Source organism: Mangrovicoccus sp. HB161399, from assembly GCF_013184745.1.
Classification (GTDB): Bacteria; Pseudomonadota; Alphaproteobacteria; order Rhodobacterales; family Rhodobacteraceae; genus Mangrovicoccus.
This window is the reverse complement of record NZ_JAATVU010000010.1, coordinates 56,058-112,125: the sequence shown is the minus strand read 5'-3', so window position 1 is coordinate 112,125 and position 56,068 is coordinate 56,058. Positions and strand designations below refer to the sequence as shown.

49 protein-coding genes and 3 pseudogenes (1 of these 52 running past the window's edge) are annotated in these 56,068 nt (G+C 68.4%); 34 read left to right on the top strand and 18 right to left on the bottom strand.

The genetic code is table 11. The annotated features are described in order from the left end of the window. Positions 1–385 precede the first annotated feature (385 nt). From HCC78_RS08050 to HCC78_RS08020, 7 genes are all read left to right on the top strand, one after another. A complete protein-coding gene (locus tag HCC78_RS08050) occupies positions 386–1,540 on the top strand; it encodes a transporter substrate-binding domain-containing protein (RefSeq protein ID WP_172328235.1) in 1,155 nt (384 codons plus the stop codon). Between the two features lie 12 nt (positions 1,541–1,552). Then, positions 1,553–2,167 (top strand): ANTAR domain-containing response regulator, encoded by a 615-nt coding sequence (locus tag HCC78_RS08045; protein WP_172328234.1) that lies wholly within the window; start codon positions 1,553–1,555, stop codon positions 2,165–2,167. 276 nt (positions 2,168–2,443) lie between these two features. Further along, positions 2,444–3,691 carry a transporter substrate-binding domain-containing protein gene (locus HCC78_RS08040; protein ID WP_172328233.1) on the top strand — a complete coding sequence of 416 codons (1,248 nt, stop codon included), beginning with the start codon at positions 2,444–2,446 and terminating at the stop codon, positions 3,689–3,691. A 60-nt stretch (positions 3,692–3,751) separates the two neighbouring features. Then, positions 3,752–4,645 (top strand): urea ABC transporter permease subunit UrtB, encoded by an 894-nt coding sequence (gene urtB, locus HCC78_RS08035; protein ID WP_172328232.1) that lies wholly within the window; start codon positions 3,752–3,754, stop codon positions 4,643–4,645. A 1-nt stretch (position 4,646) separates the two neighbouring features. Further along, positions 4,647–5,774 carry an urea ABC transporter permease subunit UrtC gene (urtC, locus tag HCC78_RS08030; RefSeq protein ID WP_172328231.1) on the top strand — a complete coding sequence of 376 codons (1,128 nt, stop codon included), beginning with the start codon at positions 4,647–4,649 and terminating at the stop codon, positions 5,772–5,774. Further along, entirely contained in the window at positions 5,771–6,517 is a 747-nt protein-coding gene (gene urtD / locus HCC78_RS08025) for an urea ABC transporter ATP-binding protein UrtD (RefSeq protein WP_172328230.1), read from the top strand. The genes urtC and urtD overlap by 4 nt, the downstream gene beginning before the upstream one ends. Further along, positions 6,514–7,212 (top strand): ATP-binding cassette domain-containing protein, encoded by a 699-nt coding sequence (locus HCC78_RS08020; protein ID WP_371743797.1) that lies wholly within the window; start codon positions 6,514–6,516, stop codon positions 7,210–7,212. The genes urtD and HCC78_RS08020 overlap by 4 nt, the downstream gene beginning before the upstream one ends. Positions 7,213–7,553: 341 nt before the next feature. On the opposite strand, the gene HCC78_RS08015 is transcribed toward HCC78_RS08020, so the two are convergent. From HCC78_RS08015 to HCC78_RS08005, 3 genes are all read right to left on the bottom strand, one after another. Then, complete coding sequence (locus tag HCC78_RS08015; RefSeq protein WP_172328229.1) at positions 7,554–8,051, bottom strand: flavin reductase family protein; 498 nt, start codon at positions 8,049–8,051, stop codon at positions 7,554–7,556. 4 nt (positions 8,052–8,055) lie between these two features. Continuing rightward, positions 8,056–8,661, bottom strand: a complete 606-nt coding sequence (locus HCC78_RS08010) for an FAD synthetase (protein ID WP_172328228.1) — start codon at positions 8,659–8,661, stop codon at positions 8,056–8,058. A gap of 65 nt (positions 8,662–8,726) precedes the next feature. Beyond that, positions 8,727–10,280 carry a 4-hydroxyphenylacetate 3-hydroxylase N-terminal domain-containing protein gene (locus tag HCC78_RS08005; protein ID WP_172328227.1) on the bottom strand — a complete coding sequence of 518 codons (1,554 nt, stop codon included), beginning with the start codon at positions 10,278–10,280 and terminating at the stop codon, positions 8,727–8,729. Between the two features lie 151 nt (positions 10,281–10,431). Between HCC78_RS08005 and HCC78_RS08000 the strand changes: the two genes are divergently transcribed. After that, the gene (locus HCC78_RS08000; protein WP_253949097.1) at positions 10,432–11,211 is read left to right on the top strand and encodes an IclR family transcriptional regulator; all 780 of its coding nucleotides are present in this window, start codon (positions 10,432–10,434) and stop codon (positions 11,209–11,211) included. 10 nt (positions 11,212–11,221) lie between these two features. Here the strand turns inward: HCC78_RS08000 and HCC78_RS07995 are convergent, their stop codons facing one another. Then, complete coding sequence (locus HCC78_RS07995) at positions 11,222–11,698, bottom strand: Lrp/AsnC family transcriptional regulator (protein WP_253949096.1); 477 nt, start codon at positions 11,696–11,698, stop codon at positions 11,222–11,224. Positions 11,699–11,828: 130 nt separating this feature from the next. Between HCC78_RS07995 and hppD the strand changes: the two genes are divergently transcribed. Both hppD and HCC78_RS07985 read left to right on the top strand, forming a co-directional pair. Then, entirely contained in the window at positions 11,829–12,941 is a 1,113-nt protein-coding gene (gene hppD / locus HCC78_RS07990; protein ID WP_172328224.1) for a 4-hydroxyphenylpyruvate dioxygenase, read from the top strand. Between the two features lie 70 nt (positions 12,942–13,011). Beyond that, entirely contained in the window at positions 13,012–13,365 is a 354-nt protein-coding gene (locus HCC78_RS07985) for a Rieske 2Fe-2S domain-containing protein (RefSeq protein ID WP_172328223.1), read from the top strand. 3 nt (positions 13,366–13,368) lie between these two features. On the opposite strand, the gene HCC78_RS07980 is transcribed toward HCC78_RS07985, so the two are convergent. Then, positions 13,369–13,842, bottom strand: coding sequence for a MarR family winged helix-turn-helix transcriptional regulator (locus tag HCC78_RS07980; protein WP_172328222.1), 474 nt, complete (start codon positions 13,840–13,842; stop codon positions 13,369–13,371). Between the two features lie 387 nt (positions 13,843–14,229). On the opposite strand from HCC78_RS07980, the gene HCC78_RS07975 reads away from it, so the two are divergent. From HCC78_RS07975 to HCC78_RS07945, 7 genes are all read left to right on the top strand, one after another. Then, positions 14,230–15,180, top strand: a complete 951-nt coding sequence (locus HCC78_RS07975) for an MBL fold metallo-hydrolase (RefSeq protein WP_172328221.1) — start codon at positions 14,230–14,232, stop codon at positions 15,178–15,180. 116 nt (positions 15,181–15,296) lie between these two features. Next, a complete protein-coding gene (locus HCC78_RS07970) occupies positions 15,297–16,919 on the top strand; it encodes an FAD-dependent oxidoreductase (protein ID WP_172328220.1) in 1,623 nt (540 codons plus the stop codon). After that, entirely contained in the window at positions 16,912–17,124 is a 213-nt protein-coding gene (locus HCC78_RS07965; RefSeq protein ID WP_253949095.1) for a DUF2783 domain-containing protein, read from the top strand. The genes HCC78_RS07970 and HCC78_RS07965 overlap by 8 nt, the downstream gene beginning before the upstream one ends. Positions 17,125–17,207: 83 nt before the next feature. Beyond that, on the top strand, positions 17,208–18,221 hold the full coding sequence (locus HCC78_RS07960) for a TRAP transporter substrate-binding protein (RefSeq protein WP_172328219.1): 1,014 nt from the start codon (positions 17,208–17,210) through the stop codon (positions 18,219–18,221). Further along, positions 18,218–18,667: a TRAP transporter small permease gene (locus tag HCC78_RS07955; protein WP_172328218.1), complete on the top strand. Its 450-nt coding sequence runs from the start codon at positions 18,218–18,220 to the stop codon at positions 18,665–18,667. Before HCC78_RS07960 ends, HCC78_RS07955 begins: the two co-directional genes overlap by 4 nt. Then, positions 18,664–19,974 carry a TRAP transporter large permease gene (locus tag HCC78_RS07950; protein WP_172328217.1) on the top strand — a complete coding sequence of 437 codons (1,311 nt, stop codon included), beginning with the start codon at positions 18,664–18,666 and terminating at the stop codon, positions 19,972–19,974. The genes HCC78_RS07955 and HCC78_RS07950 overlap by 4 nt, the downstream gene beginning before the upstream one ends. 72 nt (positions 19,975–20,046) lie before the next feature. Beyond that, on the top strand, positions 20,047–20,982 hold the full coding sequence (locus HCC78_RS07945) for an MBL fold metallo-hydrolase (RefSeq protein ID WP_172328216.1): 936 nt from the start codon (positions 20,047–20,049) through the stop codon (positions 20,980–20,982). Between the two features lie 21 nt (positions 20,983–21,003). On the opposite strand, the gene HCC78_RS07940 is transcribed toward HCC78_RS07945, so the two are convergent. From HCC78_RS07940 to HCC78_RS07930, 3 genes are read right to left on the bottom strand one after another with little or no spacing between them, the layout of a single operon-like run. Beyond that, positions 21,004–21,462 (bottom strand): MarR family winged helix-turn-helix transcriptional regulator, encoded by a 459-nt coding sequence (locus HCC78_RS07940; RefSeq protein ID WP_172328215.1) that lies wholly within the window; start codon positions 21,460–21,462, stop codon positions 21,004–21,006. 50 nt (positions 21,463–21,512) lie between these two features. After that, the gene (gene maiA / locus HCC78_RS07935) at positions 21,513–22,142 is read right to left on the bottom strand and encodes a maleylacetoacetate isomerase (RefSeq protein WP_172328214.1); all 630 of its coding nucleotides are present in this window, start codon (positions 22,140–22,142) and stop codon (positions 21,513–21,515) included. Further along, positions 22,126–22,599 (bottom strand): MarR family winged helix-turn-helix transcriptional regulator, encoded by a 474-nt coding sequence (locus HCC78_RS07930; RefSeq protein WP_172328213.1) that lies wholly within the window; start codon positions 22,597–22,599, stop codon positions 22,126–22,128. Before HCC78_RS07930 ends, maiA begins: the two co-directional genes overlap by 17 nt. A gap of 163 nt (positions 22,600–22,762) precedes the next feature. Between HCC78_RS07930 and hmgA the strand changes: the two genes are divergently transcribed. The 3 genes from hmgA to HCC78_RS07915 all read left to right on the top strand — a co-directional run bounded on the left by hmgA (position 22,763) and on the right by HCC78_RS07915 (position 26,698). Continuing rightward, positions 22,763–24,148, top strand: coding sequence for a homogentisate 1,2-dioxygenase (gene hmgA / locus HCC78_RS07925; protein ID WP_172328212.1), 1,386 nt, complete (start codon positions 22,763–22,765; stop codon positions 24,146–24,148). Between the two features lie 123 nt (positions 24,149–24,271). Continuing rightward, a complete protein-coding gene (fahA, locus tag HCC78_RS07920; RefSeq protein WP_172328211.1) occupies positions 24,272–25,525 on the top strand; it encodes a fumarylacetoacetase in 1,254 nt (417 codons plus the stop codon). A 390-nt stretch (positions 25,526–25,915) separates the two neighbouring features. Beyond that, positions 25,916–26,698, top strand: a complete 783-nt coding sequence (locus HCC78_RS07915) for a hypothetical protein (RefSeq protein ID WP_172328210.1) — start codon at positions 25,916–25,918, stop codon at positions 26,696–26,698. On the opposite strand, the pseudogene HCC78_RS34740 reads toward HCC78_RS07915, so the two are convergent. Then, positions 26,695–27,069 (bottom strand): annotated as a pseudogene (locus tag HCC78_RS34740) (hypothetical protein); the annotation flags it as partial. The gene HCC78_RS07915 and the pseudogene HCC78_RS34740 sit on opposite strands and share 4 nt — an antisense overlap. Before the next feature lie 18 nt (positions 27,070–27,087). Beyond that, positions 27,088–27,624 carry a LysR family transcriptional regulator gene (locus HCC78_RS07905; protein ID WP_216671070.1) on the bottom strand — a complete coding sequence of 179 codons (537 nt, stop codon included), beginning with the start codon at positions 27,622–27,624 and terminating at the stop codon, positions 27,088–27,090. Positions 27,625–28,279: 655 nt separating this feature from the next. On the opposite strand from HCC78_RS07905, the gene HCC78_RS07900 reads away from it, so the two are divergent. The 3 genes from HCC78_RS07900 to HCC78_RS07890 all read left to right on the top strand — a co-directional run bounded on the left by HCC78_RS07900 (position 28,280) and on the right by HCC78_RS07890 (position 30,949). Then, positions 28,280–29,065, top strand: coding sequence for an MBL fold metallo-hydrolase (locus HCC78_RS07900; RefSeq protein ID WP_172328208.1), 786 nt, complete (start codon positions 28,280–28,282; stop codon positions 29,063–29,065). A gap of 107 nt (positions 29,066–29,172) precedes the next feature. Next, positions 29,173–29,904 (top strand): class I SAM-dependent methyltransferase, encoded by a 732-nt coding sequence (locus HCC78_RS07895; RefSeq protein WP_172328207.1) that lies wholly within the window; start codon positions 29,173–29,175, stop codon positions 29,902–29,904. Between the two features lie 106 nt (positions 29,905–30,010). After that, positions 30,011–30,949, top strand: coding sequence for a ketopantoate reductase family protein (locus tag HCC78_RS07890; RefSeq protein ID WP_172328206.1), 939 nt, complete (start codon positions 30,011–30,013; stop codon positions 30,947–30,949). 94 nt (positions 30,950–31,043) lie between these two features. Here HCC78_RS07890 and HCC78_RS34735 read toward each other — a convergent pair whose 3' ends face one another. The 4 genes and pseudogenes from HCC78_RS34735 to HCC78_RS07860 all read right to left on the bottom strand — a co-directional run bounded on the left by HCC78_RS34735 (position 31,044) and on the right by HCC78_RS07860 (position 35,678). Further along, positions 31,044–32,612, bottom strand: coding sequence for a dynamin family protein (locus tag HCC78_RS34735; protein WP_172328205.1), 1,569 nt, complete (start codon positions 32,610–32,612; stop codon positions 31,044–31,046). After that, a complete protein-coding gene (locus tag HCC78_RS07880; RefSeq protein ID WP_172328204.1) occupies positions 32,599–33,672 on the bottom strand; it encodes a YcjF family protein in 1,074 nt (357 codons plus the stop codon). The genes HCC78_RS34735 and HCC78_RS07880 overlap by 14 nt, the downstream gene beginning before the upstream one ends. 753 nt (positions 33,673–34,425) lie before the next feature. Then, positions 34,426–35,319: pseudogene (locus HCC78_RS33625) on the bottom strand (IS3 family transposase); the annotation flags it as partial. A gap of 101 nt (positions 35,320–35,420) precedes the next feature. Further along, the gene (locus tag HCC78_RS07860; RefSeq protein WP_172328200.1) at positions 35,421–35,678 is read right to left on the bottom strand and encodes a transposase; all 258 of its coding nucleotides are present in this window, start codon (positions 35,676–35,678) and stop codon (positions 35,421–35,423) included. 189 nt (positions 35,679–35,867) lie between these two features. Here HCC78_RS07860 and HCC78_RS07855 point away from each other — a divergent pair. Then, positions 35,868–37,109: pseudogene (locus HCC78_RS07855) on the top strand (hypothetical protein); the annotation flags it as partial. A gap of 537 nt (positions 37,110–37,646) precedes the next feature. Here the strand turns inward: HCC78_RS07855 and HCC78_RS07850 are convergent. After that, a complete protein-coding gene (locus tag HCC78_RS07850; protein WP_172328199.1) occupies positions 37,647–37,871 on the bottom strand; it encodes a hypothetical protein in 225 nt (74 codons plus the stop codon). A 96-nt stretch (positions 37,872–37,967) separates the two neighbouring features. Between HCC78_RS07850 and HCC78_RS07845 the strand changes: the two genes are divergently transcribed. The 4 genes from HCC78_RS07845 (at position 37,968) to HCC78_RS07830 (ending at position 46,509) form a co-directional block, all read left to right on the top strand. Beyond that, positions 37,968–38,864 carry a LysR family transcriptional regulator gene (locus HCC78_RS07845; RefSeq protein ID WP_172328198.1) on the top strand — a complete coding sequence of 299 codons (897 nt, stop codon included), beginning with the start codon at positions 37,968–37,970 and terminating at the stop codon, positions 38,862–38,864. Between the two features lie 146 nt (positions 38,865–39,010). Continuing rightward, entirely contained in the window at positions 39,011–39,202 is a 192-nt protein-coding gene (locus HCC78_RS07840; protein WP_172328197.1) for a hypothetical protein, read from the top strand. A gap of 866 nt (positions 39,203–40,068) precedes the next feature. Continuing rightward, on the top strand, positions 40,069–44,964 hold the full coding sequence (locus HCC78_RS07835) for an Ig-like domain-containing protein (protein ID WP_172328196.1): 4,896 nt from the start codon (positions 40,069–40,071) through the stop codon (positions 44,962–44,964). 711 nt (positions 44,965–45,675) lie between these two features. Then, positions 45,676–46,509 carry a DUF2927 domain-containing protein gene (locus tag HCC78_RS07830; protein WP_172328195.1) on the top strand — a complete coding sequence of 278 codons (834 nt, stop codon included), beginning with the start codon at positions 45,676–45,678 and terminating at the stop codon, positions 46,507–46,509. A gap of 76 nt (positions 46,510–46,585) precedes the next feature. On the opposite strand, the gene HCC78_RS07825 is transcribed toward HCC78_RS07830, so the two are convergent. Next, entirely contained in the window at positions 46,586–46,948 is a 363-nt protein-coding gene (locus HCC78_RS07825; RefSeq protein ID WP_172328194.1) for a hypothetical protein, read from the bottom strand. Between the two features lie 255 nt (positions 46,949–47,203). On the opposite strand from HCC78_RS07825, the gene HCC78_RS07820 reads away from it, so the two are divergent. Continuing rightward, positions 47,204–47,452, top strand: a complete 249-nt coding sequence (locus HCC78_RS07820; protein WP_172328193.1) for a transposase — start codon at positions 47,204–47,206, stop codon at positions 47,450–47,452. Positions 47,453–48,504: 1,052 nt separating this feature from the next. Here HCC78_RS07820 and HCC78_RS07815 read toward each other — a convergent pair. Continuing rightward, complete coding sequence (locus tag HCC78_RS07815) at positions 48,505–49,122, bottom strand: glutathione S-transferase family protein (RefSeq protein ID WP_172328192.1); 618 nt, start codon at positions 49,120–49,122, stop codon at positions 48,505–48,507. Between the two features lie 206 nt (positions 49,123–49,328). Here HCC78_RS07815 and cutA point away from each other — a divergent pair, with 206 nt between their 5' ends. Beyond that, the gene (gene cutA / locus HCC78_RS07810; RefSeq protein ID WP_172328191.1) at positions 49,329–49,658 is read left to right on the top strand and encodes a divalent-cation tolerance protein CutA; all 330 of its coding nucleotides are present in this window, start codon (positions 49,329–49,331) and stop codon (positions 49,656–49,658) included. A gap of 9 nt (positions 49,659–49,667) precedes the next feature. Here cutA and HCC78_RS07805 read toward each other — a convergent pair whose 3' ends face one another. Next, the gene (locus tag HCC78_RS07805; RefSeq protein ID WP_172328190.1) at positions 49,668–50,183 is read right to left on the bottom strand and encodes an L-2-amino-thiazoline-4-carboxylic acid hydrolase; all 516 of its coding nucleotides are present in this window, start codon (positions 50,181–50,183) and stop codon (positions 49,668–49,670) included. Between the two features lie 962 nt (positions 50,184–51,145). Here HCC78_RS07805 and purT point away from each other — a divergent pair. The 4 genes from purT to HCC78_RS07785 form a co-directional block, all read left to right on the top strand. Continuing rightward, positions 51,146–52,327, top strand: a complete 1,182-nt coding sequence (purT, locus tag HCC78_RS07800; RefSeq protein ID WP_172328189.1) for a formate-dependent phosphoribosylglycinamide formyltransferase — start codon at positions 51,146–51,148, stop codon at positions 52,325–52,327. A 615-nt stretch (positions 52,328–52,942) separates the two neighbouring features. Next, a complete protein-coding gene (locus tag HCC78_RS07795; RefSeq protein ID WP_172328188.1) occupies positions 52,943–54,208 on the top strand; it encodes a hypothetical protein in 1,266 nt (421 codons plus the stop codon). A 151-nt stretch (positions 54,209–54,359) separates the two neighbouring features. Continuing rightward, positions 54,360–55,274: an ABC transporter substrate-binding protein gene (locus tag HCC78_RS07790; RefSeq protein ID WP_172328187.1), complete on the top strand. Its 915-nt coding sequence runs from the start codon at positions 54,360–54,362 to the stop codon at positions 55,272–55,274. After that, positions 55,267–56,068, top strand: partial view of a dihydroorotase family protein gene (locus tag HCC78_RS07785; protein ID WP_172328186.1) — the 5' portion only. 578 nt of this gene lie beyond the right edge of the window; 802 of the gene's 1,380 nt are visible here — the first part of the coding sequence; it begins with the start codon at positions 55,267–55,269; its stop codon lies off the right edge, out of view. Before HCC78_RS07790 ends, HCC78_RS07785 begins: the two co-directional genes overlap by 8 nt.

Below are 56,068 nucleotides of genomic sequence, written 5' to 3'. Positions count from 1 at the left end.
GGGCTCCGCGGCAGGTCAGTGAAGATGTTGGCCGCAGGCAGGCAAGGCCCCGGAACGGGACGCGGCGCATGGATCTGCGGCGGGGAATGGGGGTGCTGACAGCGCTGTCAGGGGGCTTGGCGCCCGGGATGCCGCATCGCGGGATGCGGGCCTCCGGTGGCCCGGGACAGCTGCCCAGGGGACCGGAACGGTGCCGATCCTGCGCCGCGTCCCGGGGCCGGTCAAGATCGAAAATGAAAATGCCGCCCTGCAGCGAAGGGATTTGACATTGCCGTCCGCTTCGCCTTTCCTGCCGCCCGAAGAACCTTGAGCAGGGCGGCTCTCTTCCGGTCATCGGCGACCGGACGGGGCCGCCCTTTGCCGTTTGCGACGATGGGATGATGAGTTGAGCACCGAGGATACCTGGCCGATCGGCATCGTGATGTCCGAGACCGGCGTGACCGGCATGATCGAGAAGACGCAGGTCGCCGCCGTCCGGCTGGCGGTTGACGAGATCAATGCCGCGGGCGGGGTGCGGGGCAGGGCGCTGGCGCCGCTCTGGCGCGATCCGGCCTCGACGCCGCGGCGCTACCGTGACCAGGTGCTGGAATTGTGCCGCGATCACGGCGTGCGGGTGATATTCGGCGGGCATATGTCGAGCACGCGCAAGGCGATGCTGCCGATGGTCGAGGCGCAGAACGCGTTGATGTTCTATCCGACGCTCTACGAGGGCTTCGAGTATTCGCGGCACTGCATCTATACCGGCGCCGCGCCCAACCAGAATTCGGTGCCGCTGGTCGACTATCTCTATGCCGCCTTCGGGCGGCGGCTGCTGCTGATCGGCTCGGACTACGTCTATCCCTATGAATCGAACCGGATCGTCGGCGATCTCTTCCGCTCCAAGGGCGGCGAGGTTCTGGACGAGGTCTATGTCCCGCTCGACCTGCGCGGCGAGCATGTGGCGCGGCTTCTCGAGCTGGTCGCGGAAACCCGGCCCGACGTGATCTACTCGACGCTGGTCGGCGACGGAATCGTGCGCTTCTACGAGGCCTACCGCGCCGCCGGGCACGACCCCGAGACGCTTCCCATCGCCAGCCAGTCGACATCGGAGGTCGACGTGATGCGGATGAAGCCGGGCACGGCGGATGGCCATGTCATTGCCGCGCCGTTCTTCGATTCGCTCGGCACGCCCGCGGCGCAGGGATTCGCCGGGGCGTTCCGCGCGGCGACCGGCGGCGCGCTGCCGGTGACCGCTCCGGCGGAGGCGGCCTATTTCTCGGTGCATCTCTATGCGCGCGCGCTGGCGCTGGCCGGAGACGACCATGTCGACCGGCTGCTGCCGGCGCTCTACGAGGTGGAATACGAGGCGCCGCAGGGGCCGGTGCGGATCGACCGGCTGACCAACCACACCCATCTGTGGCCGCGGGTCGCGCGGATCCGCGAGGGAAAGCCCTACGAGATCGTCAGCGATCCGCGGCGCCGCGTGCCGCCCGATCCCTACCTGATAGACGTCGCGGGCGCGGAGGAGCCGGAAGAGGCCTCCGCCCCCGGGCTCTGCTGAGGAGGCGCGCCCATGTCTTCGGCCTTCCTGAAGGAACTGCGCAATCTCTCGGTCGTCGTGCTGCATCCGATGGACGAGGAGGGCACCGCGCTGACCGACCACCTGCGCCGGATCGGCTGCCAGCCGCAGCTGATCTGGCCGGTGCCCGAGCGCCTGCCCGAGCGCACCGACATCCTGATCCTCGCCATCGAGGACCATGCCCGCGAGGAGCTGCGCGGTTTCCTGCGTTCGATCCCGAATCCGGCGCCGACCATCCTGGCGATCGTCGGCTACGAGAACCCCGCGACGCTTCAGCTGGTGCTGGAAAGCGGCGCGATGGCGGTGCTGAGCCGCCCGATCAAGCCGTTCGGCCTGCTCACCAACCTGGCGATCACCCGCAATGTCTGGAAGCAGAACCAGCAGCTCGCCCGCGACGCGCGGCGCTTCAAGCGCAAGGTGATGGGAGACCAGATGGTGCTGCGCGCCAAGACCATCCTGATGGCCGGCGAGGGTCTGAACGAGGACGAAGCGCATCGCGAGCTGCGCGCCCGCGCGATGAAGCGGCGCATCGCCATCGAGATCATGGCCCGCGAACTGGTGGAACGCCATGACGCCGCCGCCCCTGCGGGGCAGGGCGCAAAAACTTGACGCAGGCCCGGCAAAGGGCCTTGTCCTCGGGCCGGGCCTTGCGCTAGCCTCGCTCCATTCCGGTCTGGTCCCCAGCATTGGCCATCAGCCCGGAGGCGCCGCAAGGTGCCGCCCCATAGGCAAAGACGCCCGCACCGGTCCCCCGCAGGGACCCTGCGGGCGTTTTGCGTTTCGACAGCGTCGTCGGCTTCCTCTCCATCCGTTCCGCGCCCGAGCGCCCGGTTTCCTGCATGCTGCGGGCCGGTCCCCTGCGCGCGTCCAACAGGGACAGAAAAAATGAATCTGAACCGCCGCAAATTCCTGACCACCACCGCAACCGCCGGGGCCGCGCTGGCCGCGCCGGGCTATCTGCGCCGCGCCATGGCTGCGGGCGAGCCGATCCAGGTCGGCGCGCTCTATTCCCAGACCGGCGGCCTGTCCGTCGTCGAGAAGATGCTGGCCGCGGGCGTGCGCATGGCTGCCGAGGAGATCAATGCCGCAGGCGGCGTGATGGGCCGCCCGATCGAGGTCCTCGTCGAGGACGGTGCCTCCGATCCCAAGACCTATGCCGAGAAGGCGCAGAAGCTAGTGATCCGCGACCGCGTCTCCACCGTCTTCGGCTGCCACACCTCGGCCTCGCGCAAGGCGGTGCTGCCGATCTTCGAGCGCCGCGGCGCGATGCTGTTCTACCAGACCCACTACGAGGGCTTCGAATGCTCGCCGAACGTGGTCTATTCGGGCGCCGTGCCGAACCAGCAGCTGGGCAACTACCTGCCCTGGATCCTCGAGACGCTGGGCAAGAAGAAGGTCTTCATCGTCGGCTCGAACTACGTCTATCCGCGCGAGATGGCGAAGGTCTCGAAGGGCCTGATCGAGGCCGGCGGCGCCGAATGGGTGGCTGACGAATATCTCGAGCTCGGCCATTCGGAATGGGCGGTGATGGTCAACAAGATCAAGGACTCGGGCGCCGACGTGGTGCTGTCGAACGTGGTCGGCGACTCGATCATCTCCTTCTACCGCGAGTTCATCAACCAGGGCCTCAGCCATGAGGAAATCCCGATCTGCGCGACGGTGACCTCGGAGATCGAGATCGCGGCCATGGGCCCGGAATACGCGGCCGGCAGCTACACCTCCTTCCCGTATTTCATGTCGCTCGACACCCCGGCGAACCACAGCTTCATCGAGCGCTACCGCGCCTTCGTGGGCGATCCGCAGGCCACGACCTACCACTCGCTCGAAGCGGCCTATTTCCAGGTCTTCCTGTGGAAGCAGGCGGTCGAGGCCTCGGGCGACATCACCGCGGAGGCGATCCGCGAGGGCGTGCGCGGCCAGGAATATGCGGCGCCGGGCGGCGAGGTGAAGATCGACGAGGACAACCTGCATTGCTGGCTGACCCCGCGCATCGGACAATGGCAGGCGGATGGCCAGTCGAAGATCGTCGACGAATACCCGGCGCCGATCAAGCCGCTGCCCTATGCGGCCTATGGCGAGACCGCAGACAACCTGTTCTGCACCCGCGAAGGGCTCGACAGCTCCAAGCTCTGAGCCGCCGCCCGCCCGCATCCTCCGGGATGCGGGCCCCCTCACGACAAGGAGACAGTTGACGTGGTCGACATCCTGTTCATCGGGCTCTCGCTCAGCTCGATCCTCCTCCTGGTGGCGCTCGGCCTGGCCGTGACCTACGGTGCCATGGGGATCATCAACATGGCGCATGGCGAGATGGTCATGATCGGCGCCTATACCGCCGTCATGGCCAAGATCTGGCTCGGGCTCGGGCTGATCGCGTCGATCCCGCTGGCCTTCGCCGTCACGGCGCTGGCCGGGCTCGCCATCGAGCGGCTGGTCGTCCGCCGCCTCTATGGCCGGCTTCTCGACACGCTGCTGGCGACCTGGGGCATCGCGATCCTGCTGCAGCAGGCGATCCGGCTGGAATTCGGCCTCAGCTTCCTCGGCATCCATATCGCCGGGCTCGGCTCGGGGCTGCAGAACGTGCCGGTGCCCGCCGCGCTGCAGGGGACGGTGCGGCTGCTCGGCCACGATTTCAACGCCTACCGCATCTTCATCGTCGCGATGACGGCGGTGCTGGCCGTGGCGACCTGGGCGGTGATGTACCGCACGGCGCTCGGCATGAAGGTGCGCGCGATCATCCGCAACCCGCAGATGGCCGCCGCCTGCGGCATCGCCGTGGCGCGCACCAATGCGCTGACCTTCGCGCTCGGCTCTGGGCTTGCGGGCGTCGCCGGCGTGCTGATGGCCGGGTTCAAGACCGTGGCCCCCGACATGGGCGCGACGCTGGTCGTGGACGGCTTCATGGTGGTGGTGACCGGCGGGGTCGGCAGCCTCCTGGGCACGGTCGCGGCCTCGGGGCTGCTCGGCGAATTCAACGCGCTCGTCGCCATGGCCTCCAACGACATCATCGGCCGGGCCGCGGTCTTTGCCGTGGTGATCGGCGTCATCCTCCTCAAGCCCGCCGGGCTCTTCACCTTCAAGGGGCGCTGACATGGCCGGACCTCTGGCGAACTACCGTTTCTGGGCCTATGCGGGCCTTGCCGTCCTGCTGCTGGCGCTGCCGCTCGTCGGCGACGAATTCTGGCTGAACCGCGTGGCGAAATACCTCTGCTACGGCATGCTCGGCGCCGCCGTCGCGCTGACCTGGGGCTATGCCGGGGTGCTGAACCTCGGGCAGGGGCTGTTCTTCGGAATCGGCGCCTATGCCATGGCGATGGGGCTGAAACTGAAGAGCTACACCTCGCTGCAGCAGGGATCGGACCAGCCGGTGCCGGATTTCATGCTGTGGAACGCCCAGCCCGGCGCCCCGACCGAGCTCTGCTGCATCACCCCCGGATCCTGGCTCTGGCTGCCGTTCCAGTGGCAATGGACGGGCGTGATCGTGGCCGTGGTGCTGCCGGTGCTGCTGGCGGGGATCATGGGCCGGATCATCTTCGGCCAGCGCATCTCGGGCGTCTTCGTGTCGATCATCACCCTGGCGCTGGTGCTCCTCGTGCGGCTCGTCGTGGTCGATGCCCAGCCGCTGACCAATGGCTTCAACGGGCTGACCGATCTCGGCTGGCTGACCGTCGCGGGCCATGAATTCGACCCCTATGCGAAAGGCACCTACTACCTCGTGGCGGTGGCGCTGATCCTCGTGCTCGGCCTGTCGCGGATCCTCGTGGCGACGCGGGCGGGCACGATCCTGCAGGCGACCCGCGACAGCGACACCCGCGCGCTCTATCTCGGCTATGACGTTCCGGCCTACCAGACGTTCTTCTTCGCCGTCTCGGCGGGGATCGCGGGGCTGGCGGGCATGCTCTATGTCATCGTCTCGGAATTCGCCTCGCCCTCGTTCCTGGAGCTGTCCTTCTCGATCACCATGGTGGTCTGGGCGGCCGTGGGCGGGCGCGGCTCGATCCTCGGCGCGGCCGTCGGCGCGATCCTCATCAACATGATCGAGGCCCGCGTTTCCGAAACCGAGGCGCTGGTCGAGGCCTGGAAGGCGATCATCGGGCTGCTCTTCGTCGTGACTGTCATCTACCTGCCCAAGGGCCTGTCGGGGCTCGCGCATGACGGCATCGCCCGCTTGCGGATGCGCCGTCCGGCGCTGCGGCTCAAAGAGGAGGCCGGGCAATGACCGCTGCCTTGATGCTTGACGGGCTGGCCGTCGATTTCTCCGGCTTCCGCGCGGTGGACGGCGTGTCCATGGCGGTGGCCCAGGGCGAGCTGCGCGTGCTGCTCGGCGCCAATGGCGCGGGCAAGACGACGCTGATGGACCTGATCTCGGGCAAGACCCGGGCGACCGAGGGCAAGGTGCTGGTCCAGGGGCGCGACGTGACCGGACTGCGCGAGCACCGCATCGCCCGCGCCGGCGTGGGGCGCAAGTTCCAGATCCCCTCGGTCTTCTCCGGGCTGACCCTGCGCCAGAATCTCGAGGTCGCGCAGTCCAGGCGCCCCTCGGTCTGGTCGAACCTGCGCTTTGCCCTCGGCATGTCCGAGAAGGCGCGGCTTGCCGAGGTGCTGGAGCTGATCGGGCTCGAAGCCGAGGCCGGGCGCGAGGCGGGGCTGCTGAGCCATGGCCAGACGCAGTGGCTGGAGCTTGGCATGCTGATGATCCAGGACGCTTCGGTGATCCTGCTCGACGAGCCGACCGCGGGGATGACCCAGGGCGAGACGGCGAAGACCGCCGAGATCATCAACCGGCTGAAGGGGCGGCACACGCTCCTGGTGGTGGAGCACGACATGGCCTTCGTGCGCGACATCGCCGAGCGGATCACGGTGCTGCATCTGGGCCGCGTGCTGGCCGAGGGCAGCGTCGCCTTCATCGAGAACCACCCGGAGGTGAAGGCCGCCTATCTGGGCAAGCAGGGGATCGCATGATGCTCGAACTGGTCAATCTGGACGGCTATTACGGGCGCTCGCGCGCGCTCGAGGGCATCGACCTCAAGGTCCCCAGGGGCGAGATCACCGGGATTGCCGGGCGCAACGGCACCGGCAAGACGACGCTCCTGAAGACGATCATGGGGCTGACCGAGACGAAATCGGGGCAGCTTCTGGTCGGCGGCACCGACTATGCCCGGCGGCCGACGCATGAGCGGGCGCGGGCAGGCATCGCCTATGTGCCGCAGGGCCGGGGCATCATCCCGGAATTCACCGTGCGGGAAAACATCCTGATGGGCGGGTTTGCCGCCCGCTCGGGGCGGCGCGCGGTGCCCGATATCGTGCCCGAGCTCTTCCCCTATCTGGCCGCCAACATGGCCCGCCCCGGTGGGGTGCTGTCGGGTGGCCAGCAGCAGCAGCTGGCCATCGCGCGGGCGCTGGCGGCGGAGCCCGACATCGTGCTGCTCGACGAGCCGAACGAGGGCATCCAGCCCTCGATCGTCGAGGAGATCGAGGCGGTGATCCTCAGGATGCGCGACGAGCTGGGGCTGACCGTGATCCTGGTGGAGCAGAATATCGGCTTCCTGCGCCGCGCGGCCAGCCAGTTCGCCATGCTGGAAAAGGGCCGGATCGCCTGCGGCGGCCCGATTGCCGGGCTGACCGACGCGGTCGTCGAGACCTACATGACGATCTGAGTCCGCAGGCCCGGGGGCCTTCCGGCTCTTCGCGGCGTCCGTTGCAGCGCGGGCCTTCGGTCCGGATTCCGGCAGCGGGCGGGCGGGAGCCGGGGTCTGGCCGGCTGGCGTCCCTGCCGGGTTTCGCCATGCGGGGAAACGGCTCCGTCTCCGGCCTCCTTGGAGGCGCGCGGCGCGGTCCGCCCGGCCTGTTGCGGCCGACGATGCGGCACCGGCGCGGGCGTCCTCCGGTCGGACCTGTTGCGCTTGTCCCGCGAAGAGCGGCGGGATGTTGCACCTGCGCGGAAATGCTCAGATGGCGACCGCGGCTTGCGGCTGCGCCCCGCACCGCAGGCGCCCGCTCAGGCTGCGCGGCGCGGAGGCGCGAGAAGGCCGAAGCGTCCGGCGTGGAAAAGGAGGGGCGGCGCATCCGCGTCCTGCGCAATGCGGCGGACATGGCCGATGAACAGGACGTGGTCGCCCGCTTCGATCTCCTGCACCACGTCGGTGTGGAACACGGCCGCCGCCCCGGCCAGAACCGGCAGGCCGTCCTCTTCGCCCAGCACCGAGGCCAGAGCCGGGTCGTGGCGGCCGGCGAAATGCATTGCGACCGGTTCCATGTCCCCGGCCAGGACGTTGACGGCATAGCGGCGCGCCGCGCGTATCTCGGCCAGCATCCGGGCCTTGCGCCCGAGCGAGACCGCGATCAGCGGCGGGTCGAGCGACACCGACATGAAGGCGTTCGCGGTCATGCCGAAATCGCCCGCGCCGCTGCGCGTGGTGATCACGGTCACGCCGGTGGCGAAGCGGCCGCAGGCATCGCGCAGCAGGCGCGGATCGATGGTGGTCGTCTCGGTCATGGGGTCAGATCCTCCCTCTGAAATCCTCGATCAGGCGGTGCCCGGCCGCGCGGGCCGGAAATCCGCCGGTCATCAGCGCTTGCGCCTCGGCTGGGCGTCCCGCGCGCAGCAGCGCCCGGATGCGGGTGGACGAGACCGGCACGCCCGCCGGGCAGCAGAGTTTCCGCGGCACATGGACCGGCAGATGCCGGGCCAGCAGCGCCACGTCGCCCGCCTGTCCCGCGCCGAAGCGGAAATCCGCGCCGACATGGACCCGCCGCGGCGCGATGCGGGCTAGGTCGGCGAGGAAGGCCGCGGCCGGACGGGCGGCATAGGCGCGGGTGAAGGAGGCCAGCACGATCACGTCCGGGCCGAGCGCGGCCAGCCGCGCCAGCTTTCCGGCGGTGGAGACCAGCGGTTCCGCCCGGCCGAACATTACCTTGGGCGGCGGATCGAACGTCCAGACCACGGCCGGGACGCCGATCTCGCGGGCCTCGGCGACGGCACCGCGGACCAGGGACTGATGCCCCAGATGGACGCCGTCGAAGGCGCCGATGGTGACGACCGAGGCCGCGAGCCGCACGGCATGGTCCGGCAGCACCCGTGTCGCGTCTCCGCAGAAATCGAGCATGGCAGTCCTCCTTGCGGCGGCGATGCGGGAGAGCATCCGCCCTCCCGCACCCTCGGTGCCGCGCTTTACTGGAAGCCGGCCGAGAGCCGGTTGACGTCCCAGGGGTTCACCAGATCGGGCGCGGTCCAGCCCGAGAGGTCGTATTCGGACATGTAGTCCTCGACGAGCCCGTGCAGCATGTCCATCTCGCCCGTGGCCTTCGCGGTCAGCAGGGTCTCGATGCGGATGTTCTCGTAGTTGCCCGCGTAGTTGGTCTCGTAGAGTTCGTGCCGCCCGCCGAATTCCGATCCCATCGCATCCCACAGCAGCTTCAGCAGCTTCACCCGGTCGATCGCCACCATGCCGTTGGAGCCGCGCACGAAGCGGTCGAGATAGGGGCGGACATCCTCGTTGGCGAAATCGAGCGCGGAGGACGGCAGGTAGATCAGCCCCGAAGCCACGTGCCTTTCGATCAGCTCCTTGATCCGGGAATAGGCCATCGGCGCGAAGACCCGCGAGGCGAGGCCGTAATTCATGTTCGGCAGGACGTAGCCGTCTGTGCCCTCCCAAGGGATCGGCGATTTCACCATGGCATCCGAGATGCCCCAGAACAGGTTGCGCCAGGCCAGGACCTCGCCCACCGCCGTCTGCGGGCCTCGGAACACGCCGGAGCCGGTCGCCTCCAGCGCTTTGGAGAACAGCCCCGAGATGAAGTCGAGCTTCACCGCCAGCCGCGTGGCACCATGCAGCGTGAAGCGCGGCACGAAGCCAGAAGCCGGGAAGAACGCGTTGATCTTCTCGACATCGCCGTAGACGAAGACGTTCTCCCACGGCACCAGCACCTTGTCGAAGACCAGGATCGCGTCGTTCTCGTCGAGCCGGGAACTGAGTGGGTAGTCGAAGGGCGTGCCCATGACGGCGGCGTTCAGCTCGTAGCTGGCGCGGCTGATCAGCTTGACGCCCTCGGAGGCCATCGGTGCGGTGAAGATCAGCGCGAATTTCTTCTCCTTGATGGGGATGCCGTAATGGGCGATGAAATTGTAGTGCGTCAGGGCCGAGCCGGTGGCGACCACCTTGGCGCCCGACACGACCAGCCCGGCATCGGTTTCCCTCTCCACCTGCATGAAGACATTGCCGGTCTCCTCCACCGGCAGGTGGCGGTCGATCGGCGGGTTGACGATGGCGTGGTTCCAGTAGTCGACCCGCTCCTGCGTGCGGGCATACCAGGCACGGGCATTGCCGGCATATTCGCCGTAGAACTCCGCATTGGCGCCGAGCGTGCCCAGGAACGCCGCCTTGTAGTCGGGCGACCGGCCCATCCAGCCATTGGCCACCTTCTGCAGCCGCGCGATCGCGTCGCGCCCGGCGACCAGCTCCTCCGCGCTTTTCGGGCCGAGGAAATAGGGATGGGTCCAGCCGCCCGAGCCCGTATCGGTCGGACGGCCCAGCGTGTCCCGCTCCGCGGCCAGCCGGTCGTACCAGCGGGCGACCATGCGGGCGGAGTTGCGGAAGGCCGGATGCGCGGTGACGTCCCGGACGCGCTCGCCATGGACATAGATTTCGCGCCCGTCGCGGATGCTGTCGAGGAATTCCGCGCCGGTATAGGGCAGGGTCGTTGCCGGGGCGATCTGGTCTTTCATGATGCTCCTCCCATAGAGCGAACCGTTCAGGTTTCAGGTTCTGAAGCGAAATTCGCAGGCGGGCGGACATGCCGAAAGGTATCGGAAGATACCTGTCTTTTTTCCGGAATGAACGGAAAAGTGGTTTCACCGGGAAAGGGAGAATGCGGAAATGCGCTCATTGCGGAAAACGGGGCAGGTTCTGAGGCTTTTTTCCGCCGTCGCACCGGAATGGAGCCTGACGGAGATCGCGCGGGAACTGGGGGTGTCGACGAGCGGGGCCTTCGACCTCGCCGACGGGCTGACAAGGATCGGGCTGCTGCAGCGGGTGACACGCGGCCGCTACCGTCTCGGTCCTTTGGCGGCAACGCTGGGACGGGTGCTGAACGACAGTTCCGCGCTGGTGGCGGCATCGCGGCCGGTGCTGGAGGGGCTGGTCGCGGATTACGGCGAGACAGGCTTCGTGACGGTGCTGGATGGCGGGCGGCTGACGGTCGTGGAATCCGTCGAGGGCACGCGCGCGCTGCGCGTCGCGGCAGACGTGCTGAAGGGCGCGATGCCGCTGCACGAGACGCCGACCGGCATGCTGCACCTTGCGGCCGCCGGCGAGGCGCGGCAGGCCGATTACGCGGTGCAGCATGCCGAGGCGCGCCCGCCGATGCTGCCGCCGGGACGGCGGGCAGAGGCCTATGCGTCGATGGCGGCGGCAGGCTTTGCCGCGGGCGAGCTGGCGCGGGAGCGGGACATCGCCGCCGTCGCTGCCTCGATCCGCAACCATGCCGGCGAGGCTTTCGCCGCGGTCAGCCTGTATGTCCCCCGCACCCGGCACGAGGCGCAGCCGCGCGCCTTCCGGACCATCGTGACGGAGGCCGCCCAGAGGATCACGGCCGAACTCTGCGACGGTCCCAGCCGGAAGCTGCCGCGGCCCGTGGCCGAATACGGCGAGGCCTGATCCGCGGCGGTCAGCGCGGCAGCAGGGCGTCCAGATCCAGGCCCTCGCGGTCCTTGAGGACCTGCAGCACGATTTCCGAGCGGACCTGCGCCACCTGCGGATGCGGCAGCAGGCGGCCATGGATGAACTCCGCGAAGGCCTCCAGGTCGCGCGCGTTGATCTCCAGCACGTAATCGGCATCGCCCGAAACGGAATAGGCCGCGCGGATCTCGGGCTGGAGGGCCACGAAGCGGGCGAAACTGTCCTCGCTGCCCTGTCCGTGCATGCGCAGGTTGACCCGCGTGATCGCCCGGAGGCCGAGCCCCAGCTTCTTCGCGTCGAGCCGCGCCGCGTAGCCCGAGATGATCCCGGCCGCCTCCAGCGCCGCGCGGCGCCGCGAACATTGCGAGGCCGAGAGGTTCGCCAGCTCCGACAGTGCCGCATTGGTCATCGCCCCGTCGTGCTGCAATGCGTCCAAGATTGCGCGGTCGTAATCATCGATGCGCATTCCGTGCATCCTTTCCCGAAATCATGCATCCCTGCGGTCATCTTTCCATCCTGGATGGTTTCAAATGCAACCCCCTTGCATCCGGTTTCCCGCATTGTGGCAGGAGAACAGCCCAGAGGAGGAGATGCGCATGGGACCCTTCCCGCATGACGCCCCGAAGCCCGAAATTTCCGCCAGGAACCCGGCCGGCACGGACGGGTTCGAATTCGTCGAATTCGCCCATCCCGAGCCGGAAAAGCTCGACACGATCTTCCGCCAGATGGGCTTCGTTCCGGTCGCCAGGCATCGCAGCAAGGCGATCACCCTCTACCGCCAGGGCGACATCAACTACCTGCTGAATGCCGAACCGGGCAGCCATGCCGCGGGCTTCGTCGCGGACCACGGTCCTTGCGCCCCTGCCATGGCCTGGCGCGTGGTCGATGCGCAGAAGGCCCTGCAGCGCGCGCTCGACACGGGTGCCACGGAATACACCGGGCCGGGCAAGTCGCTGGACGTCCCGGCGGTCCATGGCATCGGCGGATCGCTGCTGTATTTCGTTGACACCTATGGCGCGGACGGCTCCTGCTATGCGGCGGAATTCGACTGGCTGGGCGAGGAGAACCCGCGTCCCGAGGGCTTCGGCTTCTACTATCTCGACCACCTGACCCACAATGTCGTGCGCGGCAACATGGACACCTGGTACAAGTTCTACCACGACACGTTCAATTTCCGCGAAATCAAGTATTTCGACATCAAGGGCAAGCAGACCGGGCTGGTCAGCCGGGCGCTGACCTCGCCGGACGGCAAGATCCGCATCCCGATCAACGAGTCCACGGACGAGCACAGCCAGATCGAGGAATATCTCAAGGAATACAAGGGCGAGGGCATCCAGCACATCGCCATCGCCTCCGAGGACATCTATGCCGGGACCGACGCGATCGCGGCGGCGGGCATGGACTTCATGCCGGGGCCGCCGGACACCTATTACGAGATGTCCCGCCGCCGGGTGACGGGCCACCAGGAGCCGCTGGAGCGGATGCGGAAGCACGGCATCCTGATCGACGGCGAGGGCGTGGTCGGCGGCGGCGAGACCCGGATCCTGCTGCAGATCTTCTCCAGGACGGTGATCGGCCCGATCTTCTTCGAATTCATCCAGCGCAAGGGCGATGACGGATTCGGCGAGGGCAATTTCCGCGCGCTCTTCGAGTCGATCGAGGAGGACCAGATCCGCCGCGGCGTGCTGAAGGCCGAGCCGGCGGAATAGCCTCCCTGTCCCGATGATCCCGCCGCTCCGGGCGACCGGGGCGGCCTTGTCCGTGCCCGGAGAGACCGCGATGCCCTGGACCGATTACAGCTCTGCGCCGCCCGCGGGCACGCAAGTCTGCGCGCTTGCCGATCTGGACAGGGTTCAGGCCCTAACGGTGGATAGCGCGGCCGGGCAGTTCCCGCTGCTGCTTGTCCGCGACGGGGCGGGGCTGCGTGCCTTCGTCAATGCCTGCCCGCACCAGTACCTGCCGCTGGACTATCAGGGCGGCAACATCCTGTCGGCGGACGGCACGCGGCTGATGTGCACCGCGCATGGGGCGATGTTCGATGCCGTCACCGGCGCGGCGGACCTGGTCGCCCCCTGCGGCCTCGACCCGGTGCCGCTGCAACTCGAGGACGGCATGGTGCTGATCGGCGGATGAGCGTCAGCCGTCTCCGTCTCCGCTGCCGGCCGCGAGGATCAGCTGCCGCAGCATCGCCTCGAGCTGCGAGCTCAGATGCGGCCCGAGGCGGCTGCGCAGGCGGTCGTCATAATCGATGGCCCGCTTCCCCAGTGTGCGGAACACCTCCGTTCCCGCGGGCGTCAGGGTCAGGCTCTCCTGCCGCTTGTCCGCCGCATCGCGGCTGCGCGCCAGCAGTCCGCGCGATTCCAGCACTGACACAGCGCGGCTGACCGCAGTCTTCTCGATATGCGAGATGCGGCAGATCTCTGCCGCGGCCATCGAGCCGAAGCGCCCGAGATTGGCGACGACGCGCCACTGCGTCCGGGTCAGGTCGTATTCGGCGCGGTAATGCTCGTGGAACTCCTCGCTGGTGCGTTCCGCCGCCTGGTTCAGCAGGTAGGGCAGGAAGTTCTCCAGGTTGAATTCTGGCTCCGGGGGCTGGTCTTTGCGGGGCAAGCGTGTCTCCGTCTGCGGCTGGTCCTGTTATGGCAGGACTTGGCGTCTGGGTGCAACTGCAACGGGATTCGTCCGCGAATATAGTTACTGATGCACCGAATTGTGGGAGCTGGCTGCAAGGTTTCAGGGTCGGATCGACATGCGGGCCTGGCGATACACCCTATAATATGCTGGAAGAATGCACATATATATGCTGGCGACACTCGCGATGCGAAGAGGGCATCGGCGGCTTGTCTCTCGATAAAAAGTTGCACTTGACACCGTTGCAAATGTAACGACTAATGACGTTGCAACAGCGACGGGTTTCGGGGAGGAGATCCGGCCGGGCAGCGCCAAGGAGGGCGGTCCCGGCGCTCCTCGACCTGTGCCCGAAGACGAGGAAACGCGATGAACAAGGCATTTGCATCTGCCGGGGACCTTGAGGAGAAGGTCGTCAGCTTCACCGAGGTGGGCGAGGGGCTCTATGCCTTCACCGCGCAGGGCGATCCCAATACCGGCGTCATCATCGGCGACGAGAGCGTCATGATCGTCGAGGCCCAGGCCACCCCGCGCCTCGCCCGCAAGGTCATGGACTGCGTTCGCTCGGTCACCGACAAGCCGATCTCGCATCTGGTGCTGACCCATTACCACGCCGTGCGCGTGCTCGGCGCCTCGGCCTATGGCGCGCGCGAGATGATCATGTCCGACACCGCCCGCGCCCAGGTCGCCGAGCGCGGCCAGGAGGACTGGGACAGCGAATTCGGCCGCTTCCCGCGGCTCTTCCAGGGCCATGAGGAAATCCCCGGCCTGACCTGGCCGACCACGACCTTCTCGGACCGCATGACCGTGTATCTCGGCCGCCGCCGCGTCGACATCATGCATCTGGGTCGCGCCCATACCGCGGGCGACGCTGTGATCTGGGTGCCCGACCAGGAGGTGATGTTCACCGGCGACATCGTGGAATACCACTCGGCCTGCTATTGCGGCGACGGCCATTTCGGCGACTGGCCCGACACCCTGGCCGCGATCGCGGAGTTCGCGCCCAAATCGATCGCGCCGGGCCGCGGCGATGCGCTGGTGGGCGAGGCAATGGTGGCCGAAGCCCTTGCCAACACGGCGGATTTCGTCGCCTCGACCTACAAGCCGGTGGCCAAGGTCGCGGCGCGGGGCGGCACGCTGAAGGAGGCCTGGGACGCGGTGCGCGCGGAATGCGACCCGAAATTCGGGGATTACGCGATCTACGAGCACTGCCTGCCCTTCAACGTCGCCCGTGCTTGGGACGAGGCCCGCGGCATCGACACCCCCCGCGTCTGGACCGCCGAGCGCGACCAGCAGATGTGGGCAGACCTGCAAGGCTGAGCCTGTCCCGCGCCGGGCGAAGACCCGGCGCCTCATCTGACACCGATCCGAAACAATCGCCCCGGGCGCCTGCAGCGCCCGGCCGGGAGAGGCGTGCCGCCACGCCGGGAGGAGCCATGAAAGACTTCGTCGCACCGCGCTACCAGCTCGCGTACAAGCTGTACCCCTACGAGAAATCTCCCGACCAGGACGCGGGAAGCCCCGCGCGCCATCCGGTCGTGGTCATGGGCGGCGGGCCGATCGGGCTTGCCACCGCGCTTGATCTCGGCCGCCGCGGTATCCCCGTTCTGGTCATCGACGACCATGAGGGCGTCGGCATGGGCAGCCGCGCCATCTGCTTCGCCAAGCGCACGCTGGAGATCTGCGACCGGCTGGGCGCCGGCGACGAGATGGTCGCCAAGGGCGTGCAGTGGAACTTGGGCAAGGTCTTCCATGACGACCGCCAGCTCTACGAGTTCAACCTGCTGCCCGAGGCCGGCCACAAGCACCCTGCCTTCATCAACCTCCAGCAGCCCGCCTTCGAGAAGTTCCTGCATGACGCCATCCTGCGTGCGCAGGCGGCAGGCGCGCCGATCGAGATCCGCGGCGCCAACCGCGTCGATGCGGTGGAGAGCTCCGAGCACGGCGCGACGCTCGACCTGATGACGCCGGACGGGCCCTACCGGATTAGCGCCGACTGGCTGATCGGCTGCGACGGCGCGCGCTCGCCCTTGCGCGACATGCTGGGGCTGGGCTTCGAGGGCCGGGTCTTCGAGGACAATTTCCTGATCGCCGACGTGAAGATGACGGCCGAGTTCCCGACCGAGCGCTGGTTCTGGTTCGAGCCGCATTTCAAGTCCGGCGCCTCGGCGCTCCTGCACAAGCAGCCGGACGATGTCTGGCGGATCGACTTCCAGCTCGGCTGGGACATCGACCGCGAAAAGGAGCTGAAGGAGGAGAATATCCGCGCCCGCATCGACGCGATGCTGGGCGAGGGGGCCGAATACGATCTGGTTTGGACCTCGATCTACACTTTCCAGTGCCGCCGGATGGAGAAGTTCCGCCATGGCCGGGTGCTGTTCGCGGGCGACGCCGCGCATCAGGTCAGCCCCTTCGGTGCTCGCGGCGCCAATTCCGGCATCCAGGATGTCGACAACCTCGGCTGGAAGCTCGCGGCGGTGATCAATGGCGCCGCGCCAGAGAGCCTGCTCGACAGCTATGACGCCGAGCGCGTCCATGGCGCCGACGAGAACATCCTGAACTCGACCCGCGCCACGGATTTCATCACGCCGAAAAGCCCGGTCAGCCACATGTTCCGCAACGCGGTGCTGGATCTGGCCGAAACCATGCCATTCGCGCGGACCATCGTGAATTCCGGACGGCTTTCAGTGCCCTGCACCTATGACGGCTCGGGCCTGAACGGCCCCGACGATGCGGCGATGCCGGCGCGCACCCGCCCAGGCAGCCCGGTGCCGGATCTGGCGCTCGGCGACGGCTGGCTGCTGAAGGCGCTGGCCGAAGACGGCTTCACGCTCCTGGGCATGGGCTGCGAGGTTCCGGCGTGGCTCGACGGTGCGGGCCTGCCGGTGACCGGGCTATCCATCCCGGCTGAGACGCCCGAGGCCGGGGCACGCTTCCTCGGCGCGGCGGCTTCGGCTGTCTACCTGATCCGCCCCGACCAGCACGTGGCGGCCCGCTGGGACCATTTCGACGAGGCGGCGGTGCTGGCCGCTGCGAGAAAGGCGCTCGGCCATGATTGAGACCGCGATCGAGGGAACCCGCATGCTGACGACCGCCCCGAACCTGGCCGATCCGGACGAGGCCTATGCCCGCCTGATCGCCGCCCATGAGGGCCTGGCCGAGGCCGAGAGCCACGCGATGAACGCCCGGCTCATCCTCATCCTCATGAACCATGTCGGGGACCAGAAGGTCATCGACGAGGCGCTGGCCCGCGCCCGCGGCTGACGCCTGAGAACGCGCGACCCGGCGGGCGGGGAGGTCCGCCGGGGAAACATCGAAGAGACCGGACAACTCTCAGGGAGGATCCCATGTCCAGATTCACGACCTTCGCGGCCGCTGCCGCGCTCTGCCTTGCCGCCGGTTCCGCCATGGCGGAAGAGCTGGTGCTGTCGAGCTGGCTGCCGCCGCGACACCCGATCGTGGTCAACGCGATCGAGCCCTGGGCCGATGAGGTGGAGAAGGTCACCGATGGCCGCGTCACCGTGCGCGTGCTGCGCAAGCCGCTGGGCAGCCCGGCGGCGCATTTCGACATGGCCCGGGACGGCGTGGCCGACATCACCTACGGGCTGCACAGCTTCACCGAGGACGACCGGTTCAAGGGCGCGGAGCTGGGCCAGTTCAGCTTCCTCGGAGACGATGCCGCGGCGAACTCCGGGGCCTTCTGGTCGGTCTACCGCGACAAGCTGGGGGCCGAGCAGGAACATGCGGGGACCAAGCTGCTGGGCCTGTTCATGCACGGGCCGGGACTCTTGCACAACAACAAGATGGAGATCACCCAGGTCTCGGACCTCCAGGGGATGAAGATCCGCGTGCCGGGCGGCTATGCCGCCGACCTGATGGCCGGGCTCGGCGCAACGCCGCTGTTCATGTCCTCGCCCGAGGTCTACGAGAAGCTCAGCCGCGGCGTCATTGACGGCGTGGCCTTCACCTACGAGGCGCTGACCGCCTTCCGCCTGACCGACGACATCAAGTACTCGATGACCGTGCCGGGCGGCATCTACAACACCACCTGGTTCCTGGTGATGAACCAGGGCAAGTGGGACGGCATCTCGGCGGAGGACCAGGCCGCGATCGAGGCGATTTCGGGCGAGGCCTTCGCCGCGCGCGTGGGAAAGGCCTGGAACGACGCCGATGCGGCGGCCGAGGCCGAGATCGAGAAGGCGGGCATCCTGCTCTATCCGGCGCCTGCGCCGGTCGAGGAGGCGATCCGCATGCAGGCGTCCAAGCTGGAAGCTGCCTGGGCGGACACGCTGGATGACGACCGCGACGGGCTGGCCGCGCTGGCGACGTTCCGCGAGATGACCGGCGCCGCCGCGGAATGACCCGGGCTTTCCTCTCCGCGCTCAGGGGGCTCTCGGCGCTGCTGCTGGCCGCGCTGATCCTCGTGACCGTCACCGACGTGGTCGGCCGCTACATCCTGAACGCGCCCCTGCCGGGCGCGTTCGAACTGACCCAGATCCTGCTGGCGCTACTGGTCTTCGCCGCGCTGCCGCTGACCACTGCGCGGCGCGAGCATGTCGAGGTCGACCTGATGGCCCATGTCCTGACGCCTCGGCTGATCCGGGCCTTCGGCATCTTCGCCGCCCTCGTCACCGCGGCGGCGCTGGCCTTCTTCGCGGTGCGCCTCGGCATCGTGGCCGGAGACCAGGCCGCCACCGGCGCGCGCAGCGCCGCGCTCGGCCTGCCGATGGCCGCGATCGCGGGCGTGGGCGTGGCAAGCTGCGCGGTGTCCGCCGCGATCGCCCTGGCCGGAGCGCGCAATCCATGACCGCCTCGCTCATCGCCTTCGCCCTGCTGCTCGGCCTCGCCTTCCTGCGGGTGCCGATCGCCTTCGCCATGGCGCTGACCGGTGCGGCTGGCTTCGCCATGCTGCGCGGCCCCGACGCCGCGGGTGCCATGGTCGGCCAGGCCGTATTCGAGACCGGGCTGAGCTATTCGCTCTCGGTCGTGCCGCTCTTCATCTTCATGGGCAACGTGCTGGCCGCCTCGGGCATCGCGCACGGGCTGTTCTCCGGCGCCGACCGGCTGTTCGGGCGGTTCCGCGGCGGGCTGGCCATGGCCACCGTGCTCAGCTGCGGCGGCTTCTCGGCGGTCTGCGGCTCGTCGCTGGCGACCGCGGCCACCATGTCCAAGGTCGCCATGCCCTCGATGCGCCGCTTCGGCTACCATGACAGCCTGTCCACCGGGGCCATTGCCGCGGGCGGCACGCTGGGCATCCTGATCCCGCCCTCGGTGATCCTGATCATCTACGGAATCCTGACTGAAAGCGACATCGGCAAGCTCTTCGTTGCGGGCCTGCTGCCCGGGGTGCTGGGCATTGCGCTCTACCTGATCGCGGTGCTGGTCGCCGTGCGGATGAACCCCAAGCTCGCGCCGCCGGTGTCGGAGACCGTGCCGATGTCGCGCCGCGACACGATGGGGGTGCTGGGCACGCTGGGGCTCTTCGCCTTCATCATGGCGGGGATCTACGGCGGCTTCTTCACTCCGATCGAGGCCGCGGGCATGGGCGCGGGCGCCTCGCTGCTGATCGCCTTCGGCATGGGCGAGATGACGCTTGCCGCGCTGGGACGGGCCTTCGCCGACACCGCCTCGGCCACGGCGATGATCTTCGCGATCATCATCGGCGCCGAGATCTTCGGCAATTTCGTCAGCTTCGCGGGGCTGCCTGACGCCATTGCCGACCTGGTCTACGACCTCGACATCAACCCCTGGCTGGTGATGCTGGCGATCGTGGCGATCTACCTGGCGCTCGGCACGGTCTTCGAGAGCCTGTCGATGATCCTGCTGACGGTGCCGGTCTTCTATCCGGTCGTCGAATACCTGCAATTCGCCTCGCCGATCCTGCGCGACCCCGAGCATGTCGTGATCTGGTTCGCCATCATCGTCGTGGTTGCCACCGAAATCAGCCTGATCACCCCGCCGGTCGGCATGAACGTCTTCGTGCTGCGTTCGGTGGTGCGGGACGTGCAGCTCGGCACGATCTTCCGCGGCGTGTTCTGGTTCTGGGTGGCCGACATCCTGAGGATCGCGCTGATCGTCGGCGTGCCGTCGCTTTCGCTCTGGCTGGTCGGCTAGGGCGGCGCCGCGCCCGGGCACATCCGGGTGCGGCGCCCCGACTGATTTTCCACGGACAACTGGGAGGAAACCATGTCTGCCAACCTCAAGGCGGCCATCGCGGCCGCATGCCTTGCGGCCGGAGCCGCGCAGCCCCTGCTGGCGCAGGACGCCGATGCCCCGCGGATCGTGCTGCTCGGCACCGCGGGCGGCCCGTCGGTCAAGGCCGCGCGCGCCCAGCCGGCCGCGGCGGTCGTCCACGGCGACGACATCTACGTGATCGATGCCGGGGACGGGGTGGCACGCCAGATGGGCCTTGCCGGGCTCGACCCCCGCAAGATCCGCGGCGTCTTCATCACCCATCTGCATTCGGACCATATCGCGGGCTACGGGCCGCTGCTGCTGCGTGCCTGGGCCAGCGGGCTGCGGACTCCGGTCCATGCCTTCGGCCCGGCCTCGCTCGGGCAAATGACGGAGGACTACCTCAGCTACGCCAAATGGGACATCGCGCTGAGGATCGCCGACGAGGGCCGTCCGCCGCTCGGGGACCTGATCGACGTTTCGGAATTCGACGATGACGGGCTCGTCTATGAAAGCGGGCCGCTCCGGGTCACCGCGGTCGAGACCCCGCATGGCGATGCCGCCCCCGCCTATGCGCTGCGCTTCGACATCGGCGGCTGGGCGGCGGTGTTCAGCGGCGATACGGAGTACAGCGAGCCGCTGATCGCGCTGGCGCAGGATGCCGACGTGCTGGTCCATGAGGTGGTCAGCATCGAGGGCGTCGACGCGATCATCGAACGGATCGACCCTGGCAACGAGACGCTGAAGGAACATATCATCGAGGCGCACACCACCCTCGCCGATGTCGGCCGCGTGGCTCGGGAGGCGGGCGTGGGCAAGCTGGTGCTGACCCATTTCGTTCCCGCGGGGGTTCCGGGATTCGACACGGAAGAGCACTGGCGCGACGGCGTCTCGGCGACGTTCGACGGCGAGATCGTCGTCGGCGAGGACCTGATGGTCATCCGGTGAACCGGCGCGGTCCGGGAGGGGTCATCCCTCCGGGCCGGTGTCCCGCGGCGGGACGGGCAGGGCGTCCATCGCCCTGAGAAGCGCGTCGAGCCCCTGCTCCAGCGCGGCACGGTCGCCGGGCGCGAGCCGGGCCAGCGTCTCCGCCGCCACCGCCTCCACCTGCGGGAGGGCCGCCTCGAAGACGGCGCGGCCCTCTTGCGTGATCTCGAATTCGCGCAGGCGGCGGTCGTTGGGCGAGGTGCGCCGCGTGATCAGCCCGCGGTCCTCCAGCCGCTGCGAGGCGCGGGTCACCTGCACCTTGTCCAGCGTCGTTCTCCGCGCCAGCACGTTCGAGTCGATCGTGCCGTCCTTGACCAGGAAGAGCAGCCGCCATTCTTCGCGGCTGAGCCCGAATTCCTGCCCGTAGACGGAGGCCAGGCGGCGCGAAAATCCCTCGGCCGCGATGGCCAGGCGGTAGGGGAAGAAGGTTTCGATCTGCATGGGGTCTCCGGCCGTGTCCGGGTCGTTGCAACGGAAACGGCCGGGCGATGTCAAGCCTTTTCAGGCTGCTGCACGCGGTCGGGATGGGCGGCGGCAACCGCGGGAACTGTGTCGAGATGCGTGCCGATCCGCGACAGCCGGGGCAGCGGGGCGAGGTCGATGCCCCAGCGGCGGGCATTGTAGAGCTGCGGCACGAGGCAGATATCGGCGAGCGTCAGGCTGCCGCCCGCGCAGAAATCGCCGTCATCGACCATCGCCTCCAGCGCCGCTAGGCCGGGCGCGATGAAGTCGCGCATCCAGCTTTCCATGGTGATCCCGCCGCCCGAATTCGCGGCCGCATGGCGTGCGACGCGCAGGTTGCAGACCGGGTGGATCTCCATTGCCACCGCATGCGCCAGCGCCCGCACGCGGGCGCGCATCGCGGCATCGCCCGGCAGGAGCCCCAGCCCGCGGGTCTCGTCGAGATACTCGACGATGGCAAGCGACTGGGTCAGTTGCAGCCCGTCGATCTCCAGCACCGGCACCAGCCCCTGCGGGTTCCGCGCCAGATGCGCCGGGCCGCGCTGCGCGCCCGCCGTCAGGTCGACCGGCAGCGCCTCCCAGTCCAGCCCGGCCAGTCCCAGAGCGATGCGCACCCGGTAGCTGGCCGAGCTGCGCCAATAGTCATGCAGACGGATCATCCTTGTCCTCCATGTCGTCGAGAAGCCGTTGCAACCCTCGCTCGAAGCCCGCGAGCGCATCGCCCAGCCGCGCCTCGATCTCCGCCTGGAAGCCTAGGGCCACCGGCAGCATCTCCGCCATCAGCGCGCGCCCTTCCGGCGTCAGGCTCAGCTGCAGCAGCCGCCGGTCCGCCGGATCGACCGCCTTGGCGATCAGGCCCGCCGTTTCCAGGCGGGACGCCGCGCGCGAGACCTTGGATTTCTCCAGCGCCACCCGCGCCTCGATGTCCCGGACCGAGACATTGCCGGAATGCTCCAGATGCGCCAGCACCCGCCATTCCGCCACCGAGATGCCGAATCTGGCGCGGTAGAGCCGGGCGAGCCCTTCGGAAGCCCGCTCCGCCGCCACCGAGAGCCGGTAGGGCGTGAAACGGTCCAGATCGAAGCCGGGCAGGGCAGGATCATCCTGATCTTCCATGGAAATCTCCTTGTCCACCATGCCAGTTTCGCCCGCGCTACCGCTGCCTTGCAAGGGTCAAATCATTGCATATGCAACATCTAGCTTGACATCATTGCAAATGCAATGAATAACCAAGGCACAGGCCGGGACGGGAGACCCGGCCGCAACGGAGGATTTCACGATGACGAGCCACAGCCTTCCCGAGGGAATGGTCCGTGCGGCCGGGACGGCCGGGACGCATGAGGGCTACATGCCGGGCTTCGGCAACGACTTCGAGACCGAGGCCCTGCCGGGCGCGCTGCCGCAGGGCCAGAACAGCCCGCAGAAATGCGCCTATGGCCTCTATGCCGAGCAGCTCTCCGGCACCGCCTTCACCGCGCCGCGCGGGCAGAACGAGCGGACCTGGTGCTACCGCATCCGGCCCAGTGTCAAGCATGCCGGGCGCTTCGCCAGGATCGCGGTGCCCTACTGGAAGACCGCCCCCCACGTGACCACCGCGAAGGACAGCGCGGCGGCCAATGACATCGTCTCGCTCGGCCAGTACCGCTGGGACCCGATCCCGCATTCCGAAGAGCCGATGACCTGGATCACCGGCATGCGCACCATGACGACCGCGGGCGACGTCAACATCCAGGTCGGCATGGCCACGCATGTCTATCTGGTCAACGAGTCGATGGTGGACGAGTATTTCTATTCCGCCGACAGCGAGCTGCTGGTCGTGCCGCAGGAGGGCCGGCTGCGCTTCTGCACCGAGCTCGGCGTGATCGACCTCGAGCCCAAGGAAATCGCCATCCTGCCGCGCGGCCTCGTCTACCGCGTCGAGGTGCTGGAGGGCCCCTGCCGCGGCTTCGTCTGCGAGAATTACGGCCAGAAATTCGACCTGCCGAACCGCGGTCCGATCGGCGCCAACTGCCTGGCCAACCCGCGCGACTTCAAGTCCCCGGTCGCCGCCTTCGAGGACCGCGAGGCGAAATCCCGCGTCGTCATCAAGTGGTGCGGCGAGTTCCACGAGACCTGGATCGGCCATTCGCCCTTGGACGTGGTCGCCTGGCATGGCAATTACTGCGCCTACAAATACGACCTGCGCACCTATTCCCCGGTTGGCGCGATCCTGTTCGACCATCCCGACCCGTCGATCTTCACCGTCCTGACCGCGCCCTCGGGCCAGGAAGGCACCGCCAACATCGATTTCGTGCTGTTCCGCGAGCGCTGGATGGTGGCCGAGAACACCTTCCGCCCGCCCTGGTACCACAAGAACATCATGTCGGAGCTGATGGGCAACATCTACGGCATCTACGACGCCAAGCCGCAGGGCTTCGTGCCGGGCGGCATCAGCCTCCACAACATGATGCTGCCGCACGGCCCGGACCGCAACGCCTTCGAGGGCGCTTCGAACGAGCCGATGGAGCCGGTCTTCCAGGACAAGACGATGTCCTTCATGTTCGAGACCCGTTTCCCGCAGCACCTGACCGAATTCGCCGCCCGCGAAGCGCCGATGCAGGACGACTACATCGACTGCTGGACCTCGCTGGAGAAGAAGTTCGACGGCACGCCCGGCGAAAAATGACGCCGCCCCTCCGGGCAGAAAGGTCACGCGCCGCCGCCGGCTGTCCCGTCCGGCAGCGGCACAGGCGGCGGGGGCCCTTCCCGGCCCCCGCCGGTCCCGAACAGAAGACACGCGAAAGTTCCCATGACCCTGATCCGTTCCTGGCTCCCGGCTGCCAATGACGCGGCCTGTCCCTTCCCGCTCAACAACCTGCCCTGCGGCGTGTTCTCGGTGGCAGGCGGCGCGCCCCGCTGCTGCACGGCGATCGGCGACAAGGTGCTCGACGTCGCGGCGCTGGCGGCCGCGGGCCTCGTCGCGGTGCCGCCGGGCACCTTCGATGCGCCCGCCTGGAACGCCTTCATGGCCCATGGCCCGGCGCTCTGGGCCTCCTTCCGGGCCGAGCTGACGGCGCTTCTGGGCGAGGGCTCGGACAGCGAAGCGGCCGTCGCGCAGCATCTGGTGCCGCTGGCGGAGGCGGCGCTCCACATGCCGATGACGGTTGCCGAATACACCGATTTCTACGCCTCGAAGCACCATGCGATGAATGTCGGCACGATGTTCCGCGGCGCCGAGAATGCGCTGCCGCCGAACTGGCTGTCGATCCCGATCGGCTATAACGGCCGGGCGTCCTCGGTCGTGGTCTCGGGCACCGAAGTGCGCCGCCCCTGGGGGCAGGTGAAGGGACCGGACGACGCGCTGCCGCGCTTCGCGCCCTCGGCGCGCTTCGACATCGAGCTGGAGCTCGGCGCCATTGTCGGCCAGCCGAGTTCCGGCCCGGTGACGGTGGCCGAGGCCGGGGCGATGATCTTCGGCTATGTCCTGCTGAACGACTGGTCGGCGCGCGACATCCAGGCCTGGGAATACCAGCCGCTGGGGCCGTTCCAGGCCAAGGCGACGGCGACGACAATCAGCCCCTGGATCGTGACGGCGGCGGCTCTGGAGCCGTTCCGCGTGGCGATCCCGCCGCGCGAGCGCGAAATCCTGCCCTACCTGGAGGAGGCGCTGCCCGGCCTCTACGACATCGCGCTGGAGGTCGGCCTGACCCCCGAGGGCGGCGAGGAAACGGTAATTTCCCGCACGAATTACTGCGAGATGTATTTCTCGGCGGCCCAGCAGCTGGCGCATCACACGACCAGCGGATGTTCGATGCGCGTCGGCGATCTTCTCGGTTCCGGCACGATCTCGGGGCCAGAGAAGGGCAACCGCGGCAGCCTGCTGGAGCTGAGCTGGGGCGGCAAGGAACCGCTGGACCTGCCCGGCGGCCTGACCCGCAGCTTCATCGCCGACAACGACACCCTGACCCTGCGCGGCGCCACGAAAGGCGACGGCTACACCATCGGCTTCGGAGAGGCCAGGGGCAAGGTAATCCCGGCCCTTGAACATCCCTACGAACGATAGGTGCACTGCGGGCCGCAGGAGACGTCATGCCTTCGCCGCCGCGGCGCGTCGCAAGGCGCATTCCCTTGGCTGCAAGGCTATCCAGCGTGCCTGGTCCGTGTCCGGCAAGACGGTTCCGCTCCGCCGCTGCGCTGAGCCGGTACTGATTGCCCGCACGCCGCGCGGTGCGTGCGATCGTCATGTCGGCCCTGGTTCCGGCCGATCCCTTGCCTTGCGATGGCGGCGGCCGCTTCCGATTGTGGCCCCGCCGGTCGGGTGCAATGCCGCCTGCCCGCGCGGATCGGCCTGTCCGTCCGCGAAGGCGGCACCTGCCAGCTTGCGGAACGGCCCTGCAAGCGCGGCAGATTGACGGCGCCGCGGTTCCAGAGCGACACGGTGGGAAATCGGGCCATGCACTGCCGGGAACTGTTCGGAGACGACGCGCACGAGGGGCTCCTGCAGCGCGCGGCCGCGCTCTGGAGCCTGATGCGCGGCGATCCCCGCGTTGCCCATTGCGGAACCGTGCTGTCGCTGAGCGATCCACGGGGGGACACGGCGGAGATCCTGCCGGGACTTGCGCGGCTGCAGGGGCTTGGAATGTGCTTCTTCCTTCCCGGTTCCGGGCTGGAGCCGGTGATGGACGAACTCCGCGGCCATGGCCTGCGTGTCGCCTCGAGCCCGATCCATCGGGGCGGCGCCGCAGCCCATGCCGCGAGCCGGACGCTTCTGGCCGCGCGGACCGTTCCGGAGGGGCTCGGAATTCTCCGGCTGGACGCCGGTTCGCCGTCCGCGCCGGTCACGGCGACGGTGGAGCTGTGCCGGTCCTGCGGGCTTCCGACCATGCCGGGCGAAGCGATGCGGGGCGGGATCCTGCCGGGTCTCTGCCTGGTGGCCATCGACAGGGCGGGCGCGCCGGTGGCGACGGCCACGTCCTGCGCGATGCATGCGCCGGTATCTTCGCGCGCCGGCAACGCCGGAGGATCTCCGGGGGCAGGGCTTGGCCGGCAGCTGGGCGCCATGGCCATCGCCGAGATGTGGCAAGAGCAGGGCATGCGCAGCTTCCGCACCGGCGTCAAGGAGGGCAACCTGGCCTCGCAGGCGGCGTGCGCGAACCTGCGGATCGAGCGGGCGGAGCTGGTGACGGCCTTCTGCTTCCAAGGTGCCCGCCTGAAGACGGGCCGGGCCGGAGCCTAGCCTGCCGGGCCCGGGTCCTGCAGCCGGGCCGCGGCGGCCAGCAGCCCCTCCCTCGGCCAGGCATGCTGCGCAACGCCGGTGCGGCCGGGCATGTCGAGCCCCGTGCGCGGCACCCGGGCCGAGGCCGCGTTAATCCGGGCCAGCCGCCCGGGCAGGAACGACACGAAGCCGCCGTTCCGCTTCGCCTGGAACTGGGAGGCAAAATTTGGGAACCTCCAGGGTGATGCGCGTGCCAGCCTGCCCGCGCCGAGCCTGCCGTCCACGGAGCCCCGCATGGCGCCGCTGCGGCCCCGCCGCAGGATGACATGGCGCAGCCGGCAGAGCTCTTCCAGCGGGATGGCCTGGCCGTCGCGGGGCCTGGGATAGCTGGAGGCGCAGACAAGCGTCTCCTACCGGAGCGGCAGCGCCGGATATTCCGGCGGCGCGGTTTCGCCGATGCCGACCGGCAGGTCGATGCCGCCGTGTGCAAGAAGGCTTTCGGCCCCGGCCTCCGGCTCCGGCGCCCCTTCGGCGGGGCGGTCCGCCTGCAGCACCTTCGCCGCGGTGCCGCGGCCAGGATGCCGGCCGCATAGGCGCCCAGCAGCGTCTCGTGCAGGAACCCGCTGCCGCAGGGGCGGACCGTGAACCGCGTCTTGCCGGGATCGAAGGTCTCCGCCGCCAGGAGTCCGCGCGGCTCCGACGATCTGCGCGACCTGCGGCTCGAGGTCCAGCGGCTCGTGCGTCGGCACGATGCCGTGCGCGCTGCGCAGGAAGAGCTCGTCTCCGAAGGCTGCCCTCAAGCGCTTGACCATGCCCGAGACCGCGGGCTGGGTCGGCGCCAGCCGTTCCGCGGCGCGGGTGACGCTCCGCTCCGGGCAGAGCGCGTCGAACGTTGCGGGCAGGTCGAGATCGAGGCTCCTGATGTTGGCCATGGCGATGTCATTCATGGCAAACTGCGATTGGATCAGTGGCAGGATGCGGCCTATCCATGCCGAGCGGGGCGGAGACCGGACATGACGACCGTTACGGCGACGCGGCCATCCATTCCGTGCAGGCGCACCATGCCGCGTCCGGGGTTGCTCTGGCGCCGGCCTATTGCCTCAACGGGGAGCACGTGCCGTCGCTGCGGACCGGCATCCGGGATGCCGAAGTCGGGATCGCGGCCTGTGCCTCAGGCTGCATGCGCAACCACCCCGGCGGGCCGATGGCGGGCCGGTTTTTCGCCGGGGGAGTCTCGGTCAGCCCGGAGCATCGCGGCTGCGGCCCCGGCCTGCGGGCGAACGCGGCACTCCTTGCCGGGGCCGTGGGCGTTTCGGCTGGCCCTGGGTTCTCGAAAAACCCAAGCCGGACAACGCCCCCTCGGCCGCGATGATTTCCCGCTGCGGGCTGAAGCGCGATCCTGAGCGGGTGACGATCGGGCTGGCCGGCAGCGGACGCAGCGTGACGCGGTGTGGCGCGGGGTATCCGCGCCCCTTCCGTCCGTCCGGGCCGGGCCCTGCGGCAGACAATCTTGCCATGAAGTGGGTGCCCGGAATGCAACCGTGGGAGTTTCTCGGGAAACCTGCTAGGCTGCTCTCCGGCAGGGATGGAGGGGCGGAGCCCATGAAGATCCGGCTTTTGAACGAGAACCTCGTTTCCGATCTGCTCTGGCTGGCGGAATGGGGCTTCTCCGCCTGGGTGGAATACGGCGGGACGAACATCGTCTTCGACACCGGCTGGTCGGATGTCTGGCGCCGGAACGCCGAGACGGCGGGCGTCGACCTGCAATCCGCCGATGCCGTGGTGCTGTCGCATTTCCACAGCGACCATACCCGCGGCCTGCTGTTCCACCCTTTCGAGGACAGGAAGCGGCTCGTCCTGCACCCGCGGGTCCTGAGCGCGCTGCTCGATCCGTTCATCGAGCCGCCCGACCGCCACCTTCCCCACAGGTATTCCGAGATCGAGCGGAAGATCCGCGCGGATTTCGAGATTGTCGAGGCCGCGGAGCCGCATGAGATCGCACCCGGCGCGTTCTTCCTCGGGCAGATCCCGCGGGTCGTGCCGTTCGAACGCGGCCGCTATTACGAGGATGCGATGGAGGATGACACGGCGCTTGCCTTCAGGACCTCCGAGGGCGCGGTCGTGCTGACAGGGTGTTCGCACAGCGGCATCTGCAACATCTGCACCCATGCGAAAGCGGTGACCGGCCAGGACCTGCATGCCGTCATCGGCGGGTTCCATCTGGTCAATCCCGAGAAGCCTGCCGTCGACGAGACGATCGCGTGGTTCAAGGCGGAAGGCATTCCGCGCCTTCTGCCGGTCCATTGCGTGTCCTTCGACATCCAGGCGCGGCTCCAGACCGAGTTCGGCTATGACAGGCCCGGTGCGGGGTCGCTGATAGAAATCTGACCGCCCCGGGCCGTTTGGGCCCAGTGCCCGATCGCACGCCAGGCGGGCTTCGGGAAAGGGGGCATCCATGATAGGTTGTGCGCAGCATTTCGGAAGGATGCTCCGCCATGGCAGATTATTCCGAATTCGGCACCCGCGAACGCGACGGCTGGTCGGATGGCAGCATCGTGGACGCCTATGTCCGGCATTTCGGTCCCATCACGGACAGCATTGCCCGCGAGATCGTTGCGACGCAGATATCGCCCGGCGACGAGGTGCTGGATCTGTGCTGCGGCCAGGGAACGCTCACGGCGGCGCTTGCCGCGGGCGGCGCGGCGGCAATGCCGTTCGCGGACGCGCAGTTCGACAAGGTCGTGTGCAATTTCGGGATGATGCACATAGCCGACCAGCCCAAGGCGCTGTCCGAAGTCAGGCGCGTGCTGAAGCCCGGCGGGCAGTTCGCTATGGCGACCTGGGTCGGTCCCGGCGCCTCGCCGGCCTTCGGTGCGGTCTTCGCTGCGCTCAAGGCCAATGCAGATTTCTCGGCCGCGCCGGCGCAGCCCGACCTGTTCGCCTTCGCGGATCCGGACACGGCGCGGGAGATGCTGGCGGGCGCGGGGCTGGACTTGGCCGAGCACCGCACGCTTCCCGCGGCCTGGAGGCTGGAGCGGCCGGAGGAGCTCTTCGAGATTTTCCTGACGGCGACCGTGGGCGCCGGAATGCTGATCCGGAGCCAGACCGCGGAGACCGTCGGGAAAATCTCCGGCGCGATCACGAGGAGCGTCCGCGAAAGCCATTCCGACGGGGAGTGGTACACCGTGCCCGCGCCCGTCGCGATGATTTCCGCGCGGGCCGCGTGAACCGGCCGGCGGTCCGCTGCCGGTCGGCCGCGCGGGCGGCAGGCGCCATGTTCCGGACAGAACGCAGGCGGGCCAGATCCAGGCTCCCGCCGGGAAGGGAGGCTGCATGAGGACGATCATCTTTGGCGCCGGTGCGATGGGGTGCTTCTTCGGTGCCCGGCTGCAGCGCAGCGGTCACGACGTCACCTACATTGCCCGCGGGGCGCATCTGGACGCGATGCAGCGCAACGGCCTGAGCATCGAGAGCCGCTCGGGCAATTTCCGGCTGGACCGGGTCGATGCGACCGGCGACGTGTCGAGGGTCGCCCGCGGCGACCTGATCTTCTTCGCGGTCAAAAACTACGACGTCGAGCAGGCGGTCCGGCAAATGGCGGGCCTCGTGGGACCTGGGACCGCGATACTGACGGTGCAGAACGGCGTCTGGGCGCAGCCGGTGCTGGCGGAGGCCTTCGGCGCGGAGCGGGTCCTGCCGGGTGTCGTGCTGCTCCCGGCGGACATCAGGGAACCCGGGGTCGTCAGGACCCCCGCCGAGGCGCAACTGGGCGGCATCACATTCGGCCCCTACGGCGGAGGGACGTCGGAGCGGGCCGCCGGGCTGCACGCCGCCTTCCTGGAGGCCGGCGTTCCGGCCACGCTGTCGGAGGACATCTGGCGGGCTCTCTGGGAGAAATTCATCCGGCTTTCCGCCTATTCGGCGGCGACCGTCTCGGCAAGGCTGAACATCGGCGCCATCCAGCAGACGGAAGCAGCGCGCAACCTCCTGGAATCGTTGGTCGGAGAAGCCGCGGCGATCGCGCGGGCGTCCCATGCGGCCATCCCCGCGGATGCCGCCCGGAGCGCCTTCGATTTCCTCATGGGGCTGCCGCCGGACATCCACGCCTCAATGCTCGACGACCTGCTGCGCGGCAAGCGGATCGAGCTTGACTGGATTTCCGGCGAAGTCATCCGCCGCGGCCGGGACCTGGGCATCCCGACGCCGTGCCACGAATTCGCCTATGCCGTGCTGTCGCCTTTCATCGGCGGCCGCCCGGAGGGCAGTTTCTGACGTCGCCGGGGCAGGCGGGCATGCGCGCAATCCGCCTCTGCCCGTGCCGTCCTGTCCGCCGGCATGGGACCATGGGGCGGCGAAATCGGGCCGTTCAGCTTTGCCCGCCGCCGTCGCCGTCCGGTTGCGAATACCGCCGTCCGATGGCCGAGATCGCGCTGCGCAGGCCCGACCCGGCGCGAGACGCCTCCTTCCGTGCGCCCGAGGTCTTTCCCTCGATGCGGAGGCGGTTCCGCTGCGTGTCGAGCGCCGGGCCGATGAGGCTGCCGATGCGGTCGCGCAGCCGGTCGACATGCCAGTCCGGCGCGGCAAGAACGACCGGGATCGTGCTGGCGGCGATGCGCGGGTCGTCCAGGTCCTTCTGCACGGCCTCGACCACCTCGACGACGCGCTCCATCGCGCCCTCGGTCAGATGGCCCTCGGGGAAGGGCCAGGTCTCCAGCACCTCGTCCACGCAGGAAACGGCAACGATGGCCGGCGGCATCCGCCGCCGCGGGTCGCCGGAGACGGCGTTGCGCAGCGCCGCGATCGCCGAACGGTCCGCATCGCGCGCGGGCCGGTTGGCGCGGACCGTCCAGATGACGAGATCCGCCCGCGAAAGTTCCGCGGCGACCTTCTTTTCCAGCTCCTTCGAGCCGTCGAGCCCGGGCATGTCGAGGAGGACCGCATCCACGCCGGCGAAGCATGCCGGATAGGCCTTCGGCGCGTCGGTGGTCGGGATCACGTCGACCTCGGCAAGATCGCTTCCCAGCAGCGCGTTGACGAGGCTCGACTTGCCGGCGCTGACTTGGCCGGCAACGGCGATGCGCAGCGGCATGTCCCCCGAGGCCAGGCGCGCCCGGTCCAGATCGCTTGCGGCAAGGCCGAGGTCGAGCAGTTCGGAGTCAGAAAATCTCAGCCGTCCGGAATAGAGATCGACCGCCGCCGCCGCCACTTCCTCGAGCAGGAGCGCCTGCAGGATGGCCGCGCCCTCGCTGGTGACGAAGGACGTGTGGCCTTCGGCAATCACGCCCTCGATCTCGCGCAGGACGGCCGTGGGCAGGGACTTGACCGCCCGGATCACCCGCCATGCGTTCCAGCCGTGCCTGCGGATCTTGCGCGCGACGTCGCGGCGCTCCCATAGCCAGAGCAGCGTGCCGACCGAGATGCTGTCCGAGAACGGGACCTTGTCGCGGATGTCGGACCGCAGGCGCACCGAGATCCGGTCCATGAGAAGCAGGGCCTCGGGCACGGTGAAATCCAGCAGCCCCTTGCCGCCCTTTCCCGAGGCGGCCGCGACCATCAGCACCACGTCCAGCGCTGCCGGCTGGAGCTCGTCCCAGGGCAGGGGACTTGCCGTCTTTTGCTCGATGTATGACTGCGCGGCCCGGAATGCCGCAGTTTCGCTCTCGCCCCAGGCCGGATCGATCCGGGCATGCAGCTGGTCGGGGCGCGCCGCCTGTCCGGTGTCCCGCGACCGCATCCAGATTCGCGCCAGCCGGATGGCAGCCACCACGCCCCCCAGCGAGATCGAGGCGACGATGAAGGCAACGAGATGGCCGTGCTCGATCATCCACGCGAAGCCTGCTGCCATGGCCGCCAGGAAGGGCAGCGCCAGCGCCGCGACCGCCAGGATGCGGTCCCAGCGCAGCAGGGCCGGGCGGAGGCGCTCAGCCAGCTTCATTCGAGGACCTGTCGAAGGCGCGCCGGTAGACTTGGCGCAGCTCTTCCTCGCCGGGCGGGCTGCCGTTGGCCGTCCGGTAGAGGAAGTAGGCCGCGGCGCGTCCGAGCGCGTAGGTGGTCGCGAAGCTGATCGCCCCGGCGGCGGCGGCTCCGGCGGTCTGGCCGTAGACCGGGACCAGCTTGGCCAGCTCGCGCAGGCCGAAATTCGCCGCGAACCGGGCGCCGATGCCCAGCCCCATCGTGCCCAGGAATGCCGAGCCGATCTTCCGGTCCCACTTCACCCCGTAGCGGCGGCCCAGGTCGTGGAGCATCTTCAATTGCGTGGCGGGTACCGCGACCATGCCGACGACCGGGGCGACGTCGCTGGTGAACGCAACCCCGGCACAGGACAGGATGAAGCGCTTGTGCTTCTGGAACTCGAGCTGCTCGGCATCGCCTGCCCGGGTCTTCTCGAGGACCAGCCCGGCCGCCGGGAGGGCGTCCAGCAGGAGCTGCCGGAGGACGTCGAGCCCCTCGCCGTCGGCGGCCCTGCCGGGCGCCAGAGACAGCACGGCGGCAGGCAGGTCCCGGCCGGCGGCCCGGTTCATCCCGGCGGCAATGGTGCGCTCTGCGCGTTCCAGCGCACCGGGATCGACGACGAGGTCCCTGCCGGTCAGGACCAGAATGGCGGGCATCTTGCGGTCGTGGCGCAGGATGTCGGCCAGCGCGCCGGCAACCATGCCCTGCACCGGATCGTCGAGACGGCACAGGACGAGCAGCACGTGGCTCCGGTTCCGGCAGGCTTCGAGATCGTCCTCCGGCCGGTAGCCGGATTCTCCCAGGCCGCGCGTGTCGAGGAAGCGGACGAGCGGCTGCTCCGGCGGGAAGTCGTAGCTCCGGGCGGAGCGCGTGCAGGGCTTGAACCCGTTTCCGATTTCGGCGGCGGATTCCCCGGTGAGGGCGCAGACGAGCGACGACTTGCCTGCCCCGGTCTTGCCGAGCAGCCATACGACGGGGCAGGCGGGTCCGCCGGACGCGCCGCCCGGCCCTGTCTTGGAGTGCCCGGATTTCATGTTCAACATATGGTGTTCCAGCGGCGTGCCTGTCTGCCTGAGGGAAAGATCCGGCAAAACGGCGCCAGGTTCAACAGGCATCGATGGCGGGCCGGGCAGTTCGTCCTGACGGCACATGTGCCAGGGCGATGCAGAGGGGGGCGGGAGGTTTGAACCGCTTCGGCACTGTGCCTCGCCCGACGGGACCGACATTCGGAGGTGGAAGCGCGCAAATTCCAGGATTGGGTGGCTGCCAAGCCGGATGGCGCCGCGGCCGGACTTGATCGGCTGACCGGCAGGCGAATGCAGTGCTGTCGCCGACAGGTTGGAGAGGAACCTGTTTCAGGTCCATGGCGCCCGGCTGCAGCTTCGCTCCCGTCGAAGGTTGCCGTTTGGTTAGTCGAAACCAGGGTTGGTAGGATCAGGTAGCCGTACGGGGACTGTCGTGCCGACGGAGAAAACGCTGCGCTTGCAGAAAAATGCCCGGATACGGTGTCAGCGTGGCGGTCGCCGCGGCGATCAGGAGGCGGGTGCCCGTGTTTCCGGGCCGGTCAATTCAAGCGGGAAATTCTCCGGTGGGAGAATTGAGGAGCGGAGGGCCGGAGCCCATCGGGCGGCAGGCCCCCGCGTTTTCCCCGGCGCGGCGCTTGATCTTGGCACCAATGTCCCGATTGTGCCGTCGAGCCGGGCGGCATTGCGGGCCGGACTGCGGGACGCCGGTGCCTTGGTCGGCCGCAATGCTGGAGCGGGATCTGGCCTGCTGCCGGTTTCGTGGAGATCGGGCTAGGTTTGCATGGCTCGGGCTTCAAACTCTACCGGACTTGGATGGCCCAGCCTCGAATGCCGGCGTCCCAGGTTACAGAAGCATTCGATTTGGTCAAAGACGTCAGCTCGGGCGGCGTCACGGGTGCGGTAGACCTTGCGCGCGGTCCGTTCGGTCTTGAGGGAAGAACAGAAGCTCTCCATGCCGAATTGTCCCAGACGTTTCCAGCTCTGCTCATCGAGCATGTGATCCCATGGTCGAGCAACAGCCACTGGAACTGCTTGCTCGTGTATTGCGCCCCCTGGTCCGAATGGCCAAGCAGCTCGCCGTCCTTGCCGCGGCGCCAGACGGCCGTCATGAGCGCGTCCATGACCAATGTGGCTCGCGATCCGCCGTCATTGACCAGCCCACCACGCGTCGCGAGAACAGGTCCGGCATCGAGCCATTGCCCTTGGACCAATGGCGAGGCGCCACATGGAGCCGGCCCTCGGCCGTCCAGATGCAGCTGAAGTCCGCGAGCCACTTCTGGTCCGGGGCTTCCGCGCGGAAATCGCGATCCAGAATATTGTCGGCGATGACGGATCGTTCGCCATCGTCTTCAGGCTTGCCGGGACGCCTGGGACGGGCCCGCATGGCATTCTGCCGCATGAGCCGCTCGATCCGGTGCAGGCCGCAGGCCAGACCCGCCGGGCACCCTAGGTGCGATCGCTCGCCTTGAAGCTCCTGTCGATCGCTTGCACGAGCTTTGCGCCATGGGCCGCGCGCTCGCCGAGCAGTCTTCTGAGCCACGCGTGGAAGCCGGATCGGGAGACATCCAGAACCTCGCACATCCAGCTGACAGGCCAGATATGCCGATGCTTCGCAACGAAGGCGAAAGTCATGTCGCTTCCCGCGCGAAGTATGCTGCCGCCTTCGCCGGGGAGGGCTCCGCCCGTCCAGCCCTCAAGTCCTCCACAGGAGGATTTGCCGCCGGCGCGGACCGCCTGAACTTCTCCGGACTGCTTTCCGATCCTCCTCAGTTTGGGATGTCGCGCTCCGCCTTGAGTTTGGCGGCCTCTTTCTTCGGGGCCGCGATCTCCGCCAGCTCTGCGCGTTGCTGCCCATTGCCGGGGAAGGCGGATGCAGGAGCCGCGTTGGCTTCCCTGATCCATCGGCGCGGGACGCTCTCTGCGACCTCTGGATCCCGGCTGGCCCGAACCACGGCGGAGCCGCGTTCCTGCACCAGCCTCGCGGCCTCGATCTTGAACTCTTTTCTGGCGGTCCGTCTCTTCATCTGCTGTCTCCGGTGCCGTGGTCACGATCTTATCTTCGCGTCCGCGAAACCGGCAGCAGGCCAAGCCGCCGATGCTGGTCCGGGTCGCACTGGCGAGCCGTGCTTGTCTCCGGTACCTGACCAGGCAGGGCGCTGAAGCGGTCGGGCTACGACGCCGGTTCCACGACGCGAGTAATCTGCGGCGGATCAATGGCGGAGACGGGCATGCGCGGGGCCGATGAGACGTGTTTGGACGTGGAGCCCGCGGCGTGCATCCACGCTGGGCATCCGCTGCGAAAGCGCCGGCAGGTGGCAAAGCGAGCCATGGAGCCGCGATGAGTCTGATGCCCGTGGCGAGCGCGCTGGCCAGCCTTGATGCTGGACGCGCGGTCGTCTGCGTCGATTCCGGCCGTTCCGCGATTGCCCCCGCGCGGCTGATCCACGCCAGCCTGCAGGAAATACTGTTGTCGGTACGGCGGCATCTGGAGCAGCTGCAGAACAACCTGGCGTTTCGCTGGTTCGCCGCGTCGGCCTCGTCGACGTCCTGCGGGTCCCGATGATGCGCAGGAAGAACCGCGACAGCCTTCTGGCCACGGACGTGCCGCGCAAGGTCATGGCTGCCGTGCTCGCCCACCGCGAGGTCGCCCCGCTGCTTCCGGACGGTCATTTCTCGGTCGGCGGAGCGCTGGCGAAGGCGTTCGCCATTGGTCCCGAACCATGTCGACTACATGCCTCGCCGCGGAAGAAGAGGGTACGGCCGACGGAGCACGGCGATGTGCCACCGCAGGACGCCACCAGGCAAGATCAATCCTCCCAGCCCGAAACTGAAACCCGCCCGATGCCGCCTGCCGCCAGACCAAGCCGCAATGCCGAAGCCGTTCGGACTCTCTCCCATGCCGGTGGCGTTCGTGTCCCCGCTCCCGGAGGTGGGCGCCGAATTCGACGCAGGCTTGCGTGACCGATCCGGGTGCGCGGCACTGCCGGAAGCCGCGCGGCACCGGAGCGACGCCGTGGGTCACCGGGGCATCGTGCCAGGGAAAGTCGAAACGGCTTTGCCGCCCAGGGCGACCTGACCGGCGGCGACGGGCACGCCGCGCGCAGGGCCGGGCAGGTCTTGATGCACCGCCACCCACCGAACCCGACCCGGTGGCTGACGCTGGGCATGGAGGTGCCAGCGGATGCGTCATCGATCCGAGCGCCGTTGAGGGGGGATTGGCCGACATCAGGCAGGCTCGCATCGACCCGCAGGCCGCGCTGTTCTCGGCGATCGGCGGACGGACCGCTCGGCGCGCGGGCCATGCGCTGTTGCAGAGGTACCAGAAATGCATTGAGGCGTTCTCAGGCTGGCCCAAGACTGTGGGTGTCGCGGCGCAGACTGTCCATCGCGGGGCCGAGCGGGTGCGATCCCGGTTGACTGTCCTGGCGGCGGCAAACCTCGCCCGCTTGCCGAGGTGCTGGCCATCCGAAGATGGCAACCGCCGCGCTACCTATGCAGCGTGGCCACCAATGGCCGAGAGGTTGCGCCGCTACGTCCCCAAAAGGCGCAGGCCATTCTGTTCGCTCGACTATTTTCAGCACCTTGCCAGGTCCCTCGCCGCCGTCGCTGCCCTTTCCCTGCCGGACTTCGGCGCATGCCGCCACAAGGCGTGCTTCGCGTTGGACATGGCTCGGCTTGCCGGGCTGCGCTGCGAGGGCCCTGACGACATGGGCACCCCGCAGCCAGCCGCCCCAAACGACCGCAGCATCCGCGGAGGCTAGCCGGCTTTTCCGCGCGACGGATTGGCAGGACGACCGGCACCGGGAAATCTGTCGGCCGCCGCGGGCGGCCCCCTTTCCAGTGCGGCAAGCGGCTTCCTGCGAATCCGCGGCGGGCAAGGCCTGCCTTTTGCCCCGCGCGGCGCCCGGACCTAGCTGACGTCGCCGTCCGGCTCTCCCCGATGCAAGCCAGGGCCCCGTGCAGAGCCCGCCACGGTCTGCCGGGCCGCGGGATCAGCCCCTTTCGGGAAGAAACAGCATCATCTCCTGCAGGTCGAGGTCGCTCGAGAAGGCGGCGGGGCTGCGCGCGACCATGTCGCGGACGAAATCCCGCTGCGCCCGCGCGTCGGCGGACGGATCCTCCGGTGCCGGGCTCGGTGCCGGGGCGATGGCGCGGCGCCGGAGCCGCGGCCGAAGGAAAGCGAACGGGCCGAAGCCGGAAAGCGGAAGGGTTGCCATGTCTGGAGTCCTCTCGGCGCAGCTTGATCTGTCCCTGATCTTACCTTGCGGCATCTTGCGCTGGTATCAGTCCCGCCGTTGTGCTGTTCTGCAAAAATGAAGAACCGGTTCCGCAACTGGTCGGATGTGGCAACCTTCCTGGCAGTCGTCCGGGAGGGCTCCACGCTGGCCGCGTCGCGGAAGCTCGGCATCGCGCAGCCGACGGTCGCACGGCGCATCGAGGCGCTGGAGCACGAACTGGGCCTCGTTCTTTTCGAGCGCGGCAACCGGGGGTTCCGCCCCACCGGTGTGGCCCGCGCCCTCGTGCCGCTGGCGGAGGACCTGGAGGCAGCGGCCGGGGCACTTGCTGCGCGCGCCCTCGATCTCTCGCGGCCGCGGCCGATCAGGATCACCGCCTTTTCCGCCAATTTCTCGCCGCGGGTGAACCAGATCTTCAGCGAGTTCTCCACGCGGCATCCCGAGATCCGGTTCGAGTTCCTGCCCGGCGTCGCGCCTCTGGACCTCTCTGCGGGCGAGGCCGACATCGCCCTGCGGATCACCCGCACCCTGCCTGATCCGTCGCTCATCTGCCGCCGGATCAGCACGGCGCGGTTCACCCTCTTCGGGTCGCCCGGATATGCCGCGCGCCACGGGCTGCCCGCATCTCCCGGAGACCTGCGGGGACATGTCTTCGTGACCTACGAGCCCAGGGATGCGCCCGCGGTCTATCACGACTGGCTGATGCGCTACGTGCCGCCCGAGCAGATCGCCATGTCCTTCAGCGAGATCGGCCTGCTGGAGGCGGCCATCCTGTCCGGGCACGGGCTGGGGATCATGAATCTCAGGTTGGCCGAAGCCGACGAAGCGGCGGGGCGGCTCCTGTGCTGCTTCGATGCGCCCGAGGAAATGTCGGCGGAGCACCTGATGCTGGTGTCCCCGGAAGCCTACCGCCGCCCGGAAGTGAAGGCATTCACGAAATTCTTCGCGCCGCGCTACGCCGCCCTCTTCGCATAGCGGGGCCGCAGCACACGAGCCTGGCCTGGCCATCGCTCCGGCGCCTGTTTCAATTGAAACAGGCCGCGACATCCGGCTGAAACAGGCTGCGCCCAGGATCGGCGGCGGCCGCCCGGGGCCTTCCGGGCATCAAGCAGGAGGAAACGATGGGCGATCCATACCGGAACTTCAATTTCCAGGTCTCTGCAGGCGGCACCGCGGCAGCCGGCGGAGATGCCGATACCGACCTGACGGAGACGATCGAACTTTGCGCCGGGGCCTTGGTGCCGCTGGAGGACAGCATTGCAGTGGACAGCTTTGCCCTGGTTTTCGCGCAGGAGCCTGATTTCGGCTGGTAGCAAGCCGTCCCGCCGGTCCCCGCCATCCGGCCGAGCTGCCGCTGGTCCGCGGGCCGCCCGGCATTCCAATTCCCCCGGCCGAAGCGGCAGGCAGGGACGAATGGCCGGCCTTCGCTGCCGCCGCGCCCAAAGCAAGGCGGAGCCTGGCGCCGCGGCGGGCGGGGGCCGCATGCTACTGCATCCGCCATGGTCCATGCGGGACGGCGAGGGCAGGCGCCGGTTGCTCCTCTGCGGTCCGGCGGCCGCCTTGCGGACCAGGCCCGAACGTGAGGCACGCCGACCGTGGGCCGAGTTGGGCCGACTTGGGGCAAGTGAGTCGAATTCGCCGACGGCATGCGGAAAATGCACGCATAGGTAGTATTCGTTGGTAATGCAAACGCACCAGTTGTTCATATCGTGCCAAAATGCACCTCTTGGTTGCATATTTTGCACAAAAAATAGACACACCGTTCCATCTCCTCTCATGAAGTGATTTTTATATTGAATTTCGTGATTTCGGGTGGCCTCCGCGGTGATCGCGCAGGCGCGGGCCTTTTCTGCGAAGGCAGCGCCGGGAAAATCACTTGCCAAGAAAAACCAGTCGGAGAATAGTTAAATTTACGTTAACGGTCGCTCGACGAGCAAGGACCGCGCGTGCCGGAATTTCGAGTCTGAAAATCTGAACCGATGCCGCCGAGGGCAAGTGCGCGGAGCCTGTCTCCCGTGCAGGGCGGCACCATCATGTCCATGCCCATCTGCCCTCGTTGGCAGTCGGAACGTTTGTGCCGGCACCTAGGCCGTACCTGGCAGTCGAGCTCACATCCCGCATCTCCTGCAGGACGCAGGCAAGCTGCGGAATGGCTGGCTGGAGCAAGGGGGGGCTCGCCATGTCGGACGCATCTTCGATTGATACCGTCGATTTCTCGGTCGGAACGGACAAGCTGGACTATCTTCCGGGCAGTACCGTGACCATCACGGCATCAAATGTCACGGTCGGCGGAACGGTGGAGTTCCGCATCATGCATGTCGACGGCGCAGGCCCTGACGGCATCTACGGCACGCTGGATGACCAGCTCGATGCCGGGGCCGACGGGATCTACGGCACAGCCGATGACGGCTACGGCCCGGCACCGGGCGGCTATTCCTCCGATCACGATGCCTTCTACGCCATCGACGGGGTCGGGCTGGAAGGTCTGGACGGCCTGGCCGGGACCGATGACGACCTTGTCTACGACGCCGAAAGCGGCCGCTATGTCGTCTACAATGCCGATTTGGACAGCTACGAAATCAGCTGGCTGCAACCCGATCTCGACGGCGAGAAGAACGGCCAGATCGTGACCTCCTGGTATGTCCGCGAGCCGGACTCGCTGGGCGAGCGCTTCCTGCTCACGGCCTCCGAAATCGGATCGACCGGCGCTGACGGCCTGCCCGGCGGCGGTGACGACACCTATTCCGCGGTCGCCTCGGCCAGCTTCACCGACGCCCAGCCCGCGCTGAAGGACCACCAGCACTGGGAGAACCTGCAGGAGAGCTGGACCAAGAACGCTGTGAACGACACCACCGCGGGCTATCTCGAGGGCGATGTCGTGCCCCACCTGTTCCACGTCACCGACATGGCGGCGGGCGGCACCTACAAGCTGATCCTGAATTTCGACTATTTCCAGGGGTCCTCGGGCGCCGGCGGGTTCATCTATCTCGATGAATACGACACGACGATCAACAATCCCGGCACCACGTCGAACCCGGATTTCCCGGACGCGGCCGGGCTGTTCGGCGACGGCACCTACACCTTCACGGACCAGGATGCGGGCGTCCTGCCGGTCGATGCCCCGGCCGTGAACTTCTTCGTCGATGACACCGATCTCGACATCACCAGCCTGACCTACCTGGCGCTCGACACCGGCAGCGGCGACAAGCTGCGCACCGCCGAGATCGTCTTCACCATCGACGCGGCGGCAGACACCAGCGATTTCACCATCTATTACGGGCTTCGGCTGGCGCTTCCGGGCGAGGCCTACGACGATGCGCCCGGCGCCGCCGATTTCACCGGGTCCAGCCTGCGGGTGCAGACCGTGAACGATCCCTCCGACCCGATCGACGTGCTGTCGACCGGCGCCATTCCCTTCTCGCTCGATGCCGTGCTGCGCGGCGTGATCTCGGGCTGGAAGTGGAACGACCAGGATTCCGACGGCAACTGGGACGAGGGCGACGGCGAAACCGGCATGGCCGGCGTGATGATCCAGCTCTGGCGCGATGCGGACGGCGACGGCGCGCTGACCGCGGCCGACGAGCTCTATTCGACCACGACGACCAGCGACGGCACCACCGACGTCAATGGTGACGGCAGCATCGACGCGGCCGGATACTACGAGTTCTCCACCGCGGTGCAGCCCGACAAGCCGCTGCTGAGCGGCGAGACCTATTTCGTCTCCGAGGTGGAGCCGGACGGGTTCGTCCAGACCTTCCCCTCCGCGCCCGACCACTGGGGCGGCTTCCTGATCTCCGGCGCGACGCCCGAATACCGGGGCCTCTACGAGGTCGGGGCCGAAGGCGACGGCACGCTGAACTTCGGAAATGCCTCCCGGGCGACGATCACCATCATCAAGGAATCCGCGCCGATCGGCTTCGATTTCGATTTCACGCTGACCGACGGCACGACCTCCGAGCAGTTCACCCTGACCGACAATGTCAGCGGCACGGGGATGAATGCCGACGGGCTGAACTACATCACCTACACGCTGCCGGCCGACTTCGATTTCGGCACGACCTTCTCGGTCTCGGAGGCCTTCTCCTCGATCTACTGGAGCACCGGCTGGTACATCGACACGGATGGCGACCTTTCCTCGCCCGAGGCGGCCGGCACCGGGCTGCAGACCAGCGAATTCTCGGTCAGTCCCGGCGACGACATCACGGTGCTGTTCCTCAATACCGGCAGCAGCCTGCGCGAGAACGAATTCGTCCTCGAGAAGGGCGTGGTCTGCGCGCCGGGCACGGCGGACGAGGAATTCTTTGCCGCGGATGCCGAATGGGGGCCGAGCTTCGTCCAGGACGATGACGGGCTGATCACCTTCAAGTACGTGCTGGTGAACAACAGCGCCGGCGACCTCGCGAATGTCCGCCTCTCCGACGTTCTCCATGTCAGCGGCGGCACCGATCTGGGCGCGCCGGGCACCGCGAACCCCGAGGACGGCGTGGACGTGGTCTTCGACGCCACGAATTCCTGGTCGGATGCCTCGATCAGCTATGACGGCGGCGACATCATCATCGGCACACTCGCGGCCGGATCGGCTGTGGAGATCTACTACGAGGCCGGCTGGGTCGAGGGCAACCACAAGGACACGGCCGTCGCCTCGGTCGACATCCTTGGCGAGACCTTCTCCAGCGCGCCGGACTCGGCGCATTACTTCGGCGTCTCCGACATCGACATCGGCCTCGCCAAGACGCTGCTCTGCGACGGCAACCCGCTCTCTGACGGCGCGACCGTGACCGAGGGCTCGGACATCGCCTACGAGCTGGCCTTGTCCAACAACTCCAATGTCGAGCTCATGGTCACCGTCGCAGATCCCGCCTTCTCCGATGCCGCGCTGGTCGCGGCCTTCGGCGCAGCCGATGCCGATGCCGGCATGGACGGCTACCAGATCATGATCGCCGCGGGCGCGACACTCTCGGCCACGCTCTCCGCCACGGCCGGGGCGAGCGCGGGCACGGATCCGTCGGATCCGGACGGCTGGATCGCCAACACGGCGACGGCGAGCACGGAATACCAGGCGGATTGCGGCAGCGACGGCGACCAGGCCAGCGCCTCGGCGGCGTATTTCGGCGTGGCGGACATCGCGCTGAGCCTGGAGAAGACGCTCTATTGCGGCGCCGACCCGCTGGAGGACGGGGCGACCGTCGCCGAGGGGGCGGAGCTGCACTACGTGATCGAGCTGTCGCACAGCTCGAACGTGGAGCTGGCGGTGACGCTCGAGGACAGCATGTTCGGCTATGACGCGCTGGTGGCGCAGGCCGGGGCGGATGCCGACGGCGACGCGGCGAACGGCTACCAGGTGATGGTGGCGGCCGGCGCGACGGCGGTGCTGGACCTCTATGCCACGGCCGGGGCGAGCGCGGGCACGGATCCGTCGGATCCGGACGGCTGGATCGCCAACACGGCGACGGCGAGCACGGAATACCAGGCGGATTGCGGCAGCGACGGCGACCAGGCCAGCGCCTCGGCGGCGTATTTCGGCGTGGCGGCGGGGATCACCCTGCAGAAGCTGGTCTCCGTCGATGGCGGCCAGACCTGGCACGATGCCGACGACCCGACCGGGCCGCTGGTGGTCGACACGCCGGACAACCATCCGGTCTTCGGCTATTTCGTGATGAATACCGGCAATGTGGCCCTGTCCGGCGTCACCCTGTCGGACCTGATCCTGCAGCCGCCGGGGGAGGCGCCCTTCGACCTTGACGGGCTGTCCGCGGACTACGTGACGCTGGACGCGGCCGATCCCGATTTCTCGGTCGCGCTGGACGAGGGCGGCACGCTCGGCTTCGATTTCACCGGTGTCCCGACCGCGGCCGATGCCGACGCCTATGGCGACCCGGACAGCGGCGACGGCGCCTTCACCCTGGCGACGCTGGGGGCGGGCGAGGCCTTCTTCCTCAGGTACGAGGATGCCTCCTGGGTGGAGGGCCAGCACGAGAACCGCGCGACCGTCGTTGCCTCGGCTCCGGATCTGGACTGCGGCACCATCCCGCCGCTGACGGCCTCGGATGACGCCGCCTACAAGGGCGTCAAGGGCACCATCGTCACCAATACCGAGCATTGCGAGATCGATGATTTCCGGATCGTCTTCACCAATGACATGCGATCCACCAGCGGCACGTCGCAGAACCTGAAGCTGACCACGACGAATGACGGCCAGTTCTATATCAAGGGCTTCCAGGAGATCGTCGATGCCGATGGCGACGGCAGCCCCGATCCCTTCACCTGGAAGTTCGAGTTCGACGGGTTCTTCATGCCGCACGGGGCGACGCCCTTCCACATCGTGCGCGACGAGGACCTGCACGAGAACGAGCATGGCTGCGTGGTTCCGGACTTCGAGAATGCCATCGCCCAGTTCAAGCTGGACGATCCGCAGATCCAGTTCAGCTGGGACGACATCAACGGCGACGGCTCGATCGATCCGGGCGAGAAGGTGACGGTGCTGCTGCAGGACTGGCAGGCGCCCGATCTCGACACGGTGATGCTGACGCTGCATCTGGAAGCCTCGCAGAAGGGCGAGACCGGCTGGACGCCCTTCGATGCCGATGGCGACGGGGTGGCAAGCGACGTCATGGACAACCCGGAAGTCGGCGGCGAGGACCGGGCAACCATCCTCGACGGGATGGTCTGGGACTTCAACGCCTATTCGGGCGCCGATGCCGGCAGTCTCGAAGCGCTCGGCGAGAAGGAGGTGACCAGCTACAACCGCGTGCCGGCCTTCAAGGGCGGCCATGCGGTGTTCATGGACGCGAACGGCAAGCCGGTGGAGGGGGTGGACGTCCTCTTCCTCGACTCTCGCCAGAGCGGAGTCCTGGCCTCCGGCAAGACCGACGCGGACGGCATCTTCGACATCTACTACAACATCAACAAGGGCGGGAAGGCGCAGATCACTGCGGTTCACGACGCCAACGGCAACGGCGTCTTCGATCCCTGGGAAGAGCATATCAGCGACGATATCGGCGGCAAGAACAAGTACTTCGCCTTCGAGGCGGCGTGGGACGCACAGGCCGACGCCTTCCATTTCGACCTGGGCTGAACCCCGCGGCCCGGACCCGCACCCTGCCGGGAGGCAGGGTGCGGGATTTCCTCTGGCAGCGGCAAGGCGCAGGATGCCGCCAGGGACGGCGCGGCGGACCTGCAGGTCCGGGGAGCACCGGAGCGGACCATCCTCGCCGCGGGCCCGCCGGCTGGGCGGGACGCGACCGGAAACCGTCCCTGCGGGGCGGGCCGCCAACTGGCCATGGCACGGCTCGACGCGGTCGGCCCCCGTCACGGGCGGAAGGCGCGCCAGGGCATCTCCCGGAAGCGGGCGCAGAGATGCGCCCGCCTCTTGCCGTCGCGGACAGACCCGAGATGCAGCCGGTCGCGCGCGGCCGTTCCCCGGCCATCGGCCGCCCTCGGCGGGCGGATTTCCGCGCAGGGGACTGCCCGCCGCTACGGCAGGAAAACGCCATGGAATGCAACGGGATATGCATCCCTGGGTGGTTTTCGTTTTCCGAGATCAGAGAGGAAATGGAGCGAGACATCAATGATTGTTGACAGAATCAGGCATTCCCGGCGACTTTCTCCCGGTCACCTGGTGCTCGCGTAGGTTGTGCCAGGCATATGGAGCCTGGAGAAGTACATGTTTCCATCCCGCAACACGCCCTCCGTGGGTGCGCTTGCTAGGACTGCTTTTGCGATTGCCGTTTCACTAGCCGCCCTGTCCGGCGGCGCTGCCGCGGAAACGGCGTATTCCTCCCAGAAGATGGCGGCTGCCGCCGCGCCCGCCAAGGTCGGCCCCGCGGGAACGCCGCAGCTGGCGGGCTACTACCGCGGCATCGAACGCAAGCTCGTGGCGAAAGGCTACCTGCGCACGGACCGAAATCCCGCCAAGCTGTCGCCGGAAGAGCTGGCCCGGGACTTCATGGCGATCGCGATGAAATCCGAGTACTCGCTGAAAAGCGGCACCATCAGCCGGTCCGGAGACTCGGTGCCGCTGCGGCGCTGGGAAACGCCGGTCCGCATCGGCGTGCAGTTCGGCGCCTCCGTCGGCGCGGGCCAGCAGGATGCCGACATGGCGGCGATCCGCAGCGTGGCCGCGCGGCTGGCGCGGGCCAGCGGCCATCCCGTCGGCCTCGCCGGGAGCGGCGCGAACTTCCATGTGCTGATCCTGAACGACCGGGAACGCCGCAATGCCGGACCGCTGCTGCGCGAGCTTGCCCCGACGATGAGCCGGGCGGCCCAGAACGCCATCCTGAACATGAAACCCAACATCTTCTGCATGGTCGTCGCCATTCCGGGAAGGTCGCCCTCCGACGGCTACCGAGAGGCGGTCTCGGTGATCCGTGCCGAACACTCCCCCGCCATGCGCAAGTCCTGCATGGAAGAGGAGCTGGCACAGGGCATGGGGCTGCCGAATGACAGCCGCGAGGCGTGGCCGTCGATTTTCAACGACGACGAGGAATTCGCCGTGCTGACCCGCCATGACGAACTGCTGCTGCGGATGCTCTATCACGACAGCCTGCATCCCGGCATGACCGCTGGGGCCGTGGGCGGGCAAGTCGGAACGCTTGCCCGGAGCGTGCTCGGGTCCGGCTGACCGGCGGGAGACACGGCGCATGGGGGCGAGCCCGGGCAGGCTCGCCCGTTCTTTTCGGCTGGCCGGCTGCCGGGCGCTATTCCGCGGCCCTGCCGCCGAGGATGAAGTTCACGCGCTGTATGTCGTTGTTTTCGCGCGCGTGCATCAGGCCGGTGAGTTCGGATGTCGAATACATGCCGGGCTCGACGCCCAGGCTCATGGCCAGCTGGCTGTTTCGCTCGCTGCCGAAGCTCTGGGTCGAAATGATCTCGTTGCCGCCGTTGAGAATGAACTTCTCACGCTGGGCATCGCCATCTTCCCGGGCGTTCATCAGGCTCACGAGCTCGGACGTGGAATACATGCCGGGCTCGACCCCGAGACTCAGGGCCAACTGGTCACCGGCCTGCGCCGTCGCAGCCCATGCCGTCACGAATGCTGACGCAATTACAAGAAGTTTCATTTGTCGATCCTTCCATATCAAGAGATTGAGCAGGAAGGCCGCTTGCCGCTGTAGGACTTACCTCTGACCCGCAATTCTACTCTGGGTTGTCTCCTGTAGCAAGTGGCCGGGCGGCCCGGCAGGGGCGGAGTCCGGATTTCCGGACCCCGGCCGGACAAGCCAGCCCTAGCCAGATCCGTTGGATGGCTCCTGCGCTCCGGCGTCGCGATGCGCCATGGTGCAGGTGTTGTCGTCTGCATCGAGAGAAACCACCCCATGAAGGTTGCGGCAGTCGTCCTCGGTCTGGCGAAGAATGTCTTCCAGGTTCACGGCGTCACCGCCGAATGCGCAGCCGCCTTCGGCAAGCCGTTGCGCCGCTCCCAGCTGCTGGCGTTCTCCGGGCGGCTTGAAGCGTGCCTTGCCGGCATGGAAGCCTGTGCATCCAGCCATCACTGGGCCCGGCAGCTGTCGACGCTGGGCCGCGAAGCCCGGCTGAAGTCCCTCGTTGGGTCAAGCCCTGCGTGAAACGGGGCAAGTCCGGGGCGACAGATGCCGAGGCCATCTGCGCGGCGGCCACCCGTCCGTCCATGCGTTGCGCCGAGGTGAAGCCGGAGTGCCGGCAGGCCCTGCCCTGCCTGCACCGGACCCGGGAGCCCGCGATGCGCCAGGGAACGCAGCTGTCCAACATGCTCCGGGCGCAGCTGGCGGAGATCGGGGGAAGGCCCCGCGCACGCGGCCATCTTCCCGAAGGAGGCTGCCGCAGGGACAGGGCCCGGACTCCCGGACGCTGGCCGGGATGCGATCCGGGTTCCTTCCGTCCAGCTCCAGCCGGTTCGAGGGCTCTTTCGCTGGCTGGGCATGCACCTGCGGAGGGGGCGCGGACGAACCCGAAGGTGCAGCTCCTGCGGGCCGTTCCGGGCACCGGGTCCCCTCCCGGCAGATTGGGTTCTGCCAAATCGCCTGCCGGGCAGCGGATCACGGCATGTGCGATCGTCGCGACGACCGGCAGCGGCAGGCCGTTCCGGAGCGGGCGGGAATCCTCTGCGCGGATCGGGCTGGCACCGAAGGGCAAGTCCGGCCGCGGCAAGGCGCGGCTGGCGGAATATCCAAAATGGGAGACCGGCATTGTGGCAAGCTTCTCGGCGCGGGAATGGCGTCTCCGGCGCTCCGGGCGGAGAAGCGCCCCGCACGGGGAGTTCCGCGGCTCGCCGGGCCGCCGGGGGAAAGGCGCTGCCGTCCGGCCGCCGCCGCCGTCATGGCGGACAGGTCCGCGCGGATTGCCCGGGCGGTGCTGTCCCGCAACGCGCCCTTCATGCCGCGCGCTGCCTGACGGCGACGGCATCCGGGCTCGCAAGGTCGGCGAGATGACGGAGACGCCCTCGGCCGCAACACCGGGAAATCCCGCCGGCTGGCCAGGGCGCCATGGCCCGCGAAGCAATCAGGTCCCTGGTCGGCGGACCCCGTCAGGGCCGCCGGTCCGAGACCCGCGCAAGCAGGCCGGACACAGGACCGCTTCTGGAAGGGTGAGTTTCCGCCAATTTCCCGCTTGCCATGCAGGAGCCATCCAAACAGGCCGGTCAGGTCAGCTCGGTCATCACGGCCTTGCGATAGGCCGGACGCTCGGAAAGGCGACCGTACCAGGCTTCGAGCGCGGGCAGGCTCGGCCGCTCGATCGGCAGGTTGAACCAGGCATAGGCAATGCAGCCCAAGGGTATGTCTCCGATCCCGAACGCCGCGCCGGAAAGCCAGGACGTCTCGGCAAGCGCGTCATCCGCGATCGCCATGAGGGCCGCGCATTGCGGGGCGCCGCGCTCGATGGCCGCGTCGTCGCGGGTCTCGGGCGTGCACCGCACCAGGTTCCAGAAGAGGTCGCGGAACGGCGCCGAGAAGGACAGCGATGTCCAGTCCATCCATTGGTCGGCCATTGCCCAGGACCGCGCATCCGCCGGTGCGAATCCGTCCGCGCCGTATTCGCGGGCGAGATAGCGGACGATGGCATTGGATTCCCAGAGCACCAGGGACCCGTCCTGCAGGCAGGGCACCAGGCCGTTCGGGTTCAGCGCGCGGTATTCCGGCGTGGAGACATGCCCGAACGCGCCGCCGGCCGGAACATGCTCATATTGCAGCCCGAGCTCTTCGGCGCACCACAGCACCTTGCGCACGTTGGTCGAGTTCCCGCGGCCCCAGATCTTCATTGCTTGCCTCCTGTTTGCCTGCCGCGCCGCACCTGCGGAACCGGCCGCCCTGACGTGGTTCTGACCAGCTTTGCGGCCGACGGGCAAGGATGGAACCGCGGAGTGCGCTCACCTTTCCGCGCGCGGCCCGGTCCGCGGCTGCCGGCTTCCCTTGGCGGCCGCCCCGTTCCATGCTGGCCGGGAGCAAAAGGGAGGGAGCTTCCGGCATGATCGTCGAAATCTGGATCAACTGCCCGTCGGAGGAGGTCGCGGTCCAGCTGGCGCGCGGCCTCATGGACATGCGCCTGGTGGCCAGCGCGAACCGCTATCCGAAGATTGCCAGCCGCTACTTCTGGAAGGGCAGGGCGGTCGAGGCCGAGGAGGTGCCGCTCCTCCTCAAGACGCGCAAGGAGCTGTTCGGCCGGGTCGCCGAGGCCGCGCGGAAGCTCCATCCCTACGAGACTCCGTCGATCCTCTGCCTGGATGTCGCGGCCGCCAACCGGGACTATGCCGACTGGGTGTTCGCCGAGACCGTGGGGGCGGACCCCGCGGGGTGACGCCAGATGTCAGCTGCCGCCGGTCGCGGGACCGTAGCTGTAGCGGAAGATGCAGCAGGGCGCGCCTTCCATCAGCGTCTGCGGGCGGTCGAGGGAAATGTCATCGTTGTAGCCCTCCGGGAAGACGAAGTCGCGGTTGCAGGACAGCAGGTGCCCGATCTCGCCGAGCCCCATTTCGCGGTACATCTCGGCATAGCGGCAGCGGGTCACCTGGTAGCGGAAGGACGTGTCCGTGGCTTCCTCGACCTCGATCTCCAGGGCATCGTCCTGCGTCCAGAGCGGCTGCAGGTCCTGGAAGCTGCGCAGGTCCGTGCCGCCGGGCGTCTTTCCGGCAAAGCTCCGCCCCGCCCGGAAGGCCGCCTTGCGGATCGCGGTGCCGAGGATCTCCTGCGCGGCCTCCTTGCCGATCCGGGCGCACATTTCCTCGTAGATCGGGGCAATGATCTCGGCCTCGATCCGGCGGCGGGCGAGAATGCCGATCTCTCCCTCGAGGACCGGGCCGGGCTGTTCCGGGCTGCTGGACATGGCGCTTCCTTCTGGCTGTCCGGGTCTGGTCATGCGCCGAGAGTATCCGCCGCGGCCGCATGGCGGATGCGCTGCATTGGCGCATCTGCTCCGGCCCGCCGGCAACGGGGCCTCCGAAAGCGCGTCGGATGGCAGGCTCTCCGGCAGTCGTAGGCCCTGGCACCGCCAGCCGGGGGGGCAGGCTAGGCAACGCGGCGTCCCCCGTCCGAGGTCCCCATGGACGATCGGATCAGGACGTCCCGATGACCGGCAGCCGTATCCTGAAATCGGCAAGTGCGTTTCCGTGGAATGGCGGCGCTCCCGGCGTTCAGGACAGGCAGCCGGGGGCCGCGAATGAAGCGGCCGTTGCCAGACCCTGACGCTTCGCGTGCGGTCCTGCGGACCGGCTGGGTCTTCCGCCCAGATCGGATCGAATGGCCGTGGCCCTCGCCATGCAGGCGGGGCATCCGTCCTGCCGGAGCCTCCGCTCCGGCACAAGGCGGCGGCCGTGAAAGACGTAGCACCTTCCGCCGCCCGAGCCGGGTCTCTCCGTCCGGCATGGCCGCCGATCCCGCCGGAGCCCCGGCAGCAATCGCTGCGGCGGACGCTCTTGCAGCTCGGACAGGGGGCCTTGGTCCCGGAGCATGGCAGACTTCCTCTCGAGGCCGCGATGTGTCCCGGGGAACGGCCCCGCCGACATGCTTCCGCAGCAGCCTGCGCCCGACCGCATTGTCCGGCCCGGCATCCGCATGGACTGCGCCGAGGCACGGCCGGGGCCCGTTGCGTTGCGGAGAACCCCGGGCCGGCTGTGGAGCCGCTGGTTTCCGGGCCGGATCGCGAGAAAGGGGAGCGGTTTCGGCGTCGCTCCCGCTGACAGAGCTTGCATCCGCGGATGCGCTCCCGCATGAACGGGCCCTCTGAAAGGGCCGCTTTCCCAGCTTGCGGCCCGTCCCCTCTTCCAGGCAGGCACAGGAGCTCCGACGATGGCCGCCAGCGCAAAAATCCTCCTCCTCGGGTCCGGCGAACTGGGCCGCGAGGTCGTGATCTCGGCCAAGCGGCTGGGCGCCGAAGTGATCGCCTGCGACAGCTATGCCGGCGCGCCCGCCATGCAGGTGGCCGACCATGCGGAGGTCTTCTCCATGCTCGACGGCGACGCCCTGCGCGCTGCCATCGACAAGCACCAGCCGGACTATATCGTGCCCGAGGTCGAAGCGATCCGGACCGAAATCCTCAAGGAGGTCGAGGACCGCGGCTTCACCGTGGTCCCCTCGGCCCGCGCCACCCAGCTGACGATGAACCGCGACCGCATCCGCGATCTGGCGGCGCGGGAGCTGGGGCTGCCGACGTCGAAGTTCCTCTACGCGGAAAGCCTGGAGGAGATGCATGCGGCCGTGGCCGAGGTCGGCCTGCCCTGCGTGGTCAAGCCGGTGATGTCCTCCTCGGGCAAGGGCCAGTCGACCGTCCGCGACGCCGGCGGGATCGACGCGGCCTGGGCCTATGCGGTCGAGGGCATGCGCGGCGACCGCCAGCGGGTGATCGTCGAGGCCTTCATCGCCTTCGACTACGAAATCACGCTGCTGACCGTACGCACCCGCGAGGGCGTGGTGTTCTGCGATCCCATCGGGCACCGCCAGGAACGCGGCGACTACCAGGAAAGCTGGCAGCCCGCGGCGATGTCCGCGCAGGCGATTGCCGATGCGCAGGCGATGGCCAAGGCGGTGGTCGACAATCTCGGCGGCTATGGCCTGTTCGGGGTGGAGTTCTTCGTCGAGGGCGACCAGGTGATCTTCTCCGAACTGTCGCCCCGCCCGCACGACACCGGGATGGTCACGCTGATTTCGCAGAACCTCAGCGAGTTCGACCTGCATGTCCGGGCCATTCTCGGCCTGCCGATCCCCGGACTCACCCATTACGGTGCCAGCGCCTCGGCGGTGATCCTCGCCGACCGCGACAGCGGCAGCTTCCGCGCCGAAGGCCTTGCGGAGGCCCTGCAGCCCTCGGGGCCGGGCATCGATCTCGACCTGCGGATCTTCAACAAGCCGGTCACGCGTCCCTATCGCCGCATGGGCGTTGCCCTGGCGCTGGCGGCGGACGGCGATACCGGCACCGCCCGCGCTGCGGCCCGCGAGGCAGCCGCCAAGGTGACGCTCCGCTACGACGGCTAGGCCGGGAAGCCCGGTGGCGGCACCGTCCCGGCCGGCAATGTGCGGAGCACAAGCGGGCTCCGCGCATTCGGAACGGACGGCTGAGCTCGCCGTTGGCAGCCGCGCAGACCGCCGGCGCGCCCGGCCAGGGGGAACGCCCGGAAGGCCGGTGCAAGCCATGGCCGGCGCTGCCGCCAATCCGGTCCGGCCGGTCAGGCGGCGCCCGGCCGGGTTCCGATGGCCGCAGCCATCGCGCCGGACGGTTCCGGACGAATGCCCGCCCCGCCCCGCTGCCTGCCGCAGGATGATCGCCGTCGCGGGCGTGCAGCTACCGGCGGCCGCGCCTCGACCGCCGGTGCCTGCTTGAGGGGCCCGGCTGCCCGCTGCTGCATCCGGTTCCGGCGGCGGCCGGTCACCGGGTCGCAGCCAATTCTCTCGAACGGCCGGATCCGATCCGGTATGACTGTGCCGTGAAGAAGCGATTTTGACTTCCCGCGCCGGGGCTTTCCCTTTCCGCGATCTGCGGGCGATGGACGGGACCTGCGTGCAGGGAGGCGCCGGGACATTGTGCACGAGGACTCCGTGGGACCGCATGCTGGACTGAGACGGGCCGGGCGCGCTTGCGGAGCCAGGGCGGTGGCGCGGCTCTCCATGCTTGCCCTTGCCTGTTCCGTCCTGCTGCCGGTGCCGGGCCGGGCGGACGAGGTCGAGGACTATTCGGGGCTGAAGCTGAGCCTGCCCTATGCCTTCTACAACGAGACGTTCGGGGCGACCGGCGGCTGGGTCATCGGGCGGATCGGATACCCGCAGCCGAATGCCCGTGTGCTTGGCACCGTGATGGCCGGGTCCGAAGGGTCGCAGCTGGCCTTCCTCATGGCGCAGGATCTGCGGTTCTCCGGGCTGGACCGCCTGTTCGTAGATCCGGTGCTCTCCTTCGGCCATTACGCCGATGCCGACACCTATATCGACGGCAATCCAGGCTTTCCCGGCCAGCGGGCGGGCACGAACGGCTCGGACGAGGACAATTTCCTGTCCGGGAACGTCTCGGACGTCTTCTCGCGGGTGCGGTTCAAGTACCTCCTGCCGATCGGACACGGGCGCGACCAGGTCGTTCCGGACTACAAGGTGCTCGATGGAGAGCTGTATTCCGGCGCGACCGGCGCCGAGTCCCTCGATCCGTTCGGGAGCGGCCGCAGCTATCTGGAAGTGAGGCCGTTCCAGAGGGCGCTGGAGATCGACGGCGACACGTTCGACGGCGACATCCGGACGAACGGGCTCGACCTCGCGTATTTCTGGGACAACCGGGATTTCCCCTACAACCCGTCGCGGGGCACCGGCGCCAGGCTCCAGGTCTCGCGGGATTTCGGCCTGTTCGACAGCTCGGATTCCTGGACGGTCGTGCAGGCCGAGATCGACGCCTATCGCGGCTACGGCGGGAGCGCATGGTTCCGGAAGCGGGTCCTGGCCTTCGATTTCTGGACAGCCGACACGCCGTCCTGGGAAATCGACGGGGAAGAGATCCGCCACCGCTCCCCGGCCTATACCGGCGCCACGCTGGGCGGTCTGTGGCGGATGCGGGGCTATCCGGCGCAGCGGTTCAACGACCGGTCGGCGATCTACTACTCCGCCGAACTGCGCCTGACGCCGCACTGGAACCCGTTCGATTCCTGGTCCGCCGTGCAGGAGCGGCTGGGGATCGAATGGATCCAGGTCGTTCCCTTCGTCGAGATCGGCCGCGTCGCGGACAGCTACGGTTTCGGCGAGCTGCATTCCGACATGAAATGGGATGCGGGCACCGGTCTGCGCGCCTGGGTGCAGGGCTTCGTCGTCCGGGCGGATGCCGCCTTCTCGGACGAAGGCCTCCGGGTGCAGATGATGATCGGGCAACCCTTCCAGTTCTGAGCGTGGCGCACCGCCGTTAGGCCGAATGGCGATGCAGCGCCCCGTCCCGCCAGGATGGGGCGGCCGCGCCGTCGCGGCCATTGCGGCTTGTAAACCGGGGCACATCGCGCTAGCCATTGTCATATTGTATAACAATCAAGGACAGGTGAAGGTGCAGCGGCTGACAATGAATCTCGGCGATCCGTCCGAGGCGCGGATCTACTACCTGCCGCATGTGCTGGCGGAGCGGCTGGGCTTCTTCGCGGCCGAGGGCCTGCAGATCGAACCGGTGCAGAGCGCGTCCGGCGGCGAGACCGTCACCGGCGGGCAGATCCCCTCGGTGCTCGACGGCTGCGCCGACCTGACCATCGGCGGACCGATGGTGACGATGAAGCTGGCCGAGGAAGGCCGGCCGCTGGTCAGCTTTGCAGCCGCGGTGCGCTCAAACCCCTGGGTGGTTCTCGCGCGGCGGCCGATGCCGGGCTTCGTGCTGGCCGATCTCGACGGGCAGCGCGTCTTCGACATCGCCAGAATCGGCACTGCGGGCTTCATCTTCGATGCGGTCATGGCCGAGCAGGGCATCGCGGCGCGGCGGGAAGACCCCGGAGCCGCCGCGACGGCAGGGGATTTCCTGGCCTCGGACATGGAATTCGCCATCCATCACCTGCATGCTGCCGCGCCGCTGATGGCAGAGGGGCGGCTCCATGCCGTCTGCAGCCTGGCGGGGGCGACCGGCGGCGTGCCCTGGAGCGCCTATATCGCGCGGCCCGGCGCGATCGATGCGCAGCCGGAGGCCTTCGCGGCGTTCACCCGCGCCATCCGGCAGGCCCTGGCCTGGCTTGCGGCGGCAGGGCCGGAAGCGGTCGCCGCGACCGTCGCGCCCGCCTTCCCGGATCTTGCGCCCGAGGTCATCGCCCGGATCGTGGCGTTCTACCGCGCCGCCGGGCTCTGGCCGGGGGATCACCGCATTCCGGCCGCGGACATGCTGCGCTTCGGCCGGCTGCTGCAGGCCTCCGGCTGGATCCGGGACCTGCCCGATCCGGCGGCCCTGACCCGCGACCTTCTGGCGGAGGCGGCCGATGCCTGACCTGAGGATTTCCGGCGCGCTCGCCGTCACTCCGGAGGGCGCGCAGGCGCTCGACATCACCGTCACCGGCGGCGTGATCGAGGGGCTCCACGTCCCGGGCACGGGGCCGGACGCGGCCCGCAGGATCGACGCGGGCGGGCTCTGGCTCCTGCCCGGCGCGATCGACGCCCATACCCATTTCACCGCCTGCGGCCCGGATCGCGGCGCGGAGGTCTTCGCGGGGACCTGCGGCGCGGCGGCGGGCGGCGTGACCACGGTGATCGAGATGCCGCATGGCCTGCCGCCCGCGGTCGACCGCGCCAGCCTTGCGGCGAAGCGCGCGCTTTGCGAGGCGCACGCGGCGGTGGATTTCGCGCTCTGGGCCGGGCTGACGGGGCGCAATGCGGCCGAGATCGCCGGGCTGGCGGAGGACGGCGCCGTAGCCTTCAAGGCCTTCCTGTGCAGCCCGCGCCTCGATGGCGGGGCACCGGACGAGACCGCGCTTCCGGCGGTGGGCGATGGCGACCTGCTGGAGGCGATGGCGGAGATCCGCGCGGCGGGCTCGCTGCTCGGGGTGCATTCCGAGAACCAGGACATCCTGCTGGCGGCGCGGCGGCGGATGGAGGCGGCCGGGCGGACGGACATGCGCGCCCATGCCGGGGCGGGACCGGAGATCGCCGAGCTGGAGGCGGTGCAGCGGCTGGCGCTTCTGGCCGCCGAGACCGGAGTGGCGGCGCATGTCGTCCATATGAGCTCGCCGCGCGCTGCCGAGGTGCTGGCCCGCGCCCGTGCCGCCGGGACCGATATCAGCGCCG

Bases quoted from the DNA above. Each gene is read 5' to 3' on its own strand.
- HCC78_RS07975 (WP_172328221.1), top strand. From the start codon at position 14,230: ATGAACAAGGCATTTGCATCTGCCGGGGACCTTGAGGAGAAGGTCGTC.
- HCC78_RS07955 (WP_172328218.1), top strand. From the start codon at position 18,218: ATGACCCGGGCTTTCCTCTCCGCGCTCAGGGGGCTCTCGGCGCTGCTG.
- HCC78_RS07840 (WP_172328197.1), top strand. From the start codon at position 39,011: ATGGGCGATCCATACCGGAACTTCAATTTCCAGGTCTCTGCAGGCGGC.
- HCC78_RS07805 (WP_172328190.1), bottom strand. From the start codon at position 50,183: ATGTCCAGCAGCCCGGAACAGCCCGGCCCGGTCCTCGAGGGAGAGATC.
- cutA (WP_172328191.1), top strand. From the start codon at position 49,329: ATGATCGTCGAAATCTGGATCAACTGCCCGTCGGAGGAGGTCGCGGTC.
- HCC78_RS08040 (WP_172328233.1), top strand. From the start codon at position 2,444: ATGAATCTGAACCGCCGCAAATTCCTGACCACCACCGCAACCGCCGGG.
- HCC78_RS08005 (WP_172328227.1), bottom strand. From the start codon at position 10,280: ATGAAAGACCAGATCGCCCCGGCAACGACCCTGCCCTATACCGGCGCG.
- HCC78_RS07860 (WP_172328200.1), bottom strand. From the start codon at position 35,678: ATGAAGAGACGGACCGCCAGAAAAGAGTTCAAGATCGAGGCCGCGAGG.
- HCC78_RS34735 (WP_172328205.1), bottom strand. From the start codon at position 32,612: ATGAAGCTGGCTGAGCGCCTCCGCCCGGCCCTGCTGCGCTGGGACCGC.
- HCC78_RS08020 (WP_371743797.1), top strand. From the start codon at position 6,514: ATGATGCTCGAACTGGTCAATCTGGACGGCTATTACGGGCGCTCGCGC.
- maiA (WP_172328214.1), bottom strand. From the start codon at position 22,142: ATGATCCGTCTGCATGACTATTGGCGCAGCTCGGCCAGCTACCGGGTG.
- HCC78_RS07940 (WP_172328215.1), bottom strand. From the start codon at position 21,462: ATGCAGATCGAAACCTTCTTCCCCTACCGCCTGGCCATCGCGGCCGAG.
- HCC78_RS08010 (WP_172328228.1), bottom strand. From the start codon at position 8,661: ATGCTCGATTTCTGCGGAGACGCGACACGGGTGCTGCCGGACCATGCC.
- HCC78_RS07905 (WP_216671070.1), bottom strand. From the start codon at position 27,624: ATGAATGACATCGCCATGGCCAACATCAGGAGCCTCGATCTCGACCTG.
- HCC78_RS07895 (WP_172328207.1), top strand. From the start codon at position 29,173: ATGGCAGATTATTCCGAATTCGGCACCCGCGAACGCGACGGCTGGTCG.
- HCC78_RS07995 (WP_253949096.1), bottom strand. From the start codon at position 11,698: ATGCGCATCGATGATTACGACCGCGCAATCTTGGACGCATTGCAGCAC.
- HCC78_RS08000 (WP_253949097.1), top strand. From the start codon at position 10,432: ATGCGCTCATTGCGGAAAACGGGGCAGGTTCTGAGGCTTTTTTCCGCC.
- HCC78_RS07890 (WP_172328206.1), top strand. From the start codon at position 30,011: ATGAGGACGATCATCTTTGGCGCCGGTGCGATGGGGTGCTTCTTCGGT.
- HCC78_RS07835 (WP_172328196.1), top strand. From the start codon at position 40,069: ATGTCGGACGCATCTTCGATTGATACCGTCGATTTCTCGGTCGGAACG.
- HCC78_RS07915 (WP_172328210.1), top strand. From the start codon at position 25,916: ATGCACTGCCGGGAACTGTTCGGAGACGACGCGCACGAGGGGCTCCTG.
- HCC78_RS07945 (WP_172328216.1), top strand. From the start codon at position 20,047: ATGTCTGCCAACCTCAAGGCGGCCATCGCGGCCGCATGCCTTGCGGCC.
- HCC78_RS07850 (WP_172328199.1), bottom strand. From the start codon at position 37,871: ATGGCAACCCTTCCGCTTTCCGGCTTCGGCCCGTTCGCTTTCCTTCGG.
- HCC78_RS08045 (WP_172328234.1), top strand. From the start codon at position 1,553: ATGTCTTCGGCCTTCCTGAAGGAACTGCGCAATCTCTCGGTCGTCGTG.
- HCC78_RS07825 (WP_172328194.1), bottom strand. From the start codon at position 46,948: ATGAAACTTCTTGTAATTGCGTCAGCATTCGTGACGGCATGGGCTGCG.
- fahA (WP_172328211.1), top strand. From the start codon at position 24,272: ATGACCCTGATCCGTTCCTGGCTCCCGGCTGCCAATGACGCGGCCTGT.
- HCC78_RS07820 (WP_172328193.1), top strand. From the start codon at position 47,204: ATGAAGGTTGCGGCAGTCGTCCTCGGTCTGGCGAAGAATGTCTTCCAG.
- HCC78_RS07815 (WP_172328192.1), bottom strand. From the start codon at position 49,122: ATGAAGATCTGGGGCCGCGGGAACTCGACCAACGTGCGCAAGGTGCTG.
- hmgA (WP_172328212.1), top strand. From the start codon at position 22,763: ATGACGAGCCACAGCCTTCCCGAGGGAATGGTCCGTGCGGCCGGGACG.
- HCC78_RS07880 (WP_172328204.1), bottom strand. From the start codon at position 33,672: ATGTTGAACATGAAATCCGGGCACTCCAAGACAGGGCCGGGCGGCGCG.
- HCC78_RS07985 (WP_172328223.1), top strand. From the start codon at position 13,012: ATGCCCTGGACCGATTACAGCTCTGCGCCGCCCGCGGGCACGCAAGTC.
- purT (WP_172328189.1), top strand. From the start codon at position 51,146: ATGGCCGCCAGCGCAAAAATCCTCCTCCTCGGGTCCGGCGAACTGGGC.
- hppD (WP_172328224.1), top strand. From the start codon at position 11,829: ATGGGACCCTTCCCGCATGACGCCCCGAAGCCCGAAATTTCCGCCAGG.
- HCC78_RS07950 (WP_172328217.1), top strand. From the start codon at position 18,664: ATGACCGCCTCGCTCATCGCCTTCGCCCTGCTGCTCGGCCTCGCCTTC.
- HCC78_RS07965 (WP_253949095.1), top strand. From the start codon at position 16,912: ATGATTGAGACCGCGATCGAGGGAACCCGCATGCTGACGACCGCCCCG.
- HCC78_RS07900 (WP_172328208.1), top strand. From the start codon at position 28,280: ATGAAGATCCGGCTTTTGAACGAGAACCTCGTTTCCGATCTGCTCTGG.
- HCC78_RS07970 (WP_172328220.1), top strand. From the start codon at position 15,297: ATGAAAGACTTCGTCGCACCGCGCTACCAGCTCGCGTACAAGCTGTAC.
- HCC78_RS07830 (WP_172328195.1), top strand. From the start codon at position 45,676: ATGGCGGCTGCCGCCGCGCCCGCCAAGGTCGGCCCCGCGGGAACGCCG.
- HCC78_RS07845 (WP_172328198.1), top strand. From the start codon at position 37,968: ATGAAGAACCGGTTCCGCAACTGGTCGGATGTGGCAACCTTCCTGGCA.
- HCC78_RS07930 (WP_172328213.1), bottom strand. From the start codon at position 22,599: ATGGAAGATCAGGATGATCCTGCCCTGCCCGGCTTCGATCTGGACCGT.
- urtC (WP_172328231.1), top strand. From the start codon at position 4,647: ATGGCCGGACCTCTGGCGAACTACCGTTTCTGGGCCTATGCGGGCCTT.
- HCC78_RS07960 (WP_172328219.1), top strand. From the start codon at position 17,208: ATGTCCAGATTCACGACCTTCGCGGCCGCTGCCGCGCTCTGCCTTGCC.
- HCC78_RS08015 (WP_172328229.1), bottom strand. From the start codon at position 8,051: ATGACCGAGACGACCACCATCGATCCGCGCCTGCTGCGCGATGCCTGC.
- urtD (WP_172328230.1), top strand. From the start codon at position 5,771: ATGACCGCTGCCTTGATGCTTGACGGGCTGGCCGTCGATTTCTCCGGC.